Source organism: Bradyrhizobium sp. 35 (assembly GCF_023073215.1).
Classification (GTDB): Bacteria; Pseudomonadota; Alphaproteobacteria; order Rhizobiales; family Xanthobacteraceae; genus Bradyrhizobium; species Bradyrhizobium canariense_D.
Genome location: NZ_JADPJC010000027.1, coordinates 1 through 45325, shown reverse-complemented (window position 1 = coordinate 45325; position 45325 = coordinate 1). Strand labels below are relative to the sequence as shown.

The 45325-nt window shown below is 62.5% G+C and carries 44 protein-coding genes and 2 pseudogenes; 21 read left to right on the top strand and 25 right to left on the bottom strand.

Annotated elements, in window-relative coordinates; all coding sequences use genetic code 11:
* Positions 1–376: 376 nt before the first annotated feature.
* Positions 377–595, bottom strand: coding sequence for a hypothetical protein (locus tag IVB36_RS05185; RefSeq protein WP_007612884.1), 219 nt, complete (start codon positions 593–595; stop codon positions 377–379).
* 227 nt (positions 596–822) lie between these two features.
* Between IVB36_RS05185 and IVB36_RS05180 the strand changes: the two genes are divergently transcribed.
* The 4 genes from IVB36_RS05180 (at position 823) to uraD (ending at position 3435) form a co-directional block, all read left to right on the top strand.
* A complete protein-coding gene (locus IVB36_RS05180) occupies positions 823–1101 on the top strand; it encodes a hypothetical protein (RefSeq protein WP_018456703.1) in 279 nt (92 codons plus the stop codon).
* Positions 1102–1190: 89 nt separating this feature from the next.
* Entirely contained in the window at positions 1191–1604 is a 414-nt protein-coding gene (locus IVB36_RS05175) for a DUF3830 family protein (protein ID WP_018456702.1), read from the top strand.
* A complete protein-coding gene (gene puuE / locus IVB36_RS05170; RefSeq protein ID WP_018456701.1) occupies positions 1605–2540 on the top strand; it encodes an allantoinase PuuE in 936 nt (311 codons plus the stop codon). It begins immediately after the preceding gene.
* A 7-nt stretch (positions 2541–2547) separates the two neighbouring features.
* Complete coding sequence (uraD, locus tag IVB36_RS05165) at positions 2548–3435, top strand: 2-oxo-4-hydroxy-4-carboxy-5-ureidoimidazoline decarboxylase (RefSeq protein WP_018456700.1); 888 nt, start codon at positions 2548–2550, stop codon at positions 3433–3435.
* Here uraD and IVB36_RS05160 read toward each other — a convergent pair.
* Positions 3432–6158, bottom strand: coding sequence for a molybdopterin-dependent oxidoreductase (locus tag IVB36_RS05160; protein ID WP_247390839.1), 2727 nt, complete (start codon positions 6156–6158; stop codon positions 3432–3434). The two genes, uraD and IVB36_RS05160, sit on opposite strands and share 4 nt — an antisense overlap.
* Positions 6155–6982: an FAD binding domain-containing protein gene (locus IVB36_RS05155; RefSeq protein WP_247390837.1), complete on the bottom strand. Its 828-nt coding sequence runs from the start codon at positions 6980–6982 to the stop codon at positions 6155–6157. Before IVB36_RS05155 ends, IVB36_RS05160 begins: the two co-directional genes overlap by 4 nt.
* Positions 6983–7135: 153 nt before the next feature.
* Here IVB36_RS05155 and IVB36_RS05150 point away from each other — a divergent pair, with 153 nt between their 5' ends.
* A complete protein-coding gene (locus IVB36_RS05150) occupies positions 7136–8485 on the top strand; it encodes an 8-oxoguanine deaminase (RefSeq protein ID WP_247338199.1) in 1350 nt (449 codons plus the stop codon).
* Positions 8486–8597: 112 nt separating this feature from the next.
* Here IVB36_RS05150 and IVB36_RS05145 read toward each other — a convergent pair whose 3' ends face one another.
* The 4 genes from IVB36_RS05145 to IVB36_RS05130 form a co-directional block, all read right to left on the bottom strand.
* The gene (locus IVB36_RS05145) at positions 8598–9674 is read right to left on the bottom strand and encodes a BMP family ABC transporter substrate-binding protein (protein ID WP_026233223.1); all 1077 of its coding nucleotides are present in this window, start codon (positions 9672–9674) and stop codon (positions 8598–8600) included.
* Between the two features lie 78 nt (positions 9675–9752).
* Positions 9753–10670 (bottom strand): ABC transporter permease, encoded by a 918-nt coding sequence (locus IVB36_RS05140; protein WP_247390827.1) that lies wholly within the window; start codon positions 10668–10670, stop codon positions 9753–9755.
* The gene (locus tag IVB36_RS05135; RefSeq protein WP_247390826.1) at positions 10657–11748 is read right to left on the bottom strand and encodes an ABC transporter permease; all 1092 of its coding nucleotides are present in this window, start codon (positions 11746–11748) and stop codon (positions 10657–10659) included. The genes IVB36_RS05140 and IVB36_RS05135 overlap by 14 nt, the downstream gene beginning before the upstream one ends.
* On the bottom strand, positions 11732–13303 hold the full coding sequence (locus IVB36_RS05130) for an ABC transporter ATP-binding protein (RefSeq protein ID WP_247390825.1): 1572 nt from the start codon (positions 13301–13303) through the stop codon (positions 11732–11734). Before IVB36_RS05130 ends, IVB36_RS05135 begins: the two co-directional genes overlap by 17 nt.
* Positions 13304–13875: 572 nt before the next feature.
* Here IVB36_RS05130 and IVB36_RS05125 point away from each other — a divergent pair.
* On the top strand, positions 13876–14985 hold the full coding sequence (locus IVB36_RS05125) for a hypothetical protein (RefSeq protein ID WP_204511921.1): 1110 nt from the start codon (positions 13876–13878) through the stop codon (positions 14983–14985).
* Between the two features lie 132 nt (positions 14986–15117).
* Here the strand turns inward: IVB36_RS05125 and IVB36_RS05120 are convergent, their stop codons facing one another.
* Genes IVB36_RS05120 through IVB36_RS05095 form a run of 6 tightly spaced genes read right to left on the bottom strand, consistent with a single transcriptional unit; the run spans position 15118 to position 20990 of the window.
* A complete protein-coding gene (locus IVB36_RS05120) occupies positions 15118–15603 on the bottom strand; it encodes a nucleoside deaminase (protein WP_204511920.1) in 486 nt (161 codons plus the stop codon).
* A 13-nt stretch (positions 15604–15616) separates the two neighbouring features.
* Entirely contained in the window at positions 15617–17149 is a 1533-nt protein-coding gene (locus IVB36_RS05115; protein WP_247390824.1) for an ABC transporter ATP-binding protein, read from the bottom strand.
* Entirely contained in the window at positions 17146–17829 is a 684-nt protein-coding gene (locus IVB36_RS05110) for an isochorismatase family cysteine hydrolase (RefSeq protein ID WP_018456689.1), read from the bottom strand. The genes IVB36_RS05115 and IVB36_RS05110 overlap by 4 nt, the downstream gene beginning before the upstream one ends.
* 11 nt (positions 17830–17840) lie before the next feature.
* Positions 17841–18767 carry an ABC transporter permease gene (locus IVB36_RS05105; protein ID WP_247390823.1) on the bottom strand — a complete coding sequence of 309 codons (927 nt, stop codon included), beginning with the start codon at positions 18765–18767 and terminating at the stop codon, positions 17841–17843.
* Between the two features lies 1 nt (position 18768).
* Complete coding sequence (locus tag IVB36_RS05100; protein WP_247375636.1) at positions 18769–19881, bottom strand: ABC transporter permease; 1113 nt, start codon at positions 19879–19881, stop codon at positions 18769–18771.
* Positions 19878–20990 (bottom strand): BMP family ABC transporter substrate-binding protein, encoded by a 1113-nt coding sequence (locus IVB36_RS05095; protein ID WP_085350628.1) that lies wholly within the window; start codon positions 20988–20990, stop codon positions 19878–19880. The genes IVB36_RS05100 and IVB36_RS05095 overlap by 4 nt, the downstream gene beginning before the upstream one ends.
* Before the next feature lie 405 nt (positions 20991–21395).
* Between IVB36_RS05095 and IVB36_RS05090 the strand changes: the two genes are divergently transcribed.
* Together IVB36_RS05090 and IVB36_RS05085 are read left to right on the top strand one after the other, a co-directional pair.
* Positions 21396–22655 (top strand): allantoate amidohydrolase, encoded by a 1260-nt coding sequence (locus IVB36_RS05090; RefSeq protein WP_247390822.1) that lies wholly within the window; start codon positions 21396–21398, stop codon positions 22653–22655.
* A 97-nt stretch (positions 22656–22752) separates the two neighbouring features.
* Complete coding sequence (locus tag IVB36_RS05085) at positions 22753–24126, top strand: hypothetical protein (protein ID WP_247390821.1); 1374 nt, start codon at positions 22753–22755, stop codon at positions 24124–24126.
* A gap of 10 nt (positions 24127–24136) precedes the next feature.
* On the opposite strand, the gene IVB36_RS05080 is transcribed toward IVB36_RS05085, so the two are convergent.
* Both IVB36_RS05080 and IVB36_RS05075 read right to left on the bottom strand, forming a co-directional pair.
* The gene (locus IVB36_RS05080; RefSeq protein ID WP_018456682.1) at positions 24137–25456 is read right to left on the bottom strand and encodes a dicarboxylate/amino acid:cation symporter; all 1320 of its coding nucleotides are present in this window, start codon (positions 25454–25456) and stop codon (positions 24137–24139) included.
* Positions 25457–25669: 213 nt separating this feature from the next.
* A complete protein-coding gene (locus IVB36_RS05075) occupies positions 25670–25891 on the bottom strand; it encodes a hypothetical protein (protein WP_018456680.1) in 222 nt (73 codons plus the stop codon).
* A 351-nt stretch (positions 25892–26242) separates the two neighbouring features.
* Here IVB36_RS05075 and IVB36_RS05070 point away from each other — a divergent pair, with 351 nt between their 5' ends.
* A complete protein-coding gene (locus IVB36_RS05070; protein WP_018456679.1) occupies positions 26243–26425 on the top strand; it encodes a hypothetical protein in 183 nt (60 codons plus the stop codon).
* Between the two features lie 19 nt (positions 26426–26444).
* On the opposite strand, the gene IVB36_RS05065 is transcribed toward IVB36_RS05070, so the two are convergent.
* The 3 genes from IVB36_RS05065 to IVB36_RS05055 form a co-directional block, all read right to left on the bottom strand.
* Positions 26445–27821, bottom strand: coding sequence for a VWA domain-containing protein (locus IVB36_RS05065; RefSeq protein WP_018456678.1), 1377 nt, complete (start codon positions 27819–27821; stop codon positions 26445–26447).
* 5 nt (positions 27822–27826) lie between these two features.
* Positions 27827–28774 (bottom strand): MoxR family ATPase, encoded by a 948-nt coding sequence (locus IVB36_RS05060; RefSeq protein WP_085395396.1) that lies wholly within the window; start codon positions 28772–28774, stop codon positions 27827–27829.
* 148 nt (positions 28775–28922) lie between these two features.
* Positions 28923–29123 (bottom strand): hypothetical protein, encoded by a 201-nt coding sequence (locus tag IVB36_RS05055; protein ID WP_007612817.1) that lies wholly within the window; start codon positions 29121–29123, stop codon positions 28923–28925.
* 222 nt (positions 29124–29345) lie between these two features.
* Between IVB36_RS05055 and IVB36_RS05050 the strand changes: the two genes are divergently transcribed.
* Positions 29346–30320: a quinone oxidoreductase gene (locus IVB36_RS05050; protein WP_247297903.1), complete on the top strand. Its 975-nt coding sequence runs from the start codon at positions 29346–29348 to the stop codon at positions 30318–30320.
* 142 nt (positions 30321–30462) lie between these two features.
* Here the strand turns inward: IVB36_RS05050 and IVB36_RS05045 are convergent, their stop codons facing one another.
* Both IVB36_RS05045 and IVB36_RS05040 read right to left on the bottom strand, forming a co-directional pair.
* The gene (locus tag IVB36_RS05045) at positions 30463–30738 is read right to left on the bottom strand and encodes a hypothetical protein (protein WP_085395314.1); all 276 of its coding nucleotides are present in this window, start codon (positions 30736–30738) and stop codon (positions 30463–30465) included.
* 96 nt (positions 30739–30834) lie between these two features.
* Positions 30835–31443, bottom strand: a complete 609-nt coding sequence (locus IVB36_RS05040; RefSeq protein ID WP_007612810.1) for a S24 family peptidase — start codon at positions 31441–31443, stop codon at positions 30835–30837.
* 167 nt (positions 31444–31610) lie between these two features.
* Between IVB36_RS05040 and IVB36_RS05035 the strand changes: the two genes are divergently transcribed.
* Together IVB36_RS05035 and IVB36_RS05030 are read left to right on the top strand one after the other, a co-directional pair.
* Positions 31611–32138 carry a GcrA family cell cycle regulator gene (locus IVB36_RS05035; RefSeq protein WP_247375646.1) on the top strand — a complete coding sequence of 176 codons (528 nt, stop codon included), beginning with the start codon at positions 31611–31613 and terminating at the stop codon, positions 32136–32138.
* A gap of 46 nt (positions 32139–32184) precedes the next feature.
* A complete protein-coding gene (locus IVB36_RS05030; protein ID WP_247390811.1) occupies positions 32185–32766 on the top strand; it encodes a hypothetical protein in 582 nt (193 codons plus the stop codon).
* Between the two features lie 43 nt (positions 32767–32809).
* On the opposite strand, the gene IVB36_RS05025 is transcribed toward IVB36_RS05030, so the two are convergent.
* On the bottom strand, positions 32810–33166 hold the full coding sequence (locus IVB36_RS05025; protein WP_026233220.1) for a hypothetical protein: 357 nt from the start codon (positions 33164–33166) through the stop codon (positions 32810–32812).
* Positions 33167–33921: 755 nt separating this feature from the next.
* Here IVB36_RS05025 and IVB36_RS05020 point away from each other — a divergent pair.
* Both IVB36_RS05020 and IVB36_RS05015 read left to right on the top strand, forming a co-directional pair.
* Positions 33922–34107, top strand: coding sequence for a hypothetical protein (locus IVB36_RS05020; RefSeq protein ID WP_247297873.1), 186 nt, complete (start codon positions 33922–33924; stop codon positions 34105–34107).
* 132 nt (positions 34108–34239) lie between these two features.
* The gene (locus IVB36_RS05015; RefSeq protein ID WP_018456669.1) at positions 34240–34581 is read left to right on the top strand and encodes a phasin; all 342 of its coding nucleotides are present in this window, start codon (positions 34240–34242) and stop codon (positions 34579–34581) included.
* A gap of 187 nt (positions 34582–34768) precedes the next feature.
* Here the strand turns inward: IVB36_RS05015 and IVB36_RS05010 are convergent.
* A pseudogene (locus IVB36_RS05010) lies at positions 34769–35011 on the bottom strand (cytochrome c); the annotation flags it as partial.
* Positions 35012–35612: 601 nt separating this feature from the next.
* Here IVB36_RS05010 and IVB36_RS05005 point away from each other — a divergent pair.
* The gene (locus tag IVB36_RS05005; RefSeq protein ID WP_157642978.1) at positions 35613–36527 is read left to right on the top strand and encodes a hypothetical protein; all 915 of its coding nucleotides are present in this window, start codon (positions 35613–35615) and stop codon (positions 36525–36527) included.
* A gap of 213 nt (positions 36528–36740) precedes the next feature.
* Here IVB36_RS05005 and IVB36_RS05000 read toward each other — a convergent pair.
* Positions 36741–36935 (bottom strand): annotated as a pseudogene (locus tag IVB36_RS05000) (hypothetical protein); the annotation flags it as partial.
* Between the two features lie 1797 nt (positions 36936–38732).
* On the opposite strand from IVB36_RS05000, the gene IVB36_RS04995 reads away from it, so the two are divergent.
* Positions 38733–39668 carry an RNA ligase family protein gene (locus tag IVB36_RS04995; RefSeq protein WP_247390809.1) on the top strand — a complete coding sequence of 312 codons (936 nt, stop codon included), beginning with the start codon at positions 38733–38735 and terminating at the stop codon, positions 39666–39668.
* A 139-nt stretch (positions 39669–39807) separates the two neighbouring features.
* Here IVB36_RS04995 and IVB36_RS04990 read toward each other — a convergent pair whose 3' ends face one another.
* Positions 39808–40194 (bottom strand): hypothetical protein, encoded by a 387-nt coding sequence (locus IVB36_RS04990; RefSeq protein ID WP_247390807.1) that lies wholly within the window; start codon positions 40192–40194, stop codon positions 39808–39810.
* Here IVB36_RS04990 and IVB36_RS40355 point away from each other — a divergent pair.
* The 4 genes from IVB36_RS40355 to IVB36_RS04970 all read left to right on the top strand — a co-directional run bounded on the left by IVB36_RS40355 (position 40193) and on the right by IVB36_RS04970 (position 43659).
* Entirely contained in the window at positions 40193–40477 is a 285-nt protein-coding gene (locus IVB36_RS40355; RefSeq protein ID WP_247390805.1) for a DUF3606 domain-containing protein, read from the top strand. The genes IVB36_RS04990 and IVB36_RS40355 overlap by 2 nt on opposite strands.
* A complete protein-coding gene (locus IVB36_RS04980) occupies positions 40392–40580 on the top strand; it encodes a hypothetical protein (RefSeq protein ID WP_247390841.1) in 189 nt (62 codons plus the stop codon). The genes IVB36_RS40355 and IVB36_RS04980 overlap by 86 nt, the downstream gene beginning before the upstream one ends.
* Before the next feature lie 807 nt (positions 40581–41387).
* A complete protein-coding gene (locus IVB36_RS04975; RefSeq protein WP_018456661.1) occupies positions 41388–42755 on the top strand; it encodes a tetratricopeptide repeat protein in 1368 nt (455 codons plus the stop codon).
* A gap of 85 nt (positions 42756–42840) precedes the next feature.
* Positions 42841–43659 carry a methyltransferase domain-containing protein gene (locus IVB36_RS04970; RefSeq protein WP_018456660.1) on the top strand — a complete coding sequence of 273 codons (819 nt, stop codon included), beginning with the start codon at positions 42841–42843 and terminating at the stop codon, positions 43657–43659.
* Between the two features lie 64 nt (positions 43660–43723).
* Here IVB36_RS04970 and IVB36_RS04965 read toward each other — a convergent pair whose 3' ends face one another.
* Complete coding sequence (locus IVB36_RS04965; protein WP_247372407.1) at positions 43724–44455, bottom strand: helix-turn-helix domain-containing protein; 732 nt, start codon at positions 44453–44455, stop codon at positions 43724–43726.
* A 130-nt stretch (positions 44456–44585) separates the two neighbouring features.
* On the opposite strand from IVB36_RS04965, the gene IVB36_RS04960 reads away from it, so the two are divergent.
* On the top strand, positions 44586–45056 hold the full coding sequence (locus tag IVB36_RS04960; protein WP_018456658.1) for a cupin domain-containing protein: 471 nt from the start codon (positions 44586–44588) through the stop codon (positions 45054–45056).
* The last annotated feature ends 269 nt before the right edge of the window (positions 45057–45325 follow it).

The window sequence follows — 45325 nt, the reverse complement described above, 5'->3', positions numbered from 1 at the left end:
GCCGTCCAACCATCGCGCAGGGAAGGCCGAGTGATTGGCTACACCTGTATGCTGCTGTGCGGTTTTCCTGCGTGTGCTTTTCGCGCAGCGGACCGCGGGTGCCAGCCGGCACCCGGCCTTCCCTGCGCCCTCTTGGACAAGAGGGTGGAGCGATCAAGCAAAGCTCGGGCGAAATCAGCCGCGAGAACGCGAAGCTGTGTCTGCAAGTAAAAATGCGAGCTGGAAGAGTGGCGCTGCCGCCTCATACTCCGTCATTGCGATCGCAGCGAGCGATCCAGAAATGCATCCGTGGAAGATGTCTGGATTGCTTCGTCGCAAGAGCTCCTCGCAATGACGACGTGGAGGCAGTTTCGCTGATCGCGCTAGGCTTCCGGCATCACCGTCCCGCTGGTGCAGACATCGCGCCGTTGGAATAGCGGGACCAGTCGGGCCCGGTCGGCTGCGACGGCCAGAGCGCGGCGTTGGAGTCGCGCACCGACTGGGTGATGGGATGGGGCTGCGCCTTGCGGACATGACGGCGGTCGTTCGCCGCGGCAGTCTGGATGGTGGCGGCGGCAATCAGCGTCGCGCCGAGAATGATGAAAGTCTTTTGCATTGTTTCTTTCTCCCGTGACGACGCCCGGCTGTGAGATGTGTGTTTTGTGTGTCGCCGTCGCGGCTGACAAGGCGACGCGCCCGGCCGATATCACCGCTCGCGACATCACATTGGGGCGAGCCAATTTTCTAGCCTCGGCTAAATATTCGGCAATCGCGACCGGTGGCACCGGTGGACTTGCCTGCTCCAATCCGGTTCAATGGGCCAAATCTGGTTTTCAGGCGACAATGATGTCGAAATATCTGCTGGTCCTTCTGCTGATCGCCTCGCCGGCCGTGGCGCAGGTCAAGCTGACCCCAAAAACATCGGCGGCGCATCCGGACCCCTGCGCGCCGATCGGGCGGACCGCGGACGGCAAGCTGGTCTACTCCATGAAATGCGAGAATTTGCCTGTGCCGCCTCCGTCGCCGCAGGCGGAACTGAGGGAGGCGCCGCAGCCCGCCGCCGAGCCGGAGCCCGAGACGCGGCGGAGTGGCGTTTTCGGCTGGTCCTACGACCGCAGGTAACGGGCCGCGCCCCTTGCGCGAAGCCCGACGGAGTGCTCTTTGCCTGAAAATTCCCCGTGGGGCCACCGCCCCCGATCCAGAGAGATGAGATGACCAAACTCGTTATCCGCGCCGGCGACTTCACCTTCGATGCTCGTTTCGAGGAGCAAGCGGCCCCGAAGACTGTCGCCGCGTTCCGCAAGGCGCTGCCGTTCGAAAGCCACATCATCCACGTGCGCTGGAGCGGCGAGGGGGTGTGGATGCCGCTCGGCGACTTGGACTTCGGTGTCGGTTACGAGAACCATACCAGTTATCCCGCGCCCGGCCAGATCATCCTCTATCCCGGCGGCATCAGCGAGACCGAGATCCTGATGGCCTATGGCGGCGTGCACTTCGCGAGCAAGATGGGCCAACTCGCCGGCAACCATTTCATCACGCTGACCTCTGGCCTGCAGAATCTGGCGACGCTCGGCAAGAGCGTGCTGTGGAAGGGCGCGCTGCCGATCCGCTTCGAGGAAGTCTGAGTGACTGGTGCCCGCTACCCGCGCGATCTCCGCGGTTACGGCCGCAACCCGCCGCACCCGCAATGGCCCGGCAACGCGCGGGTCGCGGTGCAGTTCGTCGTCAATTTCGAGGAGGGCGGCGAAAACAACATCCTACATGGCGACCCGGCCTCGGAAGCGTTTCTGTCCGACGTGCTCGGCGCACAGCCTTGGCCCGGCCAGCGCCACGCCAATATCGAATCGATGTTCGAGTATGGCTCGCGCGCCGGCTTCTGGCGGCTCTGGCGGATGTTCAGCGAGCGGAAGTGGCCGACTACCGTGTTCGGCGTCGCCACAGCGCTGAAGCGCAATCCGGAAATCGTAGCTGCCATGAAGGAAGCGGGCTGGGACATCGCCAGCCACAGCCTGAAGTGGATCGAGCACAAGGACATGACCGAGGCGCAGGAGCGCGCGGAGATCGCGGAAGCGATCCGCGTCCACACTGCGGCGACCGGCTCGCGGCCGCTCGGCTGGTACACCGGACGCTCCTCGATCAACACCAACCGTCTGTTGATGGAGGAGGGCGGCTTCCTCTATCTCTGCGATTCCTACGCCGACGATCTGCCCTATTGGGTCAAGGGCGCCAGCGGCAAGCAGCTCATCATTCCCTATACGCTTGACGCCAACGACATGCGCTTCATCAATCCGCAAGGCTTTGCCGAAGGCGAGCAGTTCTTCACCTATCTGAAGGATGCTTTCGACGTGCTCTATGCCGAAGGCGAGAGCGCGCCGAAGATGATGTCGGTCGGCCTGCATTGTCGTCTCGCCGGCCGCCCCGGCCGCGCGGCGGGGCTGATCCGCTTCCTCGACTATATCGGCAAGCACGAGCGCGTCTGGGTGCCGACACGGTTGCAGATCGCCCAGCATTGGCACGACAAGCATGCGGGCCTTGCCGACGATGCTTTCGAGATCGGATAGGGCAGCAATGTCACAGATCGCCTTGTCTGATCTCAATGCCGCGAGCTTCGATGATTTCGTGGCCGTACTTGAAAACGTGGTCGAGTACTCGCCTTGGATTGCCCAAGAAGCGGCGGCGCGCCGTCCGTTTGCCGGCATCAATTCACTGCTCGACGCGATCAAGGCGGCGATCGCTAGCGCTGAGCCCGAGGTGCAGCTGGCGTTGATACGCGCGCATCCCGACCTCGCGAACAAGACCCAGCGCGCAGCGGGACTCACGCCTGACTCGACTGCCGAGCAGAGCAGCGCTGGTCTAGACCGTCTGTCGGACACCGAATATGCGGCCTTCGAGCGGGCGAACAATGCGTATCGCGAAAAATTCGGTATCCCCTATATCGTCTGTGCGCGCCGGCACACCAAGGACTCCATTCTGCGTGACTTCGAGTCGCGACTGCAGAACATTGCCAAGACCGAGACACGCCGCGCGCTCGAGGAAATCTCCCGCATCGCTGCGCTGCGGCTGGACCAGCTCGTCAGTGCTGACGACAAGCTGAAAGTGCACGGCCGGCTCTCGACCCATGTGCTGGACAACCACGCCGGCAAGCCCGCATCGGGCATTCCGGTCGAGCTGGTCGAGCTCGCGAACCTCGGCGAGAGCCGCGTGATTGCGCGCGCGGTGACCAACGCGGACGGCCGCACCGACCAGCCGCTGATTGGCGGCCGCCCGCTGCCGATCGGCCGCTACGAGCTCCGGTTTAGCGTCGCCAAATATTACGCCGAGCGCAACGTGCAGCTCACCGACCCGCCGTTCCTCGACGAGATCCCGCTACGCTTTGCGATCAGCGAGCCGGAAAGCCACTATCACGTGCCGTTGCTCGTCACGCCGTGGAGCTATTCAACCTATCGCGGCAGTTAATTGCCGAACTTCTCGTGCAGCGCCGGAAACAGCCGGTCCGGCTTGTAGGGCGGCGCCGTGAAGCGGATGCCGGTGGCATCGGCAATCGCGTTGCCGAGCGCGGCGGCGACCGGATTGTACGGACTCTCGCTCATCGACTTCGCCCCCAGCGGGCCGATCGTGTCGGAGGTCTCGGCGAAGAAGACCTCGGTGCGGGGGACATCGGCGAAAGAGGGCAGGTGATAGTCGCGAAATTTGGGGTTGGCGACGCGCCCGTCCGCGTCGATCACCATCTCCTCGTAGAGCGCGGCACCGAGCGCCTGCGCGACACCGCCTTCGACCTGGCCGCGGCATTGCATGGGATTGGCGACGACGCCGGCGTCCGCCGCATGCACGCTCCTGAGAATCCGGAGCTCGCCGGTGCCCTTGTTCACGGCGACGCGAAAGCCCTGCACGTTGAAGCCGACCGAACGCGGCGTCCCGCCGGAATTGCCGGCGCCTGCCAACGGCTGTCCGCGCTCGCGCGCGAGCTTTGCCAGCTCGACAAAGGACATGCGCCGTACGCCACTGACGACGGCCTCGCTCTCGAGCGTGCAGCTGCCGACTTCGCAGAGCCATGCGCCGGCGGCGGCCGCCTTCAGCTCGGTTGCGAGCTGCACGGCTGCCGCATGCGTCGCCTTCCCGGCGACGAACATGCCGGCGCTGCCATAGGCGCCGGTGTCGTGGCCGCCATGGGCGGTGTCGGACTGGCGCAGGCGGATCCGGTCGACGGTGGTCGCAAGCGTGGTCGCCGCGATCTGCCGGTGCACGGTGCTGGTGCCGTTGCCGAATTCGGCGGTGCCGACGGTGAGGTCGAAGCTGGCGTCGTCGTTGAGGGTGACCATCGCGTCCGCGAGATGGCCCGCCGGGGGCACCGTGTCGATCATGGTCAGCGCGACGCCGTCGCCGATCAGCCACTCCGGCGACAGGTCCGGCTGCGGGCCATCAGCCTGCATCGCGCGCTCGACGAGGTCGAGGCACCGGTCGAGCCCGTAGGAGCCGTAGAGCACGTCGTGGAATTCCGACGGCGGTGGCGACAGCATGGGGTCGCCGGGCTTGACGACGTTGCGCCGCCGCATCTCGTAAGGGCTGATGCCGAGCTGCTTGGCCAGTTCGTCGATCGCGGCCTCGACCGCGATCAGTGTTTGCGGCAAGCCATAACCGCGAAAGGCGCCTGCCGGTACCGTATTGGTGTAGACCGCGTAGCCGTCGACCCGCTTGTTCGGGCAATTGTAGACGCTGATGGATTCGGCCAGCGAGTGGAACATCACGGGTCCGGCGTGATTGCCGTAGGCGCCGGTGTTGGAGAGGACGTCGAGCTGAAGCGCGGTGAGCTTGCCGTCCGCGTCGGCACCGGCCTTGACGTGGACCCGCATCGGGTGCCGCGTCGACGTCGCGACGAACTGCTCCTCGCGGGTGAGCTCCAGCTTCACCGGCCGTCCGGTCTTGAGCGCGGCGAGCGCCAGAATGTCCTCGACGAACATCTCCTGCTTGCCTCCAAAGCCGCCGCCGACGCGCTCGCAGAAGACGCGAACCTTGTCCATGGGAAGCTCGAAGATATCAGACAGCGCGCGCCGGGTCAGGAACGGCACCTGCGTCGAGGTGCGAACGTTGAGCACGCCGGAAGCATCGAGCCAGGCGAGGCCGCCATGGGTTTCCAGCGCGGCATGCTGCACACGATGGCTATGGAAGGTGCCCTCGAAGGTGACGGCGGATGTCACGAGCGCAGCCGCCACGTCGCCGAATTCGCCATGCATCTCCGCAGCGAGATTGCGCTGGGCGTCGGCGACGCGGTTCGCGGTAGTGCGATCGGGATGAATGACGGGTGCACCCGGCGCCATCGCCTGCTCCGGATCGACCAGCGCGGACAAAATCTCGTAACTGACCTTCAGCCGGCGGCATGCGTCCTCCGCGGCGGCTTCGCTGTCTGCGACGACTGCGGCGACCTTCTGGCCGATGAAGCGGACGATTTCGTCGAGAACACGAGTGTCCTCGGGATCCATCCAGTCCTTCTCATGCCGCGCGGTCGAGATCAGGATGGTGGGCGCATCCTCATGCGTCAGCACCGCGTGCACGCCGGGAACGTTCAGTGCTTCCGACTTGTCGATCGCGACGATCCTCGCGTGGGCATGGGGCGAACGGAGCAGCTTGATATGCAGCAAGCCGTCAATCTGCGTGTCGAACGTGTAGCGCGCCTTGCCGCGCACGACATCGGGGCCAGCTGGCGCCGGCAGGCTGCGGCCGAATGCGGCGCCAGCCTCGATGCTCTCCTCGATATTGGTCTTGCCGAGCAACGCATCCTCGATCGAACGATACCCGGTGCAGCGGCAGATATTGCCCTTCAGCGCGACGCCGAGATCGGTGCGCTGCGCCTGGTTCAGCGAGGCGCAGGTCAGGATCATTCCGGCGGTGCAGAAGCCGCATTGAAAGCCCTGTGCATCGAGGAAAGCCTGCTGCATCGGATGCGCGCCGCCGTCTCCGCCGAGACCTTCGATTGTGGTGACGGCGCGCCCCTCGGCGCGAAACGCCGGGATCAGGCAGCTGTGCACGGGCTCGCCGTCCAGCAGCACGGTGCAGGCGCCGCAATCGCCGGCGTCGCAACCCTTCTTCACGCCGAAATGGCCGAGCTCGCGCAGGAACGTGCGCAGGCACTGGCCCGCGCGGGGGCTCTGCGAAAACGGCTTGCCGTTGACCTCGAAGCTCATGACGGCGGTGTCCCGAGGAGTTCGTCGCGGATCTCTTCGGCAAGCCGCAGTGACATGTGCTTGCGCCAGAGCGGCTTGCCGTGGATGTCGGTGTGGTACAGATCGTCCGTGATCTGCTGTGCGATGGCCTCGCGAAGCGCTTTCGCGTTGGGCGGCTTGGGGAAGAACAACCGGATCGGCCGCACCGTCGATGCGGTGACTGTGAGCGTCAGCGTGCCATCGGCATCCAGACTGCCGATCACCAGCGCCGCCGAGCGGCCGACCGGCGCCAGTGAGATCTGGCGAAAGGCCGTACGACGCTTCAGCGCGGCGATCGGAATATCGATCTGCCGGAGCAGATCCCCCGGCGCCAGACGGTTGAGCTGGTTGCCGGCGACGAAGTCGAAGACGGGCATCATCTGTTCGCCGCCGCCGGCCTTCCAGATGGTGCAGATGCCCTCCAGCGCAGCGGTGAGCGAGATCATCGGTCCCGCCGGCAGCGACATGCAGAGATTGCCGCCAACCGTCGCCGTCTTCCATATCTTGAACGAAGCAAGGAAGGCGCGGCAGCACTGGTTGATCAGCGGTGCTGCGAACCAGTCGGGTGGGCAGGCGAATCCGTCGAGCTGCGCAACGGTGCAGGTGGCCGCGATGCTGAAATGGCTCTCGGTGACCGTTAGCGCTGGCCATTTGAGGTCGGTGAGATCAATGAGCCGAGTCAGGTGAATTTGCGGTTCCGAGAACAGCCAGGTGCCGCCCGCGAGCCATGCATCACCTGGCGTCCAAACGGGCAGCTGCGCGCGCGTTTGCGGATGGGCAACCGCTGTGATGGTATTCAAGTCCATGGCGACGCCAACGCTTCCAACGAGTGAATCGAGCCAAGGGAAAGTCTTGCAAGACGAGCGCCAAGTCGCAACAACAAGTCGCAGCAAAAGCGCAATCAGGCCGGCACCTGCCTTGCATGCGTGTCGTGAGCGGATGTGAGGAGGAGCAGATTCATGAGCGACGCAAAGCCGATCTGGATCAGGGATCCCCTGGCCGTCCTCGCCGATGGCGCCGAGCGCGGCGTCGTGGTGCAGGACGGCCGGATCGTCGAGCTGGTGCCGGCCGGCGGCGCGCCCGCAACCGTTGACGTCGCGGTGTTCGATGCTGGCGACCACGTCGTGCTGCCGGGCCTCATCAACACCCATCACCATTTCTACCAGACGCTGACGCGGGCGCTACCCGCGGCGATGGACCGCGAGTTGTTTCCCTGGCTCCAGGCGCTCTATCCGGTGTGGGCGAAGCTGACGCCGGAACGGCTGCAGCTCGGCGTCACCGTGGCGATGTCCGAGCTGCTGCTCTCGGGCTGCACCACGACGACGGATCATCACTACGTCTTCCCGGCGGGGCTCGAGGAGTCCGTCGACATCGAGGTCGAGGTCGCAAAGCGGCTCGGCGTGCGCGTGCTGCTCACGCGCGGCTCGATGAACCTGTCGCAGCGCGACGGCGGTCTGCCGCCCGATAGCGTCGTACAGGATGAGGACACCATCCTCGCGGACAGCGCGCGCGTTGTGGCGAAATATCATCAGCGCGGTGCTGATGCGATGGTGCAGATCGCGCTGGCGCCGTGCTCGCCGTTCTCGGTGACGACGTCCCTAATGCGCGCCACCGCCGATCTCGCCGACAAGCTCGACGTACGTCTGCACACCCATCTCGCCGAGACCGAGGACGAGAACAAATTCTGCCAGGAGATGTTTGGCTGCCGTCCGCTCGACTATCTCGAACAATGTGGCTGGCTCAATGCACGGACGTGGCTCGCCCATGGCATCTTCTTCAATGCAGACGAGATGAAGCGGCTAGGCAAGGCGAAGACGACGATCAGTCATTGCGCCTGCAGCAACCAGCTCCTGGCCTCCGGCTGCTGTCCCGTCTGCGAGATGGAGGAGGCCGGTGTCGGCATCGGCATCGGCGTCGATGGCTCGGCCTCGAACGACGGATCGAACCTGATGCAGGAGGTGCGGGCCGCGTTCCTGCTGCAACGGGCGCGCTACGGGGTGACGAAGGTCAGTCACAGGGATGCGCTGCGCTGGGCCACCAAGGGCTCGGCGGCCTGCGTCGGCCGGCCGGAACTTGGCGAGATCGCCATCGGCAAGGCGGCCGATCTCGCGCTGTTCAGGCTCGACGAGCTCCGCTTCTCCGGCCATGGCGATCCCCTGGCTGCACTGGTGCTGTGTGGGGCGCATCGGGCCGACAGGGTGATGGTGGCGGGAAAATGGGCCGTGATCGACGGCGCGATCCCCGGCCTTGATGTGGCAGACCTCATCCACCGCCACAGTTCAGCGGCGCGGGCCATGCAGGCGGGATAGTATCCAGGCGAAGATAGAAAGAGGGGGCGACCACAAGTGCCGGGTGCTTCTGGCCACCCCCTCCGAACCTCCTCCGGGAGGAGCAGGTGATTTAGGCGATGCAAGAAGCGTGCTACTTGCCCGGCAGTTTGTCGTCGATGCCTTTGACATAGAAATTCATGCCGAGGATCTGGCCGTCGTCGAGATTGGCGCCGCCCTTGCACTCGACCTCCTTGCCGTCCTGCCCAAGGACCGGGCACTTGAACGGATGCAGCTTGCCCGCGGTGATCGCCGCCTGGGCATCCTCGGCGATCTTCTTCACGTCGTCAGGCATATTGGTGTAGGGCGCCATCGCGAACATGTGGCTGTCGAGGCCGCCCCATGTGTCCTCGGATTTCCAGGTTCCGTCGAGCTCGGCCTTGACCCGGGCGATGTAGTAGGGACCCCAGGTATCGAGGATCGAGGTCAGCTGGGTCTTCGGCCCGAACTTGATCATCTCGGAATCCTGGCCGAAGGCGAGCTTGCCGCGTTCGCTGGCGATCTGCATTGCCGCCGGCGAATCCGTGTGCTGCATGATGATGTCGGCGCCCTGGTCGATCAGCGCCTTGGCGGCGTCGGCTTCCTTGCCTGGGTCGAACCAGGTGTTGGCCCAGATGATCTTGACCTTGATGTTCGGATTGATGGTCTGCGCGGCGAGGATCGTCGCGTTGATGCCGGAGACGACCTCGGGAATCGGGAACGAGCCGATATAGCCGAGCACGCCGGACTTCGACATCTTGGCCGCGATCAGGCCCTGGATGTAGCGGCCCTGGTACCATTTGGCCGAATAAGTCGACATGTTCGGGTTGCGCTTGTATCCGGTCGCGTGCTCGAAATGCACGTTCGGATATTTCTTCGCGACCTTCAGCGTCGGATCCATGTAGCCGAACGAGGTGGTGAAGATCAGCTTGTTGCCGGCGCGGACGAGCTGCTCGATGGAGCGCTCGGCGTCGGGGCCTTCAGGCACGTTTTCGAGGAAAGTGGTCTCGATCTTGTCGCCGAGCTCCTTCACCAGCGCCTGGCGTGCCAGCTCATGCTGATAGGTCCAGCCGAGGTCACCGACCGGGCCGAGGTAGATAAACCCGACTTTCAGCTTGTCGGCGGCGGAGGCTGCACCGACGCTCCCGGCAAGCAAGAGCCCGGCGGCCAGCGCAAGAAGTGATTTCCTCATCATCAATCTCCAAACATCAGGGGAAAGCCATGATCCGCAACGTGCGCGCCCCATCGCGCACGGTGCGGAGATGAAACGCTAGCGGTCAGGCACGAACACGGTGCCAAGCGCAGCCGGTGCGGTCGATCCACCCGTGCGCGCGCGGGAGAGCAGGACCAAGACGATGACAGTCGAAAGATAAGGCAGCGCCGACATCAACTGCGAGGGAATGCCGACGCCCCAGCCCTGCGCGTGCAGCTGCAGGATCGTCACCGCGCCGAACAGATACGCGCCGACCACGAGGCGGCCCGGCCGCCAGGACGAGAACACCACCAGCGCCAGCGCGATCCAGCCGCGGCCTGCGGTCATGCCCGGAATGAAGAAGGGCGTATAGGCGAGCGGCAGATAAGCGCCGGCAAGTCCTGCGCAGGCGCCGCCGAACATCACCGCTAAGGTGCGGATGCGCAGCACGGGATAGCCGAGCGCATGCGCAGACACGTGGTTGTCGCCGCAGGCGCGCAGGATCAATCCCGGCCGCGTACGGTACAGGAACCACCAGACGCCGATGACCAGCGCCAGCGAGAAATAGACGAAGGCGTCCTCGCCGAACAACACGCGGCCAACCAGCGGAATATCCGTGAGACCGGGAATGTTGAGATGCAGCGCCGGCGTGATGCGCTCGCCGACGAAGCCAGCGCCGATCAGGCCGGAGAGTCCGACACCCAGGATGGTCAGCGCCAGCCCTGTCGCAACCTGGTTGACCGCAAGCCCGAGCGCCATCAGTGCGAAGACCAGTGATATCAACGTGCCGGCGACGATGCCGAACAGTGCGCCGATAAAGATCGAGCCGGTCAACCACGCACCTGCAAAGCCACATGCGGCGCCGACGATCATCATGCCCTCGACGCCGAGATTGAGCACACCGGAGCGCTCGGTCACGAGCTCGCCGGTCGCCGCGATCAGGAGCGGCGTCGAGGCGGCGAGCACCGCGAGGATGATGGCTTCAATGAGTTCCACGAGCCACCTGTCGGTTCGGGAAAACCAGCTTGAAGCGGTAGAGGATGAGGGAATCGCAGGCGAGCACGTAGAACAGCAGGATGCCCTGAAAAACCTTTGTCACGTCCAACGGGATCTTCATCGCGATCTGCGCCTGCTCGCCGCCGATAAAGGTCAACGCGAGAAAAAGGCCTGCAATTAATATTCCAAGGGGGTTCAACCGGCCGAGAAAGGCGACGATGATCGCCGTAAAACCGTAACCCGGCGAGATGCCGGGCTGGAGATGCCCGACCGGACCCGCGACCTCGATGATGCCGGCGAGGCCGGCCAGCGCGCCCGAGAGGGCGAAGGTCAGGATGATCAACTGGTTGGAATTGAAGCCGCCGAACCGCGCGGCGCGCGGCGCCGCACCGACCACGCGAATCTCGAATCCCTTGATGGTGCGCCCGAGCAGGATCGCCAGCGCCGCGACAACGAGAAGGGCGATGATCGAGCCGAGATGCAGCCGGCCGCCTTCGATCAGCAGCGGCACCGTTGCGACCGGGTCGAACTCGGCGGTGGTCGGGAAATTGAAACCGTGCGGATCGCGCCAGGGGCCGCGCACGAGATAGTCGAGGAAGAGATCGGCCACATACACCAGCATCAGGCTGGTCAGGATTTCGCTGGCGCCGAACTTCACCTTGCAGATTGCTGGGATCAGTGCGTAGAGCGCGCCTGCGGCGGCGGCGAGCACGAGCATGACCGGCAGCACCCAGACACCGGCGTCGGTGCCCTGCGTCTTCACCGCAATCCAGCTTCCGGCGACTGCACCGATCAGGAACTGCCCTTCGGCGCCGATGTTCCAGGCATTGGCGAGATAGCAGAGCGACAGCCCGATCGCGATCATCACCAGCGGTGTCGCCTTCACCGCGATTTCCTGGAGCGAATAGCTGTCGGTCCAAGGCGCGACGAAATAGGCGTGCAGCGCGAGCAGCGGATTTTTGCCGAGGATCGCGAACAGGATGACCATGGTCACGATCGTGAGGCCGATCGCGATCAGCGGCGAGATCAGCGCGATCGCGTTGGAGCGTTCGGCGCGCTTCTCAAGCACCAACTGCATGCGCGGCCTCCTTCGGCTCCAGCGTGCTGCCGCCCATCAACAGGCCTAGTTTTTCGCGCGTCGCCTCGCTGGTGGCGAGCGGTGCGGACAGATGGCCATGGAACATCACGGCGATGCGGTCGGCGATTTCCGCGAGCTCGTCGAGGTCCTGGCTGGTGACGAGCACGGCGGCGCCTGCGGTTGCGAGATCAAGCAGCGCCTGTCGGATGACGGCGGCAGCGCCAGCGTCGACGCCCCAGGTCGGCTGGCTCACCACCAGCACCGCGGGATTGCGCAGGATCTCGCGTCCCACGATGAATTTCTGCAGATTGCCGCCGGAGAGGGATGCTGCTTCCGGATCGCGCTTGGCCTTGCGGACGTCGAAGGTCTCGGTTGCGCGGTCAACCGTCTTCAGGGTGGCGGCAGTATCGATGAAGCCGTGATGGACCATGCCGCTGGCGGCGTGCCCGGTGAGAAGCGCATTCTCGGAAAGCTTCATGCGCGGCGCGGTGCCGTGGCCGAGCCGCTCCTCCGGAACGAATGCCGCGCCGAGCTTGCGGCGCTGCGTGATCGAGAGATGGCCGGCAGCAAGGCCTTCGATGACGATCGTGCCGGGATCCTTCGACAGGCGTTCGCCGGACAGCGCGGCGAAAAGTTCGTCCTGGCCGTTGCCGGCGACCCCGGCGATCCCGAGGATCTCGCCGCCTTTCAGCTCGAACGAGATGTGCTCGAGCCGCACGCCATGCGCCTCGCCAGGGGCGAGCGAGAGGTCGTTGACGACGAGACGCGGCACCGTGGTCTGCCGGCCGGCGGCCGCCTTCACCTCCTTGATCTCACCGCCGACCATCATGCGCGCGAGCGAAGCGGCGGTCTCAAGCCTGGGATTGCAGGTCTCCACCTTCTTGCCGCCGCGCAGGATCGTTGCCGTGTCGCACAGGCGCTTCACCTCCTCGAGCTTGTGGCTGATGTAGAGGATGGCGCGACCTTCGGCCTTGAGCCGCTCCAGCACGACGAAGAGCTGGTCGGCTTCCTGTGGCGTCAGCACCGCGGTGGGCTCGTCAAGGATCAGGAATTGCGGATCCTGCATCAGCGCGCGGACGATCTCGATGCGCTGGCGCTCGCCGACCGACAATTGCCAGACCTCGCGTTTGGGGTCGAGCGGCAGACCATAAGTCTTCGACACCTGCTCAAGCCGCGCCGACATGTCCTTGAAGGATTCTCTTCCGTCGAGGCCGAGCGCGACGTTCTCGGCGACGGTGAGATTGTCGAACAACGAGAAATGCTGGAACACCATGCCGATGCCGCGGCTGCGCGCTTCCGAGGGACCGGACAGCACGATCGGCTGGCCCTGCCAGAAAATCTGGCCAGCGCTGGGCTGGATCAGCCCGTAGATCGCCTTGACCAGCGTCGACTTGCCGGCGCCGTTCTCGCCCAGCAGCGCGTGGATTTCCGTTGGCCAGATATCGATGTCGATGGCATCGTTGGCGAGGAAATCGCCATAGCGCTTGGTGAGCCCGACCGTCCTGAGGAGCGGGGACTCGCCGGAATGCAGGCTCTTAGCCGTGGGATCCAACATTCGCTGATGCGCTTGCATGGGGTGAAGTGCCTCAATACTGGGCTAGTTTGAACCGCCGCGTAAGGTGTGAAAAAGCGTCATCCCTTGCTCAACGCTTCGGCAGGCAGGAGGTGTCGGCGAGTCTCGGCTCTCGCCGGCGGCGATCGTCCTCAGACACCTTCCGAGCAGCCTTTGCAGTCCCGGCTTGCGTGTGACGCCTGTTGCAAATTTGTGACGGCTCAAGCCAAATCGGAACCCGCTATGCAGGCTTGGCGTGAAGTTAAGCAGAGACGCGCCAGCACGCGTATGCATTTGCGAACACCGCGACAGTAGCTTCCACCCGTCTTGTTTGCCTTGTCCGGTCGAGATGAAAAGGCGAACGAAATCAAATGGGGATATCCGGCAATGGGTCGCTCTCGGCCGACGGCGTGGCGGTGAGGTTGGCCTTCCAAATCGGCCGGTGAACGCCGCGCCCTGTGCAAACAAGCGGCATGCCTTGAAACAAGTTGAGGCTTCTCACTCCGGGAGATCGGCGCAAGTGTCGCACCCAAGGGACGTTCATTTTTACGTGTCCAAACTTGGGGGTATTCAGGATGTCGTTTCGTTTCAAGGCAATTGCAGCAGGCGCGCTGTCACTTGCTACGGTTGCTACCGGTAGCCTGGCTCAGGCGGCGGATCTGCCGGTCAAGGCTGCCAAGAAGGCGGCCGACCTTCCGTTCTTCCTGGTGATCGACGACCGCGTCACCTACTCCTACATCTTCAATGCCTCGCAGCCCGGTGCGTTCACCAACACCAACGGCGTGATCAACGCCAAGACGACGAAGCAGGTCTACTCCTTCACCCACTTCGATGCCTGGACCTACGGCACCAACTTCTTCACCATCTCGATGTTCAAGTCGGACCACAATGATCCGGCCGGCCCGTGTACCGCCACAGGCGTGGTCGTTTCGCCGGCTGCGGGCTTCGCTGCGACGCCGACGAGCTGTGCCGGCGCGACAGAAATCTACGGTCTTTTCCGCTCGACCTTCGGCTGGAACGAGATCTTCAACACCAAGGCCTTCACGCAGGGCCCGCTGCACAATATCTCGTTCGAGATTGGCATGGATGCCAACACGGAGAACCGGTATTTCGGCGCCGCCAAGCGCGACGTTGTCGCCGGTCTGCAGTTCGCCTTCGATCTCCCCTATAAGGGCTACTTCAACGTCGCGCCGCTGGTGTATTGGGAGTTCGCCAACCACAACTCCTTCTCGCAGTGCGGCGCCGGTTGGTCCGCTCCGTGTATTGCTGACGGCAACACATCGTTCAAGCCGACCTGGGCGATCGAAACCAACTACTATATGGACCTCGGCTTCCTGCCGCAGAACATGCAGTATTTCTCGATCAGCGGCCGAGCGGCGTGGTACGGCAAGAAGGGCACCGACACTGAGCCGCTTCCCGCCAGCGTCGCCAACGGCGTCTATCCCACCAAGGTCGAGTTCAACTCCGAGCCGATCCGCCTGACCCTCGATGCCTCGAAGGCAGTGTGGGGTGAGAAGTACTCGCACTTCGTGGACGTCTGGGTCGCCTACCGGTATTGGCAGAACAAGTTCGGCCTCGATCACAACAACGCCGTGGCCTGCACCACCCTGGCCGGCGGCGCGAGGGTGAGCACAGGCTCCTGCACCGAGTCCTCGCTCTACTCCGGTGTCACTGTGAAATTCTAGCCACCTGACACGCTTCAGGTGAACGACGATGGCGCCGCGTCAAACCTCCGCGGCGTCATCTTCGTTTGTGGGCAGGAGGGTCGGGGATGAGCCGTAGGCGCAATCCGCTCTACGTAATTGAATTGGTGTTTGCTACTTCGTCCACACGCCGTCGTGCAGCGCTTCGGCCTCGTCTTCGAGCAGCGGCCCCGCAACCTCTGTCGGCCGCTGGCCGCTGGCAAAGACTTTGCGACAGGGCAAGTCGAGCGTCGGGTTCTCCGGATGATCGCCGGTGATGCCGCGCAGGCGGTGCTCGCTGAGGCCATAGACGACACGGCCGATGCCGGCCCAGTAGATCGCGCCGGCGCACATCGCGCAGGGCTCGGCGGAGGAATAGAGCGTGGCTCTCGCCAACACCTCGCGGCCAAGCGTGCGGCAGGCCTGCGTGGCGGCGAGGCGCTCGGCATGCGCGGTGCCGTCGTGATCCGGCATGTAGCCGTTCTCGGCCTCGATCAGGACCTTGCCCTCGGCATCGACCACGATGCAGCCGAAGGGATGGTTGCCGTGCGTGAGGGAACGGCGGGCGACCGCGAAGGAAAGGCGGAGGAAGTGCTCGTCACGCTCGGACCCGCCGCTCATCGCTCTTCCCTGGTCAATGCCCCGCCATGTGCCGGCCGACCACCGTGAGATCGGCTTCGCTGGTCCGTGCTTCATACACGAATTCGCCGTGGAACATCACCACCAGCCGATCGGAGAGTTCAAGGAGTTCGTCGAGGTCCTCGCTGACCAACAGCACCGCGGCGCCGCGGTTGCGCGCGGCCATGATCTCGGCATGGATTTGCGCCACCGCCGCGAAATCGAGCCCGAAGCAGGGATTGGCCGCGATCAGCACCTCGACGTCGCCGCCGAGCTCACGGGCCAGCACGGCGCGCTGGACATTGCCGCCCGACAGCGCCGAGATCGGCGTGTCGGGCGTGCGGGTCTTGATCTTGTACTGGCCGATCTTCTTCCTGGCGTCGACGCGAAAGGCACCGCGGTTGAGCCACCAGCCGAGGCTAGCGAAAGGCGCGCGGTCGAATTCGCGGAAGGCGATGTTGTCGGCGACGCTCATGCCGCCGACACAGGCGTTCTTCAGCGGCTCCTCCGGCAGGAGTGACATATTGTGCCGCCGCATCTCCTCGCGGCTGGCGTGATAGGGATCGCCGGCGACGCGGATCTCGCCACTCTCAGCGCCGCGCTGCCCGGCCAGCACCTCGACGAGCTGGCGCTGGCCGTTGCCGGAGACGCCGGCGATGCCGACGATCTCGCCGGCACGGACCGTAAGGGAGACGTCGTGCACGGCGATGGCGCCGGCGTCGTCGCGCGCGCGCATCTTCGCCAGCTCCAGCCTCGCCTTGCCGGCCTCACCGGTGCGCGGCGGCTGTAGCGTCAGCTCCTCGGCGCCGATCATGGTGCGCGCCATGGCGTCCGGCGTCAGTTCGGACACCTTGCCGGCGCCGGCGAGCTTGCCGCGGCGCAGGATCGTGACGTCGTCGGCGAAGGCCATGACCTCGCGGAACTTGTGCGTGATCATCAGGATGGTCAGCTCGCCCTTGACGACCATGTCGCGGAGCATGCCAAGCACCTCGTCGGCTTCCGCCGGGGTCAGCACCGAGGTCGGCTCGTCCAGGATCAGGAAGCGACGCTTCAGGTAGAGCTGCTTGAGGATCTCGCATTTCTGGCGCTCGCCCGCGGAGATGTCGGAGACCTTTGCGCTGAGCGGTACCTTGAATGGCATGCGCGCGAGAAAGGCCTCGAGCTCCTTCATCTCTTTCGGCCAGTTCACGACAGCCGGCACGTCATCGCGCGCCAGCACCAGATTTTCGGCGACCGTCATCGCCGGCACCAGCGTGAAATGCTGGTAGACCATGCCGAGGCCGAGGGCGTGGGCGTCCTTCGGATTGCCGATCGCCTGCTCGCGCCCGCCGACGAGAATGTCACCCTCGGTGGCGTGGTAATAGCCCATAATGCATTTGACGAGCGTCGACTTGCCGGCGCCGTTCTCGCCGAGCAGCGCATGGAACGAACCCGGCCGCACTTTCAGCGCGACATTGTCCAGCGCCAGGAAATCACCGAAACGCATGCTCATGGCGATGGCATCGACGCCGAAGGCGCCCGATGGCGGCGACGTTTCGCCGACGATCACGAAATCGCTCCGATGAAGGCGTCGGCGGTCGAGACCGCGCCAAACACGCCACCCTGCATTTTGATCATCTTCAGCGCGTGCTCGTGGTTGCTCTTGTCGGTCGCACCGCAGCAGTCATGCAACAGCACGCATTCGAAGCCGCGGTCGTTGGCCTCTCGCATGGTGGTGTGAACGCAGACATCGGTGGTGATCCCAGTGAGCACGATGTTCTCGATGCCGCGCACGCGCAGGATCAGCTCCAGATCGGTGGCGCAGAACGAACCCTTGCCGGGCTTGTCGATGATGGGTTCGCCGGGCAGCGGCGCGAGCTCGGGGATGATGTCCCACCCGGGCTCGCCGCGCACCAGGATCCGGCCGCATGGGCCGGGATCGCCGATGCCGGCGCCGATCTGCCGGGAGCGCCAACGCTTGTTGGCAGGCAAATCCGAGAGATCGGGACGGTGGCCTTCGCGGGTATGGATGATGTGAAAGCCTTGAGCGCGCATTGCCGTCAGCAGTTTCTTGATCGGCTCGATCGGCGCCCGCGTCAGCGAGAGGTCATAGCCCATCTTGTCCACATAGCCGCCGACGCCGCAGAAATCGGTCTGCATGTCGATGATGATGAGCGCGGTATTCTCCGGACGCAGGTCGCCGTTATAGGGCCATGCATAGGGTTCGGACTTGATGGTGCGCTCGGGCATGATTTCGCTCTCTAGCGGGTGATCGACAATTCGGCCGGGGCTCCGGTCAACGTGCGTTTCGGCGAGCAGGTGATGATCATGATCGCCAGCGTCAGGAGGTAGGGGGCTGCGTTGAAGAGGTGGTAGCCGGAGGTGACGCCGACCGATTGCAACGCGGGTCCCAGCGCTGCGGCGCCACCGAAAGCGAGCGAGGCCCAGAGACACAGCAAGGGGTCCCAGCGCGCGAAGATCACGAGCGCCACGGCCGTGATGCCCTGGCCCGAGGACAGGCCCTCGTTCCAGCTTCCGGGATAGAACAGCGACAGGAAGGAGCCACCGATGCCGGCGAGGAAGCCGCCGACCATGGTCGCGCGCAAGCGGATCAACAGCACGGAGTGGCCCATCGCACGCGCGGCGTCCGAACTCTCGCCGGCGGTGCGGATCAGGAGGCCCCAGCGCGTGGTCCGGAAGGCCCAGTAGAGAGTTGGGGCGAGCGCGACACCAATCAGGAACAGCACGTTGACCCGTAGAACCGCGCGCACCTGTTGAATGTCGCTCCACCAGCCGAAATCGATCGCGGGCAGCCGCGGCGCGGTGGGCTCGATCAGCGGCTTGCCGAGATAGAAGGCAAGCCCGGTGCCGAACAGCATCAAGGCGATGCCAACCGCAATGTCGTTGACCCGCGGCAACGAGCAGATGCCGGCATGCAGCGCGCCCAGAAGCGCGCCGGTGATGCCAGCGGCGAGCACGCCGAGCCACGGCGATCCCGTAAGGTAGGAAATCCCGTAGGCGCTCATCGCGCCCATTACCAGCGTGCCTTCGAGGCCGAGATTGATGCGGCCGGAGCGCTCGGTGATGCATTCGCCCAGGCTCACGAACAGGAACGGGGTCGAGACTCGAATGGCGCCGCCGAGCACGGCGAGCGGGACGGTCCAGAGTCCGATCGAGCCGTCTGCCATCTCAGGACTTTCCCTTCAGAAACCCGATGCGGCCGTAGAGCGCATCGCTGGCCAGCACGAAGACGAAGATGATGCCTTGCAGCACCAGCACGGATGCATCCGGCAATCCGAGGCGGCGCTGCAACAGCCCGCCGCTGGCGCTGATACCACCGAGCAGGATCGCGACGGGGATAATGGCGAGCGGATTTTGCCGCGCCAGGAAGGCGACGAGAATCCCTGTGAAGCCGTAGCCTGCGGCGAGATTCGCGTTGGTGCGCCCCTGCACCGCGGCGACCTCGACCATGCCTGCAAGGCCCGCGGCGCCGCCGGCGAGGAAGCAGACGATCAGGATCAGCTTGCTGACATTGAGACCGACGATCTTCGCAGCGCGGATGTTGCCGCCGGCAACACGCGCGGCGAAGCCAAACACAGTGTGATAGATCAGGATATAGGCGGCGAACGCGGCGATCAGGCCGAACACGAGACCCCAATGCACATCGGTGCCGGGGATCGATCCGATCATGTTGGCCGCGCCGATCTCGCGGGTCGACGGCTTGTTCAGGCTGCCGGGGTCGCGCATTGCGCCTTCGACGAGATGGTTGAGGACCGCGAGCGCGATATAGACGAGCAGCAGGCTCGAGATCGTTTCGTTGACGCCGCGATATTGCCGTAGCGCGCCCGAAAGCATGACCCAGAGGCCGCCGCCGATCACGCCGGCGACGACCATGGCGATCTGCACGATGAGTGGCGGCATGCCCTGAAGCACCAGTGCTGCGCTGGTTGCCGACAGCGCGCCGATCAGGAGTGCGCCTTCGCCGCCGATGATAACCATGCCGAGCTGCGCGGGCAGCGCCGTGCAGAGTGCGGTAAGGATCAGCGGCGCCGCGCGCGTCAACGTGTTCTGCCATGAGAACCAGGTGCCGAACGCGCCGTAGTACATGTAGAAATAGAGGTCGAGCGGGCTCTTGCCGAACATTGCGACGAAGATGCCGAAGACCCCGAGCGCGCCGGCCAGCGCCGCGCCCGGGATCAGGATATATTCGATCGCTCCGCCGTGACGCTGGAGGAATCCCGGATCGGCGGCCGGGGCAACGGTCCCGACCGCTTCAGCGAGATCTGCAGCTTCCGTCGTCACGAAGTCGCCCCGACCACGCCCTCCACGAGATAGTCCATCTTCTCGAGTTCGGGATCCTTCTGGCCGCGATCGGTGCCGGCCGCGATCACCGTCTTGCCCTTGTTGTCGACCAGCCCTCCCTTGAAGATGGCGTAGCCGTCACCGGACAAGAACTTGGCCTTGACGTCGTCGGCGTGCTTGCGCGCCTCGGCGGAGACCGCTTCGCCATAGGGCGAGGTCTTGACGATCTCCTCCTTGAGGCCGCCGCGATAGAAGTTCGGAATGCTCTCGCCGGCGGCGATCATCTTGACGAACTTGGGGTACAGCGCTTCCCAGTTCCACTCGGCGCCCGTGAGATACGCTTTTGGCGCGAGCGGCGACTGGTTGACGTGATAACCGCACACCATGGCGCCTCGACGCGCGGCGTTCTCGACCATAGTCTTGGGACCATCGACATGGCAGGTGAGGACGTCGACGCCCTGATCGATCAGGCTGTTGGTGGCCTCGGCTTCCTTGACCGGCATCGACCAGTCACCAGTGAAGATCACTTGCGTGGTGGCCTTGGGATTGGCAAGCCTCGCGCCGAGCGCGAATGCGTTGATGTTGCGCAGCACCTGCGGGATCGGTTTCGCGGCGACGAAGCCGAGCTTGCCGCTCTTGGAGCTATAGCCGGCGACGATGCCCGAGATGTATTGGGCTTCATCGATGTAGCCGAAATAGCTGCCGGCGTTTTTCGGGTCCTTGTCGCTCCACAGGCCGCCGCAGTGCTCGAAGTGCAGCTTCGGGAATTTGTTGGCCATCTTGACCATGTGAGGATTGTAGTAGCCGAACGAGGTCGGGAAGAGCAGGGTGGCGCCGTCGAGATTGATCATGGACTCGATCGTCTTCTCGACCGCGTCGGTCTCCGGCACCTTCTCTTCTTCCACGACTTTGAGGCCGGGAATCTTCTTCAGCGCCGCCGCGCCCTGCGCATGCGCCTGGTTGTAGCCATAGTCGTCCCGCGAGCCGACGTAGATGAATCCGATGGTGGTCTCGGCCGCGAAGGCCGGACGAATGCCCGTCGCCGCACCGAGGGTGACGGCCGCGCCGCCCTGCAACAAATGACGTCGTGAGATCCTGCCAAATTCCATTGCTTGCTCCCTTTGGCGGATGCACCGCCTCATCTCGCGCTGCGCCGGTCTGGCGGAGCCCGGGATAGATTGTCGCAAGCTTCGTGCCAGAGGCTACCGAGGGAGGATTTTCACTTAAGTTATTGAGAGTAATTTGCTATTTTCGGTGATCCGAGCTTGATCAGGAAAGTAGCAGATGAAAATATAGGCATTATTTTATAATTGTATGCAATGGAGTTAAGCAGTCTTAACCGGCTTGGACATGTGCATGACGAGGGTCGGGGTGGTCTGCCGGCAACCGCATTCATGCTAACCACGCGCTGATCGGAACGATGTCGACAGCGTGATTTCGCTGGCACCGAACTTGAATCGATTGCCGCCAGGACCGCCGTCGCCGCGGTCCCAAGAGATGGAAAGCCCGCCGAGATGGCTGCTGGTACCGCCGTTCATAATGGTTCGCTCGGCGAAGAGATCGTGCGAAGAATCAACGAGCTCGCGGCGATCTCGGAAGAAGGCGACAAGCTCACCCGCATCTATCTGACCGGCGAGTTGCGCAAGGCCGCGGACCTCATCCTGAGCTGGATGCGCGACGCCGGCATGAGCGCGCGTCTCGACGCGATCGGCAATGTCTGCGGGCGCTACGAAGGGGAGCGGCCGGGCGCGCTCTGCCTGATGCTCGGCTCGCACTACGACACCGTGCGCGATGCCGGCAAATGGGACGGGCCGTTGGGCGTGATCACGGCGATCGCCTGCGTCGCCGATCTCAACCGCCGCGGCAAGCGCCTGCCGTTCGCGATCGAAATCGTCGGTTTTGCGGATGAGGAAGGGGTGCGCTTTGCCTCGACTCTGCTCGGCAGCCGCGCCGTGGCCGGCACTTTTGACGAAAGCGTCCTCAACACACGCGACAGCGATGGCGTCGCGATGCGCGATGCGCTGGTGCAGTTCGGGCTCGACCCCGATCATATCGGCGCGGCCGCGCGGGCCCGGCGCGAGCTGCTTGCCTATCTCGAGCTGCACATCGAGCAGGGGCCGGTGCTGGAAACGCAAAACCTCCCCGTCGGAGTTGTCACTGCGATCGCGGGCGCGACAAGGCTTGCCGCGCGGCTGACCGGCATGGGGGGGCACGCAGGCACGGTGCCGATGGCACTCCGGCGCGATGCGTTGGCGGGCGCGGCCGAATGCATCGGTGCGATCGAGCAGTTTTGCCGCACCGACGAGGGTGGGCTGGTCGGCACCGTCGGCTACATCCAGGCGAGGCCCGGCGCAACCAACGTCATTCCGGGCGAGGTGTCGTTCACCATCGATATGCGGGCGCCGACCGACATGCACCGCAAGCGCGCGGTCGCCGATGTCGTGAGGCAGATCGAGGCCATCGCAAAGCGCCGCCAATTGACACTTCAGCTCGACGTCACCCACGAGAACCGCACCGCGCCCTGCGCGCCCTGGCTCAAGGAGCAGATCGCGCAGGCGATCAAAGCGGAAGGTTTTTCCGTGTTCGAGCTGCCGAGCGGGGCGGGGCATGACGGCATGGCCATGATCGACATTGCCGACGTCGGCATGATCTTCGTTCGCTGCCGCGGCGGAATCAGCCATCACCCCGACGAGCATGTCGAGCTCGCCGATGCCGACGCCGGCGCGCGAGTGTTGCTGGGGCTGATCGAGAATTTTCGGCCGCGGCAAGGGTAAATGGGCTCCTCACGTCACCGGCTAGAGATAAGAATCAGACAGGTCTAGCGTCGTAACGGCGTCCCGCCGGACCACGAGACAACATTCGACGGCGCGTATGAACAGCGGCATCTCTTTTCCATCCCATGGCGAAAACCGATTTTACCAGGGTATGGCGGCGACCTTCGTTGCCAGCGCGCTTCAGGCGGTGAACTTTCTGGGTGATCGATTCCTGAGGAAGTCGCATCATCCGTTCACGGCTATCGAGGACCTTTACCGGCACTCGATGGACAGTGCTTTTGCGGTATCTGAGTCCTTTCTCGTTACGGGCGCGCCGCACGCTTCTGCGTACTATCCGCGCGACTTTGCCTGGTTCTATCCCGACATCCTCGATCCCGACACTATCCTGGATTCGCAGGATGCGGTGCGCCGGGCTCGTCTGCTCGAAAAGAGCGTCCGCCTGCTGCTGGAAGCGGTTCGCGCCAACGTCGTCACGACGACGATCGTCCCGGCGGGGCGCGCCCGGTATCTCGGCGTGAACTATTTCTCGCGCCCTTCGGATACGCTGCTCGGCATTCTGGCCGGCCTGCGGCAGATGATCTCTGCCGAGGAGAGAGCGTCGTCCTATCTGGCGATGTCGCAATGCGTGCATGCCGGTCGCCTGCTGCTGGCCGAATATTGCGGTGATCTGAACCGCGCGATCCTCCAGCTCGCAAGCGAGCTCGAGCCGTTCAATGATGATGGCTCTACGTATTTGCTGTGCGATGCCAGTGCTCCGCGCTCTGCGGCAACGGACACGCGCGCCGAGCGCAGGCGTTTCGTCACCAATGCCTGCGTCTACACGACATTCGTGTGGGGCGTGCGGCTTGGAATCGTCGACGAGAACGAGCTGAAGCGGCGGCTCGGACGCGACCTGGCGCAGTACAAGGGGGACCTGCTCCGCCTGTTCGGCAAGGGTGGCTATATCAGGCATTCCCTGGATGGCCCCACGCGCTCGCCGGTGTCCTCGGTCGCGCTGGATTTCGTCAGTGTGCATCGCGGCTTCTGGGATATGAACGAGCCGGCCGAGCGCGCGCTGTTCGCAGCCACGGCGGATCTGATCCTTGCGGAGCCGCGCTTTCGCATCCCCGGCACATTCCACTTCCTGGTGTCCGCGGATAATCCGCGGAACAAGATGATCCACAAGATCGCGGCTCCCGCCTATCAGGGACGTTCCTCCTGGCCGACGTTCAACGTCGAATTCGCGGATCGCATGCTGGACTATGATGAATTCTCGTGCAGCGATACCTACCGTTCCTGCGCCCAGGGAATTCTGAAGGACATTCGCACCGCAACCGAAGTCCACGGCGGCTATCAGGAACTGATCTCGGAGCGGGGCCTGAAGTATCGCACCTGGGCCTACAAGGGTGCCGTGGCCCACTCCTGGTTTCCGCGTTTCCTCTCTGTCTGGAGGAGGGCGCATGGAACGCCGCTCCTCCATTGGAATGACTGAACGGCGGTCGTTACCCAGCCGTCACGTCCACAAGCTCGCCACCGTCGAGGACCTTGGCCGCCTTGGCGCGGTCGAGGTCGCCTTCCCAGGCGGCCACCACCACGGTCGCAACGCAATTTCCGGTGAGGTTGCCGACCGCGCGAGCCATGCCGATGAACCAGTCGACCGACAAGACCAGCACGAGGCCGATCGCAGGGATGCTGGGCACCGCGTTCAGCGTCGCCGCCAGAATCACGATCGCGGAGCCCGGCACGCCATGCGCGCCCTTGGAGGTGATCAGGGAGACGCCGAGCACCAGTAGGAGGTCGCCGAAGGACAGCGGCGTGTTGGTCGCCTGCGCGATGAAGACGACCGCAAGCGTCAGGTAGATCGAGAACGCGTCGAGGTTGAAGGAATATCCGGTCGGAATCACGAGGCCGACGACGGAATCCTTCACGCCCATCCGCTCCAGCTTCTTCATGATCTGCGGCAGCACGGCGTCGGACGAGGCGGTCGCGAGCACGATCGTCAACTCCTCGCGCAGGTAGGCGAGGAATTTGAGGATGTTGATGCCGGCAAGCGCCATGACGCCGCCGAGCACGCCCAGCACGAAGATGCCGACCGAGACGTAGAACAGCGCAACCAGTGAGACGAGCTGCTTGAGCGAGCCGACGCCGTATTTGCCGACGGTGTAGGCGACTGCGCCGAGCACGCCAAGTGGAGCAACGCGGACGATAAGCCCCATGACGCGGAACAGCACGGTCGAGGCGGCATCGATCATCGACGTCACGAGCTTGCCCTTCTCGCCGCCGACCAGTGCGAGGCCTACGCCGAACAGCACGGCGAAAAACAGCACCTGGAGCACGTCGTTGCGCGACAACGCGTCGAACGAGGTGCTCGGGATCACGTTGAGGAGGAAGGAGCCGATGCCGCCGCCCTGAAGCTTGTGGGCGTTGTCGGCATAGGTATTGAGCGCCTTGGCGTCCAGCGTCGAGGGGTCGATGTTCATGCCATGACCGGGGCCGAAAGTGTAGGCCAGGATGAGACCTACCACGAGCGCGACTGTGGTCATCACCTCGAAATAGACCAGCGCTTTGACGCCGACCCGTCCGACCTTCTTGAGGTCGCCCGCGCCGGCAATGCCGTGCACGACGACGCAGAACACGATCGGCGCCACGATCATCGAAATCAGCTTCAGGAAGGCGTCGCTCAGAATCTTGAGCGAGATGGCAAAATCCGGCGCGGCCACCCCGAGAATGATGCCGAGGATCAGCGCGGCCAGGACCTGGACGAACAGCGACGTGTAGAGCGGCTTTGGCTCGGCGGCCGGGGCCGCGGCAATGGTCGACATGGTGACTCCCCCGTTTTGACGACGTCTCGATCGTCGAAAGGAGCAACTAGCGTGCCAGATTGTCGCGGTTTTCGCTGAGGAGGAGGTCTATTCGGTCTTTTTGCGGTGCGACCGGCATCCGCATCGGCGCCGGGAAACCGTTCCAGGTGCCGTCGGTCACGTGGACAGACGATTTTGCGGTCCACAGTCACGTTCTGCGCGCGGGTGGCCGCGTCACGCCGCGAGATCCAGCAGCCGACACGATCCGCGTACCAGCACCTTGCGTCCATTCGGCGTCATGACCGGCACGCCGTCGCAGACGACGACAAGACCGAACTTGACGAGGCTCTCGATGAGATAGGCCTTGGAAAGGCGACCGTTCGACACCGGGTCGCGAAGCGCCTTCAGAACCTCCCATTGGTCTGGCGAAAGATCGAAGTCGATGTCGTTGCTCATGTTGCCTCAAGCCGTGGTGCCGTTCCTGCGCCTCTGTTAGAGGCGCTGCATGAAGACCGTGCGACGACAATGAGTCGGGAATTCGGTGAGGCGTTTAGAACTTCTCTTCACAAATTGCTGCACGCCATTGCGCCACAAGAGTTAAGACCGCTCGGTCACGAGGACCGTCCGAGCCTCGATCACATATTGATGATGTAGGCTTGATGTTGGTCCGCGAACTACCGCACTGCACGGGAAGCGCTGCTGTCCCATTCTGCCTCGCAATATGCACAGAAATCATGAGAACGAAGGGTTCGGGATTCTGTTACGCTGATTCGCGGGGAATGGCTTCACACGGCAGGAGTGGAGTGCATGAACAGGCTGGTCGAAATTCGCAGTCAGGAATCCCTGTGCCGGGAGCGTGCCGCGCTTGATTTGCAGCGCCGGCTTTTCTGGCTTGCGCAAGCTCAGGAATGGGAGCAGCGCGCGCTTGACGAGATCGCCTATCATTTCCGGGAGTGCAATGTGGCTCAGACGGAGCTGGGGCGAAACTGACGTCGGCTGTGGGTAAGGCCTACTGATAAGTCGCCACAATATCGGATACCGCGCGCTCGAGCTGCTGCGCGGTGGCGCACTGGCGCACCACGCTGCAGAAGGTCGCATAGCGCGGCATCTCGGAATCGCCAAAGCCCCAGGCGAGACGTCCTTCGGGATTGAGCCACACCAGTCGCTTCGAGCGCTCAGAGATGCGGCGCAGGATGTCGGCGCGCGGATCGAGATTGTTGCTGCGGGCATCGCCCAGCACGATCACCGTGGTCTGCGGCGTCAGCGTGCTCATAAACTCCTTCTCGAAATCGACCAGCGACGAGCCGTAGTCGGAGGAGCCGAAGCCGACCTTGGACATGATCTCGGCCATCGCTTCTTCCGGCGATTTCGATTCCAGGATGTCGCTGACTTCGATCAGATGCGAGGAGAAGGCAAAGGAATGGACGTCGTCGACCACCTCGTGCAGCGAGTGGATCAGGAGCAGGAAGAAATCCGAGACCTGCGCCACCGAGCCCGAGACGTCGCAGAGCGCCACGATCTTCGGCCGATCGCGATGCTTGCGCTTCCAGGCCGTGAGAAAGGGGATGCCGCCCCAGGCGGCATTGCGGCGCAGCGTGCGGCGGACGTCGAGATGACCGCGCCGTTGGCGCTTGCGTGGTTTCGAATAGCGCTCGCGCAGGCGACGTGCGATCTGGCGGATGAGAGCGCGCATCTCCGCGACATGGCGGCGCTCGATGCGGGCAAGCGGCGCGTTGCGAAGAATCTCGTTGCGGAGGTTTTCAGCTTCCTCGCGGGCATAGAGCGCAAGCCCCTGCGCGACGGTGTCGCGGACGGCTTCGCGCAAGGCATCGAGCGCGGCGCGAAGCCGCTCGGCCAGTGCCGGATTGGTCGCGGTCAGCTCCTCGAGATCGTCGCGCAGCCGCTGGAGCCCCATGGCGTCAAGGATGCGGCTGGAGAAGATGCCGCGCTGGGTGGAGTAGCGGATGTCGGATAGGGAGGCCGCACCTGAGGCGCTGGCGATCGCGGCGGTGATCGCGTTGCGATCCTGCAACAGCAGCATCTGCGCGAGGGGCCCCAATTCTGCGGGAGGCGAACCGGCGCTCGCATCGCTGGCCGCGCCCGACGACGGAGATTGATCCGCGTCCTCCGAAACATAGTTGCTGTCGGCTTCAGGCTGTTCCTGTCGCGGCTCCGGCTGGCTGAAGAACAGATCGAAACAGTCTCCGAGCGCGAGCTTTTCGTCCTGCGACTTGGCGAGCGTCAGAAGGAGCGCATCGCGCAGGATGGTCCGGTCGGAGACGCCGACCTGCGCGACCGCACGCATCGCATCGATGCTTTCGGCCGGCGAGACATGGACCCCGGCGCCCCGTGCGGCACGGAAGAAACGATGGATATTCTCGCGCATCGGGGTCAACCGAAGACGTTGGATCGTGCTGCCTTGGCAATGAAGGTCGTAATCTGAGGCTGAGCCGCCTCGATGTCGGCCTCGTATTTCAGGAGCACGTTGAGCGTGTCCTTGACGATCTCGGTGTCGAGCTCCGAGGCCTGCAAGAGCACCAGCACGCGTGCCCAGTCGATGGTCTCGCTGACCGAAGGCAGCTTCTTCAGGTCGAGCGAGCGGATTTCGTGGATGAAGCCGACCATCTGCCGCCGCAGCGTCTGCGAAATGTTGGGGACGCGGCTCTCGACGATGCGCTCCTCGAGCCGCTGCTCGGGGAAGCCGATGTGCAGATGCAGGCAGCGCCGCTTCAGGGCGTCGCCGAGATCGCGCTCGCTGTTGGAGGTGAGGATCACCGTTGGCGGCGTGATCGCGGAGACGGTGCCGAGTTCGGGGATCGTGACCTGGAAGTCGGAGAGAATTTCCAGCAGCAGCGATTCGAACTCCGCATCCGACTTGTCGATCTCGTCGATCAGGAGCACGCAGCCGCCCGGCTGCTCCAGCGCTTGCAGCAGCGGCCGCGGCTCGACGAACTCCTTGGAGAAGAACACGTCGCCGAAATCGTGGAGCTGATGAAGTGCAGCGTGCAAAGTCTGCGCGCCGCCGAGGACTTCCCCGAGCTTGTCCTTGAGGATCTGCGTGTAGAGAAGCTGCTTGGCGTATTTCCATTCATAGAGCGCCTTGGCCTCGTCGAGGCCTTCGTAGCACTGAAGGCGGATCATCTTCAGGCCGCGCCAGGCCGCGATCGCCTTGGCAAGCTCGGTCTTGCCGACGCCCGCGGGTCCTTCGACCAGGATCGGCTTCTCGATCTGTTGCGACAAATAGACGGCGGTCGCGATCTGCCGGCTCGCGATGTAGCCTTGAGCGGCGAGGCCGCTCTCCACCGCCTCGATCGCTGTCGAGGGCTTCTGTTCAGCCACGAAAAGGCGCTCCCAAAGGTCTTGATTGAGGCTTGTTCTGCCTGCGTTCACGGCAAAGAACAAGCCTCGTTTGGGAGAGGCCAGACCCGCGCGAATGGGCGTTTTTTTCGCTCAACGCAAATAGTCGGGCGGCCAACCGGCCGCGGGATCAGTGCCGCAGCAACTCCGGCTTGCGGATCGTCTGTCTGACCTCGGCGCCGCAATCGGCGCATTCATAGACGAAGTCGATCTTGGCAAGACTCCAATGCGGTTCGACCTCGCGCACATACATTGGAAGGAACCCCATGCAAGCAGGGCAAATCACAGGCGCGATCTCGATATCCTGATGATGCTGTACATAAGCTGGCATCTCGGCTCTCCTTCGCAGACGACCTCCAAACCCGCGCGAAGGCTACTGCCGGCCGGCGAAAGGCCGACATCAACTCTTTCGAACAGAGGCGGAACGGCGGAGGTTTGTCGTTCGCTGTGACATTCTTGTTACGTCTCTGTACTGTGACGGGTGGAGCAAATACCTATTTCAAAGCCCGATCCGATATTCGGACTCGACCTCAACGATAAGGGAGCAACGCCCATGACGCATGCCATTCGCTTTCACAAGACTGGTGGTCCGGAAGTGCTGGTCTGGGAAGAAGTCAGTGTCGGCAAGCCCGGACCAGGCGAGGCACGAATCCGCCATACCGCCGTCGGTCTCAACTTCGTCGACATCTACAATCGTTCGGGCCTTTACCCGGTGCAACTGCCGAGTGGGCTTGGTAGCGAGGCTGCTGGCGTCGTCGAGGAGGTCGGGCCTGGCGTCACCGATCTGAAGCCCGGCGATCGCGTCGCCTACGGCGCCTCGCCGCTCGGGGCCTATTCCGAGGCGCGGCTGATCCCGGCCGACCGACTGCTGAAGCTGCCGGACGGTGTCGACGACAAGACCGCGGCGGCGATGATGCTGAAGGGGCTCACAACGCAATATCTGATCCGGCAGACCTATCGGGTGAAGGCCGGCGACACCATCCTGCTGCATGCGGCCGCCGGCGGCGTCGGCCTGATTCTCTCCCAGTGGGCCAAGCATCTCGGCGCAACCGTGATCGGCACCGTCAGCAACGACGAGAAGGCCAAGCTCGCCAAGGCGCATGGCTGCGACCATGTCATCATCTATAGCCGCGAGGATTTCGTGAAGCGGGTGGACGAGATCACCGGCGGCAAGAAGGTGCCGGTGGTCTATGACTCCGTCGGCAAGGATACGTTCTTGAAGTCGCTCGACTGCCTCGCGCCGCTCGGCGTCGCCGCGCTGTTCGGTGCGTCCTCCGGCGCCGTCGAGCCGCTCAATCTCGGTCTGCTGGCGCAGAAGGGCTCGCTCTACGTCACCCGGCCGACGCTGTTCACCTACGCCGCCAAGCGTGAGAGCCTGGTCGCGATGGCGGGCGAGCTGTTCGATGTCGTCAAGTCCGGCGCGGTCAAGATCGAGGTGCGCCAGACCTATCCACTGAAGGACGCCGCCAAGGCGCATGCCGATCTCGCCGCGCGCAAGACCACGGGATCGACCGTCCTCACGGTGTGATCTCCGACCGGGCTGTGGCGCAGGCTGGCAGAGCGTCTCGAGCGAACTGGATTCCGGTTCGCGTAAAGAAAACGCGTCAAAATAAGAAATCCAGAGCCCGTTCCGATTCGATCGGACCGGAAAGGCCGGCCCTAGGTCTACGTCACGTCCGCTCGTGCTTGCGCAGATCGCGGGCGTGATCGAGGCGGAGAGCCTGGAGGTCGACTTCTTCGGGCGGGATCCGGGGCAGGGCAGCCTCAGCGAGGATCGCCTCGGTCACGTCTTCGACCGAATTCTCCACGATTTCCTGGATGAACGAGATATTCCGATATTCCCCTGAGGCAACGCGGGAAATGACCTCGCGCCTGGTGATTTCAGGGTCGACCACTGCCTCGCGGCCGCGGCGCCCATAGTCGATCATCACGACGAAATACTGCATGAAACGATCCTGCCGTGCCCACGGTCGGGCACGGCAGAGTATTTCCGAAAAACGGAATCAATTCAAGATGAATTTCGTAAAAACGGAAGTTGCAGCCTACTTGCTCCTCTTGCGCGGGCGCGCCGACTTGGCGCGCAGCCGCTCCAGCTGCCCCTTGGGCATGGACAGGCAGATCTCGCCGACCCACTCCAGTTTCACGCCGACGATCTGCTTGGCATTGAAGCTGCTGAGATTGACGACGGAGGGGGATTTGCCTCGTTCGATGGTCTTCAGATAGCGCTCGCCGGTCTTGAGCCGGACCACGGCCTCCTCGCCGTAGAAGCTCGACAGCGGATGGCGCTGGTCCTTGTAGACTACGATTACGTCGCCGCTCTCGTATTTGGGCAGCATCGAATCGCCCACGATCTCGAATGCGATGGTCTCCTCCATGATCGGAAAGGGCAGCGCGATGTCGCCAAGGCCTTCGGGGGGAACCTGCTCATAATCCGGCTCGATCACGGCACCGGCCCCGACGCGGCCCATGATCGGCGCGAGATTGAGCTCGAGATATTCCATGATCGGAATGATTTCCGAAGCCTTCACCAGGCGTTCGCCGCCGAGGATCTCCGAGACAGCGCCGGGGCGTACGCCCATGGCAGCCGCCAGGCCGCCCTTGCTCTTGCCCGTCTTTTCCAGGCCCCGTTCGATCATTGCAGCGTCCAACATGGTGATTCCCTCGATTGTCCATCGTCCGTCTCTTGTAATCCGAAATTCGGAATTGATGCAATTATGAATATCAGAATTATCGCTTGACTTCGACTTCGGAATACCGGAATGTAGGCTCCGCCTTGGGCGGTCGTGCGATCGGAGGAGGCGCATCACAGGACAGCAGCATGGAACCGGCTCATTGGCCGTCGGAGCACTCCGACGCGCTTCGCGACTATTTTCTCAAGGGGATGTCTTATGCGGAGATCGGAAGACAGATTAACGCAAGGTTCGGAACGGCTTACACGCGCAACGCGGTGGTCGGCCGCGCCAAGCGGCTCGGGCTGATCGTGCAGGTGCGGACGACGAGTCCATCGATCGTGCCGGTGCTGCCGTCTGGAGCCTGTCTTAGCCTCCCGCACCGTCCCGCGTTACTGAACCTGCCGCCGAAATCCGCGATGAAGCCTGCCGCGCAGGTCAAATTGCGCTGCGTCGGCGTCCAGCCGCGCCTGGTCCCGTTGGTCGAACTCGCTGCCGAGGACTGTCGCTATCCCTATGGCGGCGACAAGGACGGGGAGGAGATTACCTTCTGCGGCCATCCAAGTGAGCCGGGCTCGAGCTATTGCACGCCGCATGCGCGCCTGACGCGCCGCGCCGGGGCTGGATCCGCCCGCGTCTCCGGCCCCGTCGTGCTGAGGCTGGTCTCTGCCGCCTGACCTCACGACCGCCCGTTCAATCGTCAATTTCGCAAGGAGTATCCGAGTGGCACGTGTCCGACGCAACAGGTCCTTTAAATTGGCGAATGTCTACGACCGACGCTCACGTGAGATACCGTTCAATGCGGAGGTGGCGGAAGTCGAGGTGGACAATCCGCTGGCGCTCGATCCCGGCGAGAAGATCATAGCCGTGCGGTCGATCCGCAGTGATCCGCTCGGCCGGCTGCATGCGCACCATCAGATCGACGAGGCGCAGTATCGGGGCGGGCGCGCCTTCCAGGACGATTGGGAGAGGGCCGAGCGAGGCCCTCAGGCAATGGACCCGACTCGCGAATATGTCGATGGCGCGCGTACGCGCGAGCCGGTCACCGAGAGCCAACGCCAGGCCCAGGCGGTGCTGCGGCTGAACCGGATCGAGCGCGAACTCGGCACAGACGGCGCTGCGCTAGTGCACGACGTGTTGGTGCTGGGCCTGACCATGGACGAGATCGGCCAGCGTCGCGCCGTCCGTACGCAGCGCTGGATCGACTATTTTGCCCGACGTTTCCGTGAATGCCTGGACCGGCTGGCACTGATCTATGGCTTTGCGACGGAAACGGGGAGACTGCGTGCAGGGCAACGAAGATGACAACGCGCCCGCGACCACGGTCGTGGGCGCGCCGGTCCGCTGCTTAGGGATGCGGTAGGATCTGGTAGGTCGTGGCATAGGGCTCGACCCGCAGCGAGGCGTTGGCCAAAAGCCCGATTCTGGCGGTCGGCGCCTGCTGCAATTCGCCGTTCGGACCGCGATGCACGTTGTATTGCCAGACGGTGAGATCGCCCTTCTGTGCCAGAGCATGTGCAACGGCGCTGGCATCATTGCCGCCGAGGGCCTGAAGCTCCTCCGTCGACAATCCGACGACGATTTCATCCTTGATGGTGACGATCTTGAACAGGTTCATCCTGGTCTCCTGCGCCCACGCGCTTTGTGTCGAGAAGGTGAGAAGCGCGACTGCGGCGCCCTTGATGAGATCGCAGCGAGAAAGCATGCCGTCGTCCTTTGGTGCTGGGGCGCCCGAATCGATCAATGCATCGGCCACGGCGCCCGTGATCTGCGTGACTGTTTCGCCTCCGCTTTGTCGTTTGCTCCTCGAAAACGGTTCACGGCCGGAAACAAATGGGGCCCGATGAATCCTGATGCGAAAAGGCGGGTCCAAGTCCAAGAGCTCGAGGGGACGGGTTTGGATGAAATCCAAACGTAATAGTTTGTCTCTTGGTCAGAAGGACGCGCTGTGGCTGCCGATCCATAGCGCGAGATCGACGCCTATTTCGTCGACGATACAACCGCCGACGCCAGACTCAACAATTACGTGTATACGCTGAAGAAGCACTGGTTCGCGTCCACCAACATCCATTCAGATCCGAAACAACACGAAACGCAGCGTCGATTGACGGCAATCGAGGCTGTATGCCTGATCGATGCCGCTTCTTGACGCAGGTGGGTGACGGCGGGCCCTATTCCTGTTATCCGGAATTGCCGTGGTGCGATGCAGACGAAGCATCGCTGCGCCAACCGTTGGGCTTGCCGGAGGGGTTGTTTCTTGACATAGTTACAACCTGTTCAGGTGCGCGCTTGCACATGTAGCTCGGCGTGCGAACACACCGGGCTTCCCCCGGCCGAAGGCGCGCCGTCGCCATAGCATCCGGTTATGGCATCCGGTTATGGCATCCGGTTATGGCGTTGGGTTCTTAGTTGGGACCTCGATGTTGGATCACGAAGTCCGATGCTTGTCATAGGTGCGAGATGAAGAACCTCGATTTCGCAGCTGAGCTGCACCTCAAGCTCGGCGCGCCCGCAAGCGGCACCGTCGAAAGCCTGCGCCTGCTCCGCGCCTTTCTGAAGCTCGCGCCCCGGCAGCGTTTCGAGGTCATCAAGCTCGTCGAAGACCTCGCCACCGAAGAAACCCTCCCCGAACACCCCCTTTCCTGAGCCGGCCCGCGCGCCCCGCCTTACGATTTCCTGCCAAAGCCGGCCGCCAAGCGACGACTTCCCCGGGGCTGGACGCTGGCAGGCGATCCGGCAAGTGTGGTATTCAGTTCTGAAAACGGGAGGAGTGCGACCATGATCGAACCGAAGCTCGAAGTTCCGGCCGAACTGCGCGACCTGGCCGAGAAGACGATTGACCAGGCGGAAAAGGCATTCGGCATGTTTTTCGAAGCCGCCACCAAGTCGATGACGACCGTTCCGGGCGCGGGGGCGGACGTGTCGAAGCAGGCGCTCGCTTTCACCGAGCAGAACATGAAGTCGGCGTTCGAGCATGCTCGCAAGCTCGTCCATGCGACCGACCTTCAGGAGGCGATGCGAATCCAATCGGATTTCCTGCGCAGCCAGTTCACCAGTGCCGGAGACCACATGCGCCAGATGACCGGCAGTCTCATGCAACCGGGTAAGGACAAGTCCTGATTCTCGGTGTGTTCACGCCGCGTCCACAGATTGGACTTGTCCGGCGTGAATATCGCCACTGGTGCCGGTCCATGATGGCCGTCGAATGGACCTCATTCGCCGCCCATCATGCTTTCTGCTGACCCCTGTCGGTTCTCAGGCAGGGATTTGCATATGTCGCAGGTACCTTGAGCCATCGGCCGCTCTGCTAACGCAGCGATGCGATGTAGGCCGCGATGTCGCCGGCTTCAGTCCGGCTCAAGGGGAAATTCGGCATCTTCGGGTGCGGGTCTAGCAGGAAAAAAGCGCGTCTTTCTGAACTGAAGTCGGGCCTGCGCGCAACGGACGCGAAGGAGGGAACGTCGGCGCTCGCCTGGATCTGGCCGTTCGCCACGACATGGCGGCTGGCGGACCAGCGCTTCGCAAGCTCGGCGCCATGATCTGCATCGGCGCTAGAAAAAGATAGGCCGGCAACAAGCGCAGCCTTGAAGCAGGGCGGCCCCGGGGTGTCTAGGAGCCCGGGGCCACAACCTCAGCTTCCGGTGGGTCCAATAGTTCGGCCACGGGGTCCAAGCGGGAATCAGCGGAGCACATTTGGCGAAAAGTTTTGCATCTGCAGCCTGCTGCATTTCTATGCGGTGAACGCCCTTCGGATGATGCGGGGAGTTCGATCCCGCAACATGGGCAGTGTGATCGCAGCCCAGCGACAATTGTTGTGTCTATTCCTGGCGTGTGTGGGCGATGACGTCTATGATGCAACTGGACAGATTAGTCGACCAGAACAGCGCTGACGAACATCGTGTACGGTGCTTTTGACAAATAGAAGCCGTTCTAATTTTACCTAGGGCGCTCATTGCGCGGCGCCCGCCGGTGGGGAGGCCTAGCGGCTAAGCGCTACAATACCAGTATTCGTATTCCCCAAATTCTGCACGGCCTTGCTCATCGTAGGATCGTTGACGTAGCCGCTGGCGGGGGTAGAAGAGCCATTGTTCTCATTCCTAGCGCGATTGCCCAGCCGATTTGCCGTAGTTTGATGGTTGAGAGCATTGCTCGTGTTAGGTCCGGGCGAACCACCCGCACCGCTCGCGGTGCCACTGCTCGACATCGAGCCGGCCGCCGTGCTGCCTGAGCCTGTTCCTCCTCCAGAAGCTCCACCTGAACCACCTCCGCCAGCTTGCGCCAGGGCCGAGGTGCTTGGTCAAAACGCGACCGCTATCCTGTTCGTTCAGGCGGCGCAAAATGATCTTCGTTCGACTGACGCTTCAACGTGGCTTGCAGCCCTTGATGGGTATTTGGCCACTTTCCAGGATGCAATTAAGTCCTCACGCAAAATCGTGCAGCTCAAAATCAGCACGCACAATCCTCCTAACGAAAGTATCTTCAATGTTAATCGGGCCATCGCCGACGGGCTCTGCGCCGCTTCCCAGCGAAGGAAGGTGCGACTTCGTCCTAGCACTACTTTGGCAGAATTTATTTGCGCCAGTGTTTCTCAAGGATTTGTTTTCGGCAGTATGGACACCGTTGAGGCGGCGGCGAACGAAGCGGATAGTGCGCTGTCGCTGATTACGGACAGCGTAGCGGATGACCCGACCGTGGCTTTGGCCAAAATCCACTATTTGCGCAGCCGATGCGAGCCGGAGACGTGGTGGGATTTCGCAAGCGAACGTCACAGGCGTTATCCCGATAACGAAAACTTGGCAGGTGCGGCAGCAGAGGCTCGCATAGACCAAGCAGCCCGTTGGGCAGAGACGAACCAACGCCGCACACTAAACCGCGAACTCCGCGCACAAATTGCCGAAGCCATCGCCATTCTTGAGCAAATGCGACAGAAGTTCGCTGGCTCTGAAGCTGCTTGGGACGACAATCGGATGTCTCTGAGTGTCAATCTGGCGATTGGTCTTCGGCTGCTACGGCAGCATGATGAGGCCAAGAAGGTAATCGAAGCGGCGCTCTTCGGAGACCGATGAACATCTGCCGCCGCGCGCTGTGGCAACCTTTACGAAGCCAGCCGGATTCGGCGACGCCGAGAAGGCGAACTTATGCAGTCTGAAGCGCTGCGACTCGCACGATTTCGTTCTCTAGCCGGTCGATGCAATTCTCATCGAGCAACAGAAGAACAGTTGCGCCCAATCAAGCGAGCATCATAGACACGCTGCATTGTGAATGCTGACGACGACGCTCGCGTTGAAGCACACCATACGGACCGGATAGACATACTGGCCGGAGAGGAGGCCTTGCAGCACTGTTTCGAGATCGGTGTGCTGTTCGTCCGTCTCGCGCCAGGCGCAGCCGGCGCGCGCGCCAAAGTCTTCGAGCACGATGTAAATGTCTCGGTCGAGACGGTCGGTTGGCACGACCGAGGGCGAGGAACGCATACACTTACTCCGATACTACGGACGGCCGAGAGGCGGCCCCAGCTTGGGGGCTGGTGGGGTAGGCCGGGGCCGCTCCGCCAGCTCAGGCGGCGAGCGGGCGATGACTGAAATGCCGCCGCTCCTTGTGGTTCCACTGAGCTGGGTCAACCCGGAAAATCCCCAGTCGCGCGAGCTTACGTTCTTCTATCCTTCCTGGTCTCGATAGTGGGCGAGCTCCGCTCTTGCGAGTGCCCGGGCCTGTTCAAGCGCTTCTGCCCCGGTCAATAGGTTCGGTGCAAGCCGCCGTCCCGCGATATCGTCCCAATAGAAGTAAACGCTCGGCCGACCATCGGCGAATTGACTTCATAGCTGCCGGTTAACGGCACAGCTTCGTGCTTACGGATGCGAACGGGAGTGGGTGGCATCGTCTGGATATTGCCTCGCATAAGTTCTTAGCAAGTTCGTGGCTGATCGCGTGCCGGTTCTCAGCCGGACCGCAAATACGAAGGCCGCAGCGGGAGGTTTAAACCGCTGCGGCCCGCGCATTGCCAAAAAAGCCCGGGTCAAATCGAAAGTAAAATATGCAGTCAGCCCCGGTGACAAAATTCTGCTCTAACTTTGCCTCGTTTGCCAACACAATTTCTGGGGAACCGAAATCCATCTTGCGGGAAGTTCCGAGAACGGGAACAGTTTTGCTATTCTCGCGCGCGAAGGACTGTGGCGCGTGCAAAATCATAAATCTAAGCGGTGCAGAGAGGGCGAGGTACAGACGCTGATCAAAATGGTCAACGCGGGCTCAAGGTATATCGCTTCGGTGAAACGTCTGGCCGGAGACATGGGCCTTTGCTGGGGAGCGAGAGGGGCGCTGCACGGAGATAGCAGGCAGCTCCGGTCGGCGCCACTTCTGCCGAGGTTCACGCTCGCGGGTCTATGTCTCTTCTAGTGGGCCGCAACGAGCGCCGCCATACTGAATGCGACTACGCTTGCAGCAGCCAAGGACCAGAGCGCTATAGCGATCTCTTTGGGCATGGTCGTGGCCTCCTGACGAAAGCCGCCTCACCCTTACTGCCAGACGAGCCTAGAGCGCATACCGATCAGCATTGTGTAGGCAAGCCGACGCCAAGTCAGGTTCATCAGGAACGAGCATGTGGTATCCCCGTATTTTATGCGGTCAGCTTCCAGTCATCGTTGCACTATCGCGTCCACGCGGGCTGCCTAGCTCCACTCGTTCTCGGGCAATGCGCCAGGCGGCGGCCTAAGCTCCTCCAAGCCCGCTTCGATGATAGCAAATTCGTCCTGAACGGCTTGAATGGCGTTCGCGGGATCGATACCCGAGACGGCCTGCAGCTCGCCCCAGCATCCTGCGCCGATGCGCGAGCAATTGTGCGAGAGCGCGTCGATCCTTGCCCCGCACATAACCTGCGACAATCAACTCCATGGCTTTTGACATTCCGCATCATCTCCGCAGCCAATCATTGGTGCAAGCAAACTCCCGCCAAGCCGAGCTGCGTTGTCGGCACCGATCTCCCGCCGGCCGGCCGCGCCGCAGCGGCGTCGGTACTGAGAAGGATTCACCACAAGCGTTCGCTTCCTGTTCGGCGGCCGTTCTCGTTGACGTTGAAAATACAACCTGGAATCGCGATTGCGGTTGTATGAGAGAACGCCCGGGAACGCCGCTTCAGCTTCGCGGTTGGAGAGTCGTGAATAAGGTAGGTAGAGTGCCCCGTCGTCGGCTCCCCCCACGGACGGCGGGCTTTTTGTGAGTTGCGTTAGTGGCAAAGGCGTACCCGAGCACCGGCCAAGAAGCCGCGAGCTTCCATGCCGGGCTTTATCGGCCCCCAGCTTGCGACCCTGAAGATGAAGGCTCCTTCGGGGGCTGAATGGATTCACGAAGTCAAATACGACGGCTACCGCATCCAGCCCCACATCCACGGCGACACCCGTAAAGCCTTTACCCGCAACGCCCACAACTGGGTCAACCGTTTCTCGGTCATTGCTGGTGCCTTCGACATTCCGGGTCAGGCCATCGTGGACGGGGAGGTGGTGGTCATCCATGAGGGGCGAACCAACTTCTCCGAACTTCAGGCGGACCTCGGCCGAGGCGACCAGGACCGGCTGGTTTACTTCGCCTTCGATCTTCTATGGTTGGACGGCAAGGACGTTCGCAGAATGGCTCAGCTTGCCCGCAAGGAGCTGCTGAAGCAGCTGATAGACGAGAACGGGCTGGAAGCTCCCATCTTCTACAGTGAGCACCATGAGGGTGACGGGCAGGCGCTGTTCGAGGCGGCCAGCAAGCTGAACTACGAGGGCATCGTCTCCAAGCGGGTTGATGCGCCGTACCGGTCGGAGCGGGTTGAGACCTGGCAGAAGATCAAGACGGTGCAGCGCGAGAAATTCCCCGTCGTTGGTTTGGTCAAGGATCCGTCCGGCGTCGCCGCGCTCTACCTCGGCAAGCAGGAAGGGAAAGAGCTGCGCTACATGGGGAAGGTCGGGACGGGCTGGAGCCGGACCAAATCGGCGGAGATCCGCAAGGCGCTTGATACGGTTGTCAGCCCGAAGCAAAAGCTCACTAGCGCATCAAGAAACCGAAGGCCACCTGGGTCGAGCCGAAGTTTTTTGCGGACGTTGAATACCGGGACATCACCTCTGAAGGCCTGCTTCGCGCTAGTTCGTTCAAAGGGTTATCCAAAAAATAGCTCACGTACATTCGGCGCCACTGCATGCGGGCTACTGATGCCTCCGCCTGGGCGATGAAGACGCGGTGGCGTTGATGCGTCAAGGATCCAAGCAGACGGGTTCTATTGAAGCCTCTCACCATTGCTCGCCAAAGGCAGGACGAGCCCACTACGGGGACGAGAGCAGGGCTCCTGCTCGAGCGCACCCATAACGCAGATTAAGCGATCAGCGCGGAGGCGCCAGCTTCATGCGCAGCGGTAGGAACGGGGCGCAGCAGGTCAAGTTCTCCAAGCATATGCAACCTCCCCAGACTAGGCCTCTGCTCTCCCGGAGGCCCTCCTTTTGGGAACACGCCGTTCTTACGGGCGTTTTCCTTGCCAGTGAGTGGAGTATCGGCATGCCGGATCGCGTAACCCGAGCGGTAGAAGAAGCCCAAGCCATCCTGGCTCGCTATGTCGAGCCTGGGCCGAGGGACAGCGAAAAGACGATCAATGACCTGCTGACCGTTCTTGACGATGAACGGCTTGTACAGGCGATGGAGGAGGGGATGAGCGACAATCTCACCAGTGGGGACCAGCGCGACCGTAGCAAGATCAACATGCATGAAGAGTTCCAGGCAAGTACTGGACCAAGCAACCTGGCGTCTCCACGACGAACTGAGGAAGGCCGTCGACAAGGTAGGCAATTCGGCCGCCGCGGTTCGCAAAGAATTGGCGGCGCAACCGAGGCGCGCGGTATGCTTGCGATCTTTGGAGCAAGGCCCGCGCGCTTTTTCATGCCATGACCGATCCCAACTGTCCCATCTGCTTTGGTTTAGGCTTTGTCTGCGAGAACCACCCGGACCGGGCATGGAGCGCAGAGCTCGGCTGCCAGTGTGGTGCCGGTGATCCGTGCGCCTGCAACAGGTCGCCGGACATAGACGCGGGAATCGAAGAGCCGGATGCCAGCCAGATCATCGAAGACGCAGGCGTGAAGAAGCGCCGTCATTGAGGGGCCGCTTGATCGGTCCACGATCCACATCCTGTGAAGCGAGCGATAACGAGAACGTCGCCAATGCGTCGTCAATTCAACGGCAAACTTGGTCGTGGGTCGCGCATAAACGCTCCTCGGTCGGATGCACCCACCTGTTAGGCGCGATCTGCCGCGCATCGGTCAACTTGATCATGCGTGCGGGCGGCGAAGAGCGGGGCGTTCGACCGGCCCGACATCTGAGTGAAGCTTCCAGCTCCAAAGCGGCGTATCCAGTGGGCGGCGGATCGTGTTCAACGGCAGGCTGGCCCGCGTCTTACAGCGGGCGCACTAAATGAGCTTCACCCTGCGAGCGGGACTGTTCATTTTTCCTAGAGCGAACGTCGGGTCCGCTGTCAACGTGGCGTCGGAGGCGGCAGCTCGGCACGCTCCCATCGCCGTCTCGCGTATCGGCGTTGTTGCGCCTGCGCAAAAGGATGATCGCAAGAGCGCGTCACTGTCGCTGTAAGCCGGTCGCTAGCTGAAATTGGCTCGAAGGCAGCTTCTGACGCGAACCGGACGTCCATTCAACACCACCGCAACAACTTGTAAGGGCCGTGAACCTAGTCAGCAACCTTGACCCACCAAAACCTCAAAACTCTGCTAGGTTCGAGCATCCGGGCGTTTGGCCCCTGCGGGGAGGCAATGGTGACAGACTCTGAAGTCTCCAGCGACCGACCGAATAAACCAGCATCCGATAGTGACCCACTGAACAAAGCGCCATCTGACGACGAGCCTCCGGACCAACCGGCATCGAGGCGTAAATTTAAGGGTCGCTTCCGGGTGCGAATGCAAATGATCGGCGGGGCGCTCGCTTCGATTGCGGCTGTCGGTGCGATCGCGGGTGGCTTCGTCGGCTATTGGACTGTGTGGAAGACGCTCCGCACCGACGTGTTTCCGGACAAGCAACAGACGCAGAGGGAAGCTACTGCCCGGCCTGACATTGCTCCCCGCTTGTCACTTGTCATTCTGCCGTTCGCAAACGTCAGTAATGATCTGGAGCAGGACTATTTCGCCGATGGCATCACGACCGACCTGACGACCGACCTCGCGCAAATGCCCGGCGCGTTCGTTATCGGACGCGGAACGGCGTTTACATACAAGAACAAGCAGATCGACTTCAGGACGCTCGGCAAGGACCTTGGCATCCGCTGGGCGGTCCAGGGCGCGGTGCGGCGCAACGGGGATCAGGTTCGGGTCAACGTATCACTTACGGATATCGCGAGCGGTCGGGACGTCTGGTCCGATCGTTTCGACGGCGACCGTACGAACCTCGCCGCCTTGCAGGACCAGATCACAGCGCGGCTCGCGCGCTCGCTTAACATCGAACTGATCCAAGCCGAAAGCCGTCGCAGCGAAGTGGACCGATCGAGAAATCCAGACGCCACGGACTTCACGATGCGCGGCTGGGCAAAGCTCTATGGGCCGCAGTCGAAGATCCAAAATGGTCAGGCAATGGACCTATTCGATAACGCGCTACGCCTCGATCCGGACAACGTTGAAGCCATGATTGGCAAAGCGCGGTGTCTGGCGGCTGGTGTGAACAACCGATGGTCTTCGTCCGTTGTTGAAGACAAAAAGCAAGCGATCTACCTCATCGACAGAGTTCTGTCCAAAAGCCCGGCAAGCGCGAGTGCTCATACGACCAAGGGAACCATTCTTCTATTTGGACGTCCTGAGGAGGCATTGGCTGAATACGATGCGGCGCTCGAAATTGATCCTAATAATCCAGCTGCCTACGCTGCTAAAGCAATTGCACTCGTCGCCTCCGGGCGCGCGCGCGAAGCGTTCTCGCCGGTCCAATTGGCTCTCCGTCTCAGCCCGAGAGATCCTTTTGCTTTCCAATGGCACTTCTGGCTCTGCCATGCACACTTGCACTTGCACCAATATGGAGAGGCCATCGAGGAATGCGGGCGCTCGGTCAATCTGAACAACTCGCACATGTACGCTTATGTAGATCTGACTTCGGCTTATGGAGTCACGGGGCAATTGGAACAGGCACAGCGGAGCTTGACTGAATTGAACAAACTGCGACCAAACTTCACGGTCCAGTGGTACCGTGATCTTGTTTACTCAATGTCAACGAACCCGCAGTTTCGTCGAGAGATCGACGACATTCTCGATGGGCTGAGGAAGGGAGGGGTTCGGGAGCAATAAGAAGCAGGGCTATTCGCTTGCCCGTGACGGACATCGCTCTGTTGAGCTATAAGCGCAGGAGCGAACGCCCTTTTGGCATCATCTGATGGGCCAGCAAGGTCAGTGGCAGGTCGCTGGTAGTGCGCCCGAAGTGTACGAACGGGAGTTGGTCCCGGCTGTGTTTGCGCCATGGGCCACCATCCTGATAGACCCCGCTCGACCGAAGTTGGGCGAACGCGTAGTCGATATTGCTTGCGGCACTGGAATAGTGGCGCGCCTCGCGGCGGTGAAGGTGGGCCCAACCGGGGTCGTGACGGGCATCGATCTCAATCCTGGCATGTTGAACGTGGCACGATCGCTTGGAATGGCCGATGACGCTGCCTCGGTTCAGTGGCAGGAGGCCAATGCAGACAAACTGCCGTCCCCTGACAGCGCGTTTGATATTGTGTACTGCCAACTGGGCCTCCAGTTCTTCGCCGACAGACCAGCTGCTTTGCGCGAAATGCGCAGAGTTCTATGTTCAAGGGGAAGGCTCGTCCTCATGGTGTGGTGCGGCATTGATCGAAGTCCCGGGTTTGAATCATTAGCCAAAATACTGGAGCGCCACATCGGTCCAGCGGCGGCCACGATCATGCGAGCTCCATTTGGACTGGCCGATGCCGATGAGCTGAGCCGACTTGTCGCTGCTGCGAACTTTCAGGACATCACGGTTCAACGGAGGGTCGGTGCCATCGAGTTTCCATCCGTCGAACGATTTGTATCCAGCTATGTTGCGGGTTCGCCACTGGCCAGTCATGTGTCGCAAGCAAGCGATGCGGCTCGGCAACGGCTGATATCCGATACAAATGCAGCTTTAGAGCCATATGTTGATAGTCGTGGGTTGTCGTTCCCAATAGCCGCTCACTTGCTTACTGCAACCGTCTAAGTCTGGCCTTGGCCTACCCGGACATACGGAATGACGCAACAGCTTCAGCGTGTGCTCCTCTCGGCTAGTCTAGCCTGGATGACGCTCGTTGGATGGACGACGCAGTCCGCCGATCGGCCCGCGCAGCGCGTACCGTGTCCGCAAGGGGACTCCAAGCAAACCACCCCGAGAAAGCGCGAACGTCGGCGGGCGTCCCCTCCAGCCGGACCTGCTGCCTATGCAAGGCTTCGGAGAAGCTTACTCGCCCCAGCCAAACTTTATAAAACGCCACGATGTCCGTCGAGACAATCACATCGATATCGAAGCCGGGGTTCTTGAGACAGACCGAAACGTCTGCGCGTTTGATCAGGAGCCAATAGCGCTGCCTCGGCCCGCCACCGAAATCGAACTGGATCACCACGCGGCGTTTCCCTATGGCTTCGATGCGCACGCGGCGCCGCATCCACCACAGCAGGACGACGGGATCGAGTTCGTTCGGCCGAGGATCACCGAAAGCCCAGCGCGCTCCCCATCCGCCAAATTGGTCGATAATCGATTGCAGGTCGCGCCCGGCGGATGTCAGTCGGTATTCAGTGTGCTTGCCCCGCGAGCCTCCGCGCCGTTCCAGCACGCCGGCTTGCTGCAACCGCCGCAGCCGTCCCGCAAGCAGCGTGCGGGACATGTGAGGAAGACCCCGCTCAAGTTCGTTGAAGTGATTAACGTCGGCAAGCAGCTCGCGCACGATGAGCACAGTCCAACGGTCGGCAAGGATTTCCGCCGCTCGCGCCACGGGACAATATTGGCCGTAACGGTACATGATTGAGCGTATCACGCCGCGCGGGGGTGCGGAAGTAGTCCGGTCTTCGCACTAGCTTAGAGCTCGGCGAGCGCTTTACGCTGCAGCTTCGATTGCCATTAACGTCGACTGGCGGAAAAGGAGATTTATCATGCCAAACGCCATCAGACGCGATTTTCTCCTGGCTCTCGCAACGGTACCGTTCGTGGCATTGCTTGGACAGGCGGGCGAGGCGCGCGCGCAAGTAGGCGTAAGCCCAGTCAAAGTCGATACCAACGGTTTGGTCGCCAAAATCAAGTTCGAGGCGCCACTTGAAGGATTCCTCAAGGAGATCAATGGAAAGTACAAGCTCAGAGTCACCGAGTTGACGCTTGCGCCCGGCGGACATGTGGGTGAGCACAATCACGAGTGCCCCGGCATCCGCCAAGTCACCTCCGGCTACATGACTTACGTCTTGCCAGACAAGGCTGTAGTTTACGGCCCGGGCGATTTCTTCTTTGAATCTGGCGATATGAACCACACTGTCTTTAACAAGACGGATGCACCCATGGTGCACGTGCTCTTCGAAATACTGCCGGTTAACCTGAACGGGCCTTCGCTGATTCCGGTCAGGCATCATTAGAAGGCTGTTCGTCTGTGACGTGGGCTCGCAAGCGAGCTTGGCCCTGCGAGCTGGGACCGGCTGGAGCGAACAAAGTGGCTTCGGAAGCGGCAGCTCGGCCCACCGCCGTTTCGCGTATCGGCGTTGTTTGCGCCTGCGCACGCCTACGCAATAAGCCGAAGAGCGCCTCAGACACCGTGATGTCCGGTGTCGCTGGTAAACTGGTCGCGTAGCTGAAGTTGCCTCGAGGCAGCTTCTGAGCCGAAGCGGAAATGCTCATTCGCGGCGGC

Coding starts and splice junctions, on each gene's coding strand:
- IVB36_RS05055 (WP_007612817.1), bottom strand. CDS start 29,123: ATGCCAGCTTATGTACAGCATCATCAGGATATCGAGATCGCGCCTGTG.
- IVB36_RS05065 (WP_018456678.1), bottom strand. CDS start 27,821: ATGCGCGAGAATATCCATCGTTTCTTCCGTGCCGCACGGGGCGCCGGG.
- IVB36_RS04975 (WP_018456661.1), top strand. CDS start 41,388: ATGCAAATGATCGGCGGGGCGCTCGCTTCGATTGCGGCTGTCGGTGCG.
- IVB36_RS04965 (WP_247372407.1), bottom strand. CDS start 44,455: ATGTACCGTTACGGCCAATATTGTCCCGTGGCGCGAGCGGCGGAAATC.
- IVB36_RS05135 (WP_247390826.1), bottom strand. CDS start 11,748: ATGCAGTTGGTGCTTGAGAAGCGCGCCGAACGCTCCAACGCGATCGCG.
- IVB36_RS05070 (WP_018456679.1), top strand. CDS start 26,243: ATGAACAGGCTGGTCGAAATTCGCAGTCAGGAATCCCTGTGCCGGGAG.
- IVB36_RS05150 (WP_247338199.1), top strand. CDS start 7,136: ATGAGCGACGCAAAGCCGATCTGGATCAGGGATCCCCTGGCCGTCCTC.
- IVB36_RS05110 (WP_018456689.1), bottom strand. CDS start 17,829: ATGCCCGAGCGCACCATCAAGTCCGAACCCTATGCATGGCCCTATAAC.
- IVB36_RS05155 (WP_247390837.1), bottom strand. CDS start 6,982: ATGGACTTGAATACCATCACAGCGGTTGCCCATCCGCAAACGCGCGCG.
- IVB36_RS05120 (WP_204511920.1), bottom strand. CDS start 15,603: ATGAGCGGCGGGTCCGAGCGTGACGAGCACTTCCTCCGCCTTTCCTTC.
- IVB36_RS04970 (WP_018456660.1), top strand. CDS start 42,841: ATGGGCCAGCAAGGTCAGTGGCAGGTCGCTGGTAGTGCGCCCGAAGTG.
- IVB36_RS05125 (WP_204511921.1), top strand. CDS start 13,876: ATGTCGTTTCGTTTCAAGGCAATTGCAGCAGGCGCGCTGTCACTTGCT.
- IVB36_RS05145 (WP_026233223.1), bottom strand. CDS start 9,674: ATGAGGAAATCACTTCTTGCGCTGGCCGCCGGGCTCTTGCTTGCCGGG.
- IVB36_RS05015 (WP_018456669.1), top strand. CDS start 34,240: ATGATCGAACCGAAGCTCGAAGTTCCGGCCGAACTGCGCGACCTGGCC.
- IVB36_RS05175 (WP_018456702.1), top strand. CDS start 1,191: ATGACCAAACTCGTTATCCGCGCCGGCGACTTCACCTTCGATGCTCGT.
- IVB36_RS05105 (WP_247390823.1), bottom strand. CDS start 18,767: ATGGCAGACGGCTCGATCGGACTCTGGACCGTCCCGCTCGCCGTGCTC.
- IVB36_RS05035 (WP_247375646.1), top strand. CDS start 31,611: ATGGAACCGGCTCATTGGCCGTCGGAGCACTCCGACGCGCTTCGCGAC.
- IVB36_RS05090 (WP_247390822.1), top strand. CDS start 21,396: ATGGCTGCTGGTACCGCCGTTCATAATGGTTCGCTCGGCGAAGAGATC.
- IVB36_RS05025 (WP_026233220.1), bottom strand. CDS start 33,166: ATGCTTTCTCGCTGCGATCTCATCAAGGGCGCCGCAGTCGCGCTTCTC.
- IVB36_RS04990 (WP_247390807.1), bottom strand. CDS start 40,194: ATGCATGTTGATCTTGCTACGGTCGCGCTGGTCCCCACTGGTGAGATT.
- IVB36_RS05185 (WP_007612884.1), bottom strand. CDS start 595: ATGCAAAAGACTTTCATCATTCTCGGCGCGACGCTGATTGCCGCCGCC.
- IVB36_RS05050 (WP_247297903.1), top strand. CDS start 29,346: ATGACGCATGCCATTCGCTTTCACAAGACTGGTGGTCCGGAAGTGCTG.
- IVB36_RS40355 (WP_247390805.1), top strand. CDS start 40,193: ATGAAGAGTTCCAGGCAAGTACTGGACCAAGCAACCTGGCGTCTCCAC.
- IVB36_RS05130 (WP_247390825.1), bottom strand. CDS start 13,303: ATGTTGGATCCCACGGCTAAGAGCCTGCATTCCGGCGAGTCCCCGCTC.
- IVB36_RS05020 (WP_247297873.1), top strand. CDS start 33,922: ATGAAGAACCTCGATTTCGCAGCTGAGCTGCACCTCAAGCTCGGCGCG.
- IVB36_RS05085 (WP_247390821.1), top strand. CDS start 22,753: ATGAACAGCGGCATCTCTTTTCCATCCCATGGCGAAAACCGATTTTAC.
- IVB36_RS05095 (WP_085350628.1), bottom strand. CDS start 20,990: ATGGAATTTGGCAGGATCTCACGACGTCATTTGTTGCAGGGCGGCGCG.
- IVB36_RS05045 (WP_085395314.1), bottom strand. CDS start 30,738: ATGCAGTATTTCGTCGTGATGATCGACTATGGGCGCCGCGGCCGCGAG.
- IVB36_RS04995 (WP_247390809.1), top strand. CDS start 38,733: ATGCCGGGCTTTATCGGCCCCCAGCTTGCGACCCTGAAGATGAAGGCT.
- IVB36_RS05040 (WP_007612810.1), bottom strand. CDS start 31,443: ATGTTGGACGCTGCAATGATCGAACGGGGCCTGGAAAAGACGGGCAAG.
- IVB36_RS05080 (WP_018456682.1), bottom strand. CDS start 25,456: ATGTCGACCATTGCCGCGGCCCCGGCCGCCGAGCCAAAGCCGCTCTAC.
- uraD (WP_018456700.1), top strand. CDS start 2,548: ATGTCACAGATCGCCTTGTCTGATCTCAATGCCGCGAGCTTCGATGAT.
- IVB36_RS05180 (WP_018456703.1), top strand. CDS start 823: ATGATGTCGAAATATCTGCTGGTCCTTCTGCTGATCGCCTCGCCGGCC.
- IVB36_RS04960 (WP_018456658.1), top strand. CDS start 44,586: ATGCCAAACGCCATCAGACGCGATTTTCTCCTGGCTCTCGCAACGGTA.
- IVB36_RS05160 (WP_247390839.1), bottom strand. CDS start 6,158: ATGAGCTTCGAGGTCAACGGCAAGCCGTTTTCGCAGAGCCCCCGCGCG.
- IVB36_RS05075 (WP_018456680.1), bottom strand. CDS start 25,891: ATGAGCAACGACATCGACTTCGATCTTTCGCCAGACCAATGGGAGGTT.